55 protein-coding genes and 1 riboswitch (1 of these 56 running past the window's edge) are annotated in these 57,188 nt (G+C 57.4%); of the genes, 47 read left to right on the top strand and 8 right to left on the bottom strand.

Annotated features, from left to right (window positions below):
- Together ACFFK0_RS03175 and ACFFK0_RS03180 are read right to left on the bottom strand one after the other, a co-directional pair.
- Positions 1–199: hypothetical protein (locus ACFFK0_RS03175; RefSeq protein WP_377468437.1), on the bottom strand; the 199-nt coding region annotated here is incomplete at its 3' end.
- A 560-nt stretch (positions 200–759) separates the two neighbouring features.
- Positions 760–1,122 (bottom strand): phage holin family protein, encoded by a 363-nt coding sequence (locus tag ACFFK0_RS03180; RefSeq protein WP_377468438.1) that lies wholly within the window; start codon positions 1,120–1,122, stop codon positions 760–762.
- 151 nt (positions 1,123–1,273) lie between these two features.
- Between ACFFK0_RS03180 and ACFFK0_RS03185 the strand changes: the two genes are divergently transcribed.
- The 3 genes from ACFFK0_RS03185 to ACFFK0_RS03195 all read left to right on the top strand — a co-directional run bounded on the left by ACFFK0_RS03185 (position 1,274) and on the right by ACFFK0_RS03195 (position 5,247).
- Positions 1,274–3,646 (top strand): endonuclease MutS2, encoded by a 2,373-nt coding sequence (locus ACFFK0_RS03185; protein WP_377468439.1) that lies wholly within the window; start codon positions 1,274–1,276, stop codon positions 3,644–3,646.
- Positions 3,647–3,718: 72 nt separating this feature from the next.
- Positions 3,719–4,720, top strand: coding sequence for a DUF3231 family protein (locus tag ACFFK0_RS03190; protein WP_377468440.1), 1,002 nt, complete (start codon positions 3,719–3,721; stop codon positions 4,718–4,720).
- A gap of 14 nt (positions 4,721–4,734) precedes the next feature.
- Complete coding sequence (locus tag ACFFK0_RS03195) at positions 4,735–5,247, top strand: GNAT family N-acetyltransferase (protein WP_377468502.1); 513 nt, start codon at positions 4,735–4,737, stop codon at positions 5,245–5,247.
- Between the two features lie 25 nt (positions 5,248–5,272).
- Here ACFFK0_RS03195 and ACFFK0_RS03200 read toward each other — a convergent pair whose 3' ends face one another.
- Positions 5,273–6,175 (bottom strand): NAD-dependent epimerase/dehydratase family protein, encoded by a 903-nt coding sequence (locus ACFFK0_RS03200; protein ID WP_377468441.1) that lies wholly within the window; start codon positions 6,173–6,175, stop codon positions 5,273–5,275.
- A gap of 155 nt (positions 6,176–6,330) precedes the next feature.
- On the opposite strand from ACFFK0_RS03200, the gene ACFFK0_RS03205 reads away from it, so the two are divergent.
- The 7 genes from ACFFK0_RS03205 to ACFFK0_RS03235 all read left to right on the top strand — a co-directional run bounded on the left by ACFFK0_RS03205 (position 6,331) and on the right by ACFFK0_RS03235 (position 15,894).
- The gene (locus ACFFK0_RS03205; protein WP_377468442.1) at positions 6,331–7,008 is read left to right on the top strand and encodes a PspA/IM30 family protein; all 678 of its coding nucleotides are present in this window, start codon (positions 6,331–6,333) and stop codon (positions 7,006–7,008) included.
- Between the two features lie 91 nt (positions 7,009–7,099).
- On the top strand, positions 7,100–7,540 hold the full coding sequence (locus tag ACFFK0_RS03210) for a DUF350 domain-containing protein (RefSeq protein ID WP_377468443.1): 441 nt from the start codon (positions 7,100–7,102) through the stop codon (positions 7,538–7,540).
- A gap of 229 nt (positions 7,541–7,769) precedes the next feature.
- Complete coding sequence (locus ACFFK0_RS03215; protein ID WP_377468445.1) at positions 7,770–8,312, top strand: hypothetical protein; 543 nt, start codon at positions 7,770–7,772, stop codon at positions 8,310–8,312.
- Between the two features lie 247 nt (positions 8,313–8,559).
- Positions 8,560–9,879 (top strand): MFS transporter, encoded by a 1,320-nt coding sequence (locus ACFFK0_RS03220; protein WP_377468446.1) that lies wholly within the window; start codon positions 8,560–8,562, stop codon positions 9,877–9,879.
- Positions 9,880–9,957: 78 nt separating this feature from the next.
- Positions 9,958–10,890 (top strand): cysteine synthase A, encoded by a 933-nt coding sequence (gene cysK / locus ACFFK0_RS03225; protein WP_377468447.1) that lies wholly within the window; start codon positions 9,958–9,960, stop codon positions 10,888–10,890.
- A gap of 201 nt (positions 10,891–11,091) precedes the next feature.
- Positions 11,092–12,570, top strand: a complete 1,479-nt coding sequence (locus ACFFK0_RS03230) for an oligosaccharide flippase family protein (protein WP_377468448.1) — start codon at positions 11,092–11,094, stop codon at positions 12,568–12,570.
- A 99-nt stretch (positions 12,571–12,669) separates the two neighbouring features.
- Positions 12,670–15,894, top strand: a complete 3,225-nt coding sequence (locus tag ACFFK0_RS03235) for an OmpL47-type beta-barrel domain-containing protein (RefSeq protein WP_377468449.1) — start codon at positions 12,670–12,672, stop codon at positions 15,892–15,894.
- Between the two features lie 137 nt (positions 15,895–16,031).
- Here ACFFK0_RS03235 and ACFFK0_RS03240 read toward each other — a convergent pair whose 3' ends face one another.
- Positions 16,032–16,619 carry a biotin transporter BioY gene (locus ACFFK0_RS03240; protein ID WP_377468450.1) on the bottom strand — a complete coding sequence of 196 codons (588 nt, stop codon included), beginning with the start codon at positions 16,617–16,619 and terminating at the stop codon, positions 16,032–16,034.
- A 129-nt stretch (positions 16,620–16,748) separates the two neighbouring features.
- On the opposite strand from ACFFK0_RS03240, the gene ACFFK0_RS03245 reads away from it, so the two are divergent.
- From ACFFK0_RS03245 to ACFFK0_RS03260, 4 genes are all read left to right on the top strand, one after another.
- Complete coding sequence (locus tag ACFFK0_RS03245; RefSeq protein ID WP_377468451.1) at positions 16,749–17,579, top strand: ATP-binding cassette domain-containing protein; 831 nt, start codon at positions 16,749–16,751, stop codon at positions 17,577–17,579.
- Positions 17,570–19,747, top strand: coding sequence for an ATP-binding cassette domain-containing protein (locus tag ACFFK0_RS03250; RefSeq protein ID WP_377468452.1), 2,178 nt, complete (start codon positions 17,570–17,572; stop codon positions 19,745–19,747). Before ACFFK0_RS03245 ends, ACFFK0_RS03250 begins: the two co-directional genes overlap by 10 nt.
- Positions 19,748–19,762: 15 nt before the next feature.
- Positions 19,763–20,194, top strand: a complete 432-nt coding sequence (locus ACFFK0_RS03255; protein ID WP_377468453.1) for a DUF1284 domain-containing protein — start codon at positions 19,763–19,765, stop codon at positions 20,192–20,194.
- 91 nt (positions 20,195–20,285) lie between these two features.
- The gene (locus ACFFK0_RS03260) at positions 20,286–20,579 is read left to right on the top strand and encodes a hypothetical protein (RefSeq protein WP_377468454.1); all 294 of its coding nucleotides are present in this window, start codon (positions 20,286–20,288) and stop codon (positions 20,577–20,579) included.
- 1,063 nt (positions 20,580–21,642) lie between these two features.
- On the opposite strand, the gene ACFFK0_RS03265 is transcribed toward ACFFK0_RS03260, so the two are convergent.
- The gene (locus ACFFK0_RS03265; RefSeq protein WP_377468455.1) at positions 21,643–22,989 is read right to left on the bottom strand and encodes an MFS transporter; all 1,347 of its coding nucleotides are present in this window, start codon (positions 22,987–22,989) and stop codon (positions 21,643–21,645) included.
- Between the two features lie 130 nt (positions 22,990–23,119).
- Here ACFFK0_RS03265 and ACFFK0_RS03270 point away from each other — a divergent pair, with 130 nt between their 5' ends.
- The 27 genes from ACFFK0_RS03270 (at position 23,120) to ACFFK0_RS03400 (ending at position 46,108) form a co-directional block, all read left to right on the top strand.
- The gene (locus ACFFK0_RS03270) at positions 23,120–23,611 is read left to right on the top strand and encodes an Lrp/AsnC family transcriptional regulator (RefSeq protein ID WP_377468456.1); all 492 of its coding nucleotides are present in this window, start codon (positions 23,120–23,122) and stop codon (positions 23,609–23,611) included.
- Between the two features lie 13 nt (positions 23,612–23,624).
- Positions 23,625–24,818, top strand: coding sequence for an aminotransferase class I/II-fold pyridoxal phosphate-dependent enzyme (locus ACFFK0_RS03275; protein WP_377468457.1), 1,194 nt, complete (start codon positions 23,625–23,627; stop codon positions 24,816–24,818).
- A 91-nt stretch (positions 24,819–24,909) separates the two neighbouring features.
- On the top strand, positions 24,910–25,173 hold the full coding sequence (locus ACFFK0_RS03280; protein ID WP_377468458.1) for an aspartyl-phosphate phosphatase Spo0E family protein: 264 nt from the start codon (positions 24,910–24,912) through the stop codon (positions 25,171–25,173).
- Positions 25,174–25,225: 52 nt separating this feature from the next.
- The gene (locus tag ACFFK0_RS03285) at positions 25,226–25,762 is read left to right on the top strand and encodes a hypothetical protein (protein ID WP_377468459.1); all 537 of its coding nucleotides are present in this window, start codon (positions 25,226–25,228) and stop codon (positions 25,760–25,762) included.
- A 186-nt stretch (positions 25,763–25,948) separates the two neighbouring features.
- On the top strand, positions 25,949–26,344 hold the full coding sequence (locus ACFFK0_RS03290) for an ATP-binding protein (RefSeq protein WP_377468460.1): 396 nt from the start codon (positions 25,949–25,951) through the stop codon (positions 26,342–26,344).
- Positions 26,310–26,930 carry a histidine kinase dimerization/phospho-acceptor domain-containing protein gene (locus ACFFK0_RS03295; protein WP_377468461.1) on the top strand — a complete coding sequence of 207 codons (621 nt, stop codon included), beginning with the start codon at positions 26,310–26,312 and terminating at the stop codon, positions 26,928–26,930. The genes ACFFK0_RS03290 and ACFFK0_RS03295 overlap by 35 nt, the downstream gene beginning before the upstream one ends.
- Entirely contained in the window at positions 26,896–27,462 is a 567-nt protein-coding gene (locus ACFFK0_RS03300) for a hypothetical protein (RefSeq protein WP_377468462.1), read from the top strand. The genes ACFFK0_RS03295 and ACFFK0_RS03300 overlap by 35 nt, the downstream gene beginning before the upstream one ends.
- 33 nt (positions 27,463–27,495) lie before the next feature.
- The gene (locus tag ACFFK0_RS03305) at positions 27,496–27,861 is read left to right on the top strand and encodes an STAS domain-containing protein (RefSeq protein WP_377468463.1); all 366 of its coding nucleotides are present in this window, start codon (positions 27,496–27,498) and stop codon (positions 27,859–27,861) included.
- 244 nt (positions 27,862–28,105) lie between these two features.
- Positions 28,106–28,522, top strand: a complete 417-nt coding sequence (locus ACFFK0_RS03310) for a CBO0543 family protein (RefSeq protein WP_377468503.1) — start codon at positions 28,106–28,108, stop codon at positions 28,520–28,522.
- Positions 28,523–28,554: 32 nt separating this feature from the next.
- Positions 28,555–28,822, top strand: a riboswitch (cobalamin riboswitch).
- A gap of 197 nt (positions 28,823–29,019) precedes the next feature.
- On the top strand, positions 29,020–30,036 hold the full coding sequence (locus ACFFK0_RS03315) for an ABC transporter substrate-binding protein (RefSeq protein ID WP_377468464.1): 1,017 nt from the start codon (positions 29,020–29,022) through the stop codon (positions 30,034–30,036).
- Positions 30,036–31,073: a FecCD family ABC transporter permease gene (locus ACFFK0_RS03320; RefSeq protein ID WP_377468504.1), complete on the top strand. Its 1,038-nt coding sequence runs from the start codon at positions 30,036–30,038 to the stop codon at positions 31,071–31,073. Before ACFFK0_RS03315 ends, ACFFK0_RS03320 begins: the two co-directional genes overlap by 1 nt.
- A gap of 16 nt (positions 31,074–31,089) precedes the next feature.
- Positions 31,090–31,911: an ABC transporter ATP-binding protein gene (locus ACFFK0_RS03325; protein WP_377468465.1), complete on the top strand. Its 822-nt coding sequence runs from the start codon at positions 31,090–31,092 to the stop codon at positions 31,909–31,911.
- A gap of 29 nt (positions 31,912–31,940) precedes the next feature.
- On the top strand, positions 31,941–32,993 hold the full coding sequence (cobT, locus tag ACFFK0_RS03330) for a nicotinate-nucleotide--dimethylbenzimidazole phosphoribosyltransferase (protein WP_377468505.1): 1,053 nt from the start codon (positions 31,941–31,943) through the stop codon (positions 32,991–32,993).
- A 12-nt stretch (positions 32,994–33,005) separates the two neighbouring features.
- Entirely contained in the window at positions 33,006–33,584 is a 579-nt protein-coding gene (gene cobU, locus ACFFK0_RS03335) for a bifunctional adenosylcobinamide kinase/adenosylcobinamide-phosphate guanylyltransferase (RefSeq protein ID WP_377468466.1), read from the top strand.
- Position 33,585: 1 nt separating this feature from the next.
- A complete protein-coding gene (gene cbiB, locus ACFFK0_RS03340; protein WP_377468467.1) occupies positions 33,586–34,575 on the top strand; it encodes an adenosylcobinamide-phosphate synthase CbiB in 990 nt (329 codons plus the stop codon).
- Positions 34,554–35,390, top strand: coding sequence for an adenosylcobinamide-GDP ribazoletransferase (cobS, locus tag ACFFK0_RS03345; protein ID WP_377468468.1), 837 nt, complete (start codon positions 34,554–34,556; stop codon positions 35,388–35,390). Before cbiB ends, cobS begins: the two co-directional genes overlap by 22 nt.
- 28 nt (positions 35,391–35,418) lie before the next feature.
- Positions 35,419–36,537: a threonine-phosphate decarboxylase CobD gene (gene cobD / locus ACFFK0_RS03350; RefSeq protein WP_377468470.1), complete on the top strand. Its 1,119-nt coding sequence runs from the start codon at positions 35,419–35,421 to the stop codon at positions 36,535–36,537.
- Entirely contained in the window at positions 36,534–38,087 is a 1,554-nt protein-coding gene (locus ACFFK0_RS03355) for a cobyric acid synthase (RefSeq protein WP_377468471.1), read from the top strand. The genes cobD and ACFFK0_RS03355 overlap by 4 nt, the downstream gene beginning before the upstream one ends.
- Positions 38,088–38,103: 16 nt before the next feature.
- The gene (locus tag ACFFK0_RS03360) at positions 38,104–38,676 is read left to right on the top strand and encodes a cob(I)yrinic acid a,c-diamide adenosyltransferase (protein ID WP_377468472.1); all 573 of its coding nucleotides are present in this window, start codon (positions 38,104–38,106) and stop codon (positions 38,674–38,676) included.
- Positions 38,677–38,690: 14 nt separating this feature from the next.
- A complete protein-coding gene (locus ACFFK0_RS03365; protein WP_377468506.1) occupies positions 38,691–39,605 on the top strand; it encodes an RluA family pseudouridine synthase in 915 nt (304 codons plus the stop codon).
- Positions 39,606–39,791: 186 nt separating this feature from the next.
- Entirely contained in the window at positions 39,792–40,160 is a 369-nt protein-coding gene (locus tag ACFFK0_RS03370; RefSeq protein WP_377468473.1) for an arsenate reductase family protein, read from the top strand.
- Positions 40,157–41,353 carry an aminotransferase class I/II-fold pyridoxal phosphate-dependent enzyme gene (locus ACFFK0_RS03375; RefSeq protein WP_377468475.1) on the top strand — a complete coding sequence of 399 codons (1,197 nt, stop codon included), beginning with the start codon at positions 40,157–40,159 and terminating at the stop codon, positions 41,351–41,353. Before ACFFK0_RS03370 ends, ACFFK0_RS03375 begins: the two co-directional genes overlap by 4 nt.
- A gap of 65 nt (positions 41,354–41,418) precedes the next feature.
- On the top strand, positions 41,419–41,577 hold the full coding sequence (locus ACFFK0_RS03380) for a hypothetical protein (protein WP_377468477.1): 159 nt from the start codon (positions 41,419–41,421) through the stop codon (positions 41,575–41,577).
- A 214-nt stretch (positions 41,578–41,791) separates the two neighbouring features.
- Positions 41,792–42,973, top strand: coding sequence for a DNA sulfur modification protein DndB (locus ACFFK0_RS03385; protein ID WP_377468478.1), 1,182 nt, complete (start codon positions 41,792–41,794; stop codon positions 42,971–42,973).
- Position 42,974: 1 nt separating this feature from the next.
- A complete protein-coding gene (locus ACFFK0_RS03390; RefSeq protein WP_377468479.1) occupies positions 42,975–44,147 on the top strand; it encodes a DNA sulfur modification protein DndB in 1,173 nt (390 codons plus the stop codon).
- A 136-nt stretch (positions 44,148–44,283) separates the two neighbouring features.
- On the top strand, positions 44,284–45,555 hold the full coding sequence (locus ACFFK0_RS03395; RefSeq protein ID WP_377468481.1) for a methyl-accepting chemotaxis protein: 1,272 nt from the start codon (positions 44,284–44,286) through the stop codon (positions 45,553–45,555).
- Between the two features lie 70 nt (positions 45,556–45,625).
- Complete coding sequence (locus ACFFK0_RS03400) at positions 45,626–46,108, top strand: immunoglobulin-like domain-containing protein (RefSeq protein ID WP_377468482.1); 483 nt, start codon at positions 45,626–45,628, stop codon at positions 46,106–46,108.
- A 56-nt stretch (positions 46,109–46,164) separates the two neighbouring features.
- Here ACFFK0_RS03400 and ACFFK0_RS03405 read toward each other — a convergent pair whose 3' ends face one another.
- Together ACFFK0_RS03405 and ACFFK0_RS03410 are read right to left on the bottom strand one after the other, a co-directional pair.
- Positions 46,165–46,758 carry a PadR family transcriptional regulator gene (locus ACFFK0_RS03405; protein WP_377468484.1) on the bottom strand — a complete coding sequence of 198 codons (594 nt, stop codon included), beginning with the start codon at positions 46,756–46,758 and terminating at the stop codon, positions 46,165–46,167.
- A gap of 10 nt (positions 46,759–46,768) precedes the next feature.
- Entirely contained in the window at positions 46,769–48,298 is a 1,530-nt protein-coding gene (locus tag ACFFK0_RS03410; protein WP_377468485.1) for an MDR family MFS transporter, read from the bottom strand.
- A 170-nt stretch (positions 48,299–48,468) separates the two neighbouring features.
- On the opposite strand from ACFFK0_RS03410, the gene ACFFK0_RS03415 reads away from it, so the two are divergent.
- The 6 genes from ACFFK0_RS03415 to ACFFK0_RS03440 all read left to right on the top strand — a co-directional run bounded on the left by ACFFK0_RS03415 (position 48,469) and on the right by ACFFK0_RS03440 (position 56,344).
- A complete protein-coding gene (locus ACFFK0_RS03415) occupies positions 48,469–50,271 on the top strand; it encodes a sensor histidine kinase (RefSeq protein WP_377468487.1) in 1,803 nt (600 codons plus the stop codon).
- Between the two features lie 19 nt (positions 50,272–50,290).
- The gene (locus ACFFK0_RS03420; protein ID WP_377468489.1) at positions 50,291–51,883 is read left to right on the top strand and encodes a response regulator; all 1,593 of its coding nucleotides are present in this window, start codon (positions 50,291–50,293) and stop codon (positions 51,881–51,883) included.
- A gap of 178 nt (positions 51,884–52,061) precedes the next feature.
- A complete protein-coding gene (locus ACFFK0_RS03425; protein ID WP_377468490.1) occupies positions 52,062–53,405 on the top strand; it encodes an ABC transporter substrate-binding protein in 1,344 nt (447 codons plus the stop codon).
- Positions 53,406–53,522: 117 nt separating this feature from the next.
- On the top strand, positions 53,523–54,404 hold the full coding sequence (locus tag ACFFK0_RS03430) for a carbohydrate ABC transporter permease (RefSeq protein ID WP_377468491.1): 882 nt from the start codon (positions 53,523–53,525) through the stop codon (positions 54,402–54,404).
- Between the two features lie 18 nt (positions 54,405–54,422).
- Positions 54,423–55,265, top strand: a complete 843-nt coding sequence (locus tag ACFFK0_RS03435; RefSeq protein WP_377468507.1) for a carbohydrate ABC transporter permease — start codon at positions 54,423–54,425, stop codon at positions 55,263–55,265.
- A 191-nt stretch (positions 55,266–55,456) separates the two neighbouring features.
- Positions 55,457–56,344, top strand: a complete 888-nt coding sequence (locus ACFFK0_RS03440; protein WP_377468492.1) for a 5'-3' exonuclease — start codon at positions 55,457–55,459, stop codon at positions 56,342–56,344.
- 406 nt (positions 56,345–56,750) lie between these two features.
- Here the strand turns inward: ACFFK0_RS03440 and ACFFK0_RS03445 are convergent, their stop codons facing one another.
- A protein-coding gene (locus ACFFK0_RS03445; protein WP_377468493.1) for a sugar phosphate isomerase/epimerase family protein crosses the window boundary here: on the bottom strand, positions 56,751–57,188 show its 3' portion. 423 nt of this gene lie beyond the right edge of the window; 438 of the gene's 861 nt are visible here — the last part of the coding sequence; the start codon falls outside the window, past its right edge — the gene reads right to left on this strand; the stop codon is at positions 56,751–56,753.

Genomic DNA, 57,188 nt, shown 5'->3' on the forward strand with positions numbered 1-57,188 from the left:
CCAACAGCCCAAGACCGCCCAAGAAGGGCTGTCTTTCCGTCACCGAGGCGCCCCAACGACCCGAGACCGCCCAAGAAGGGCCGTCTTTCCGGCGCTGAAGCGCCCCAACAGCCGAAGACCGCCCAAGAAGGGCCGTCTTTTCGGCACCGAGGCGCCCCAACAGCCGAAGACCGCCCAAGAAGGGCCGTCTTTTCGGCACCGAGGCGCCCCAACAGCCCAAGACCGCCCAAGAAGGGCTGTCTTTCCGTCACCGAGGCGCCCCAACGACCGAAGACCGCCCAAGAAGGGCCGTCTTTCCGGCGCCGAAGCGCCCCAACAGCCCAAGACCGCCCAAGAAGGGCCGTCTTTCCGGCGCCGAAGTGCCACAACAGCCCAAGACCGCCCAAGAAGGGCCGTCTTTCCGGCACCGAGGCGCCCCAACGTCCGAAGACCGCCCAAGAAGGGCCGTCTTTTCGGCACCGAAGCGCCCCAACAGCCCAAGACCGCCCAAGAAGGGCTGTCTTTCCGGCACCGAGGCGCCCTAACGACCCAAGACCGCCCAAAAAGGGCCGTCTTTCCGGCGCTAAAGCGCCCCAACAGCCGAAGACCGCCCAAAAAGGGCCGTCTTTTCGGCACCGAGGCGCCCCAACAGCCCAAGAACGCTCAAGCATAGCAAGCCATTTGGCTGAGGAACTCCAAACAAAAAATCCATCGCCGGCGAACAGCCGACCATGGATTTTTCGTACTCGTCCGATTGAAGCCCCGTACCGCAAACCACAGCTACCTCGCACGCTCATCCCGACCGGATTCGAACGGAGTCGACACCGGGATGAACAGGTCGACAATCCCGATCACCAGCGCGGCAAGAATAGCACCGATAATGGTCGTCGACACTCCGCTGACGATGAACTGCGCCAGCCAAATGACCAGGGCGGATACGAGGAAGCCTACGATACCGCGGCCGAACGGAGTAATCCGTTTACCGAAGATCGCCTCGATAATCCAGGCGCCGACGGCGATCACAAGAGCCAAGAAGAACGCACTCCAAAATCCGCCGATTTGAAAAGCAGGAACGATCCAAGCAACAACCATCAATACCAAAGCCGATACAATAAACCTGACCAGATGTCCAAGAAAATGCATCGCGGTACCTCCCTTGTCGTGGTGTCGTTCTTTTGCGTTGCACACCATAGGATGCCCGGAAAAAATAATTGTACTCATCCTTGCATTCGCTTCCCTCCCGCAGCTTGGGGTATAATAAAAAAGATTGCAACAAGCAGGAGGCCCCGAAGCCATGAACATGAAGATACTCAAGACGCTTGAATACGAAAAGATCCTACATAGATTGCAAAATTACGCCGCGACTTCGCTCGGCAAAGAGCGGACGGAGCAGCTGCGTCCATCGGGCGATCTGGAGGAAGTGAAGCTTCGGCTCAAAGCGACCGACGAAGCGGCTAACGTAGACCGTCTAAAGGGCAATGCCCCGTTCGGCGGCATCCGCGATATCCGTCCGGCGCTTCATCGGGCTCGGGTCGGCGGCATGCTGAATGCAGCCGAGCTGCTCGACATCGCGACGACCTCCCACGGCTCCCGCCGGCTTAATAGGTTTCTTAAAGAAGTTAATGAGGAGTTTCCGATCCCGACGCTGCTGACCGTAGCCGAGCAGTTGAGCGAGCAGAAGCCGCTCGAAGACAAGATTAAGAGCTGCATCGACGATAACGCCGTCGTGGTCGACCAAGCTAGTCCCGATCTGGCCCGCATCCGAAGCGAGCTGCGCAGCGGCGAGGCGCAGGTCCGGAGCAAGCTGGAGCAAATGATCCGCAATCCGTCCATACAGAAGATGCTGCAGGACGTGCTCGTAACGATCCGCGGCGACCGCTTCGTTATCCCCGTCAAGGCGGAATACCGCTCGCATTTCGGTGGTCTCATTCATGACCAATCCGCTTCGGGAGCTACGCTCTTCATCGAGCCGGAATCGATCGTCAATTTGAACAATAGGCTCAAGGAGCTGCGGATGAAGGAAGAAGCGGAGATCGAGAAAATTCTCCGTCTTTTGTCTGCTGCCGTAGCCGAAGTCCATGAACAGCTGCTGACGGATACGGATTTGCTCGGGCTGCTCGATTTCCATTTTGCCAAGTCGGGTCTTGCCCGCGAGATGAAGGCGACGCTGCCGATGATGAATGACCGGGGCTTCCTCAAAATCAAGCGGGGCCGTCACCCGCTGCTGTCCGCCGAGAAAGTGGTTCCGCTCGACGTCGAGCTTGGCAATCAATATTCGACCATTATCGTCACGGGTCCGAATACGGGCGGTAAAACCGTCTCGCTCAAAACCGTCGGTCTGCTCAGCTTAATGGCCATGTCCGGCATGTTCGTGCCTGCCGAGGAGGGCTCTCAGCTGTGCGTGTTCGATGCAATCTACGCCGATATCGGCGATGAGCAAAGCATTGAGCAGAACCTGAGTACGTTCTCCTCCCATATGACGAATATTATTTCGATCCTTAAGGGGATGACGCCGAAAAGTCTTGTGCTGCTTGACGAGCTGGGCGCCGGGACCGATCCGGCCGAAGGCTCGGCGCTTGCGATCGCCATACTCGATTACATTCATCGCATGGGCTGCCGGATTATCGCGACGACGCATTATCCGGAGCTGAAGGCGTATGCATTCGAGAAGAAGGGCACGATCAACGCGTCAATGGAGTTCGATATCGCCACACTGAGCCCGACGTACCGTCTGCTCGTCGGCGTGCCGGGACGAAGCAACGCCTTCGCGATTGCCGAGCGGCTCGGCCTGATGCGGCCGATTATCGAGAGCGCCCGCGGTCATGTCGGCGAAGAGGATCAGCGCGTCGAATCGATGATCGCTACGCTGGAGGAGAACCGGCTTACGGCGGAGCAGGAACGGACGGAAGCGGAGCGCCTCCGCCGCGAGGTCGAGCAGCTTCGTACCCAGCTTCAAGCGGAGCGGAACGAGTTCAACGAGCAGCGCGACAAGCTGTTCGAGAAGGCCGAGCGCGACGCCAAGGAAGCGGTCGCCAAGGCGCGCCGCGAAGCGGAGGAAGTGATTGCGGAGCTGCGGCGGATGGCGCTCGAGGAGCGCGGCTCGTTCAAGGAGCATAAGCTGACCGAAGCGAAGCGCCGTCTCGAACAGGCCGAGCCGCAGCTGCGCAAGCGGAGCGGCGGCGGTCCCGTCGTCTCCAAGGAGAAGGCCGCCCAGCTGGAGAACGGCGACGAGGTGCGGGTGGTCCATTTGGGCCAAAAGGGGCACATTGTCGAGCTGGTCGGAGACGAAGAAGCGATCGTGCAGATGGGCATTATGAAGATGAAGGTGCGCCGCGATCAGCTGGAGAAGATCGGCGGTACGCAGAAGCCTGCCAAGCAGCCGCAGCGTACGGCAACGACCGTGAAGAGAACCCGGGACGACAATACGAGGATGGAGCTGGATATGCGGGGAATGAACCTCGAGGAGGCTCTTATTGAAGCGGACCGCTTCCTGGATGAGTCGTTCCTCGCGAATCTCGGCCAAGTGTATCTGATTCACGGCAAAGGCACCGGCATTCTGCGCAGCGGGATGCAGGATTATTTGCGGCGCCACAAGCATGTGAAATCGTACCGGTACGGCAATTACAACGAAGGCGGCAACGGGGTTACCGTTGTTGAGTTGAAATAAATCCCTCGGTTGGAACGGGGAGCGCGGCATACAATATAAGGGACAATGCTTGATCATCTGGAGGTCCTAAGTATGGATCGTCGAACCGCTCCCTGCACCGCACCCGAAACCGGTTATTTATGGCTAAATTATATGACGGACAGCATGACCGTCCAGCTATTGCGCCATATGCACGCTCATTGTCAGGATGCTGATATCCGCGACATTCAGCTGCAAGTTCGGCAATTGGCGGAGGAACGGCTAACCCGGACCGCCAAGCTGTTAGAAGACGAACAGGCAGCACTGCCGAACGGCTTTACGCAGCAGGATGTAAACGTAAACGCTCCCCGGTTGTTCTCGGACGACTTTACGCTGCTGCTGTTATATCACATGACCAACCGCAGCCTAGTCGTCTGCGCTAAAGCGCTGGCCATGGTGGTGCAGCCCGGGGTCCACGATTATTTTACGGCCTGCATGCGCGACACGGTGGAGATTGGCACCCGGACCAAAGCTCATCTGCTGAGCAAAGGGCTGCTTTCCGCTCCCCCGTTTCTTCATGCATCCGCCGGAGCTCGTCCGGAACAGCGGGAGTCGTTCCTGCAAGGCTATTTCGGCCGCGGCAGAACGATGAACGCGCTCGAAATCGCGAACGCGTTTCACAATATTCAAATGAATACGGTCGTACGGACGGTTATGCTCGGATATGCCCAAACGGCACAGCTGCCGGAAGTGCGCAAGCTTCTGGCCAAAGCCGTGCACAGGACGAAGGATGAGGCCGAAGCCTTCCGCAAAAAGCTCGAAGAGGAGCAATTATCCGTAACACCGCTGTCGGACAGCTTTGTGACCGATTCGAAAGAGCCTCCGTATACCGATAAGCTCATGATGTTCCATGCTTCGCTTGTTAACGGTTCAAGTATCGAGCAATACGGCTTCGGAATGGCTTCAAGTATTCGGAGCGATTTGGGGGCGGCGTACGAGAAGATGATGTCATCCATTCTTCACTTTGCCGACGATGGAGCGCGTCTGATGATCGATCGGCGCTGGCTGGAGATGATGCCGTCTGCGGCCGACCGGAGGGAACTACAGAAGGTTTAGGAGTGAACCCATTGCTGCTTCGTGCTGCCGAAGAGCAGGATTTGCCTGCTATTACTAACATTTATAACGATGCCATCGTCAATACGACGGCCGTCTATCATTACGAGCCGCAGACGCTGGACAACCGTCTGCAGTGGTTCCGGGAAAAGCGTATCGGCGGCTTTCCGCTGATCGTGCTGGAGCAGGAGGGCCATGTCGCCGGTTTTGCGACGTACGGCCCTTTTCGCGCTTGGCCGGCATACAAATATACGATCGAGCATTCGCTGTACGTGGATCGCCAATACCGGGGCCAAGGAGCGGGCCGGACACTGCTGCAGGAGCTGATCCGGCTTGCCGCTCGCGAAGGTTATGCGACGATGGTGGCGGGTATCGATGCCTCCAACGAAACGAGCATCGCTCTGCATAGGAAGCTGGGCTTCACTCACTCCGGAACGATCCGCCGCGCCGGCTTCAAGTTCGGCCGCTGGCTCGACCTGGCCTTCTATCAGCTGGACCTGGACGGTCCGGCCGAGCCGCGCGACGGATAGCCGCTTAAACGGCCGAGCCATTTCGCTACCGCGTCAAATAGTCGCGGATGCCGTCGGCGAACCGGATTTCGCTTACGTCATAGTCGCGGGTGAACCGGTTACCGTCGCGGCAAATATTTTCCTCAAGCAGCATGATCAATTGATCTCTCGTAATCGGGAAGCCAGGCATGCGATGCAGGGCGTTTACCAGCGGCTTGGTAACGAAGAGCGGCACATGCAGCAGATTTAACCGCTGCTTCCCGAGCGCACGGCCGATTTCCTTGAGCATGCCCGTAAACGGAATTTGCTCCGGCCCTCCCACCTCGTAAGCCTCGTTCAGCTTCTCCGTATGCAGAGCCTTCGCAAAAATATCCGCAACCGTGCGGATCGATACCGGCTGCATCCGGTACAGGCCGCTGCCGAAAACCGGTGTAACCGGCGCCTTGACGATGCCTTTGAGCATATTAACGAATTCGTCGCCGGGACCGAAAATAACGGACGGGCGAAAAATAACATGGGCAATTCCGCTTGCTCGGAGCCTTTGCTCGGCGTCCCATTTTGACCGGTGATAGCCGCTGACGGCGCCTTCCCGCGCACCGAGTGCGCTCATGTGGACGAAGCGCGGTACCCCGGCCTCCTTCGCCGCGTCGACGAGCCGTCCGGTTCCTTCGGCATGAATTCGCTGAAACGTAACGCCCCGGCCCGGCTTCTCGCGAATGATGCCGACGAGATGGATCACGGCATCGGCACCTCGAAGCGACTCGCTATAGCTTGACGGCTCGAGCAAATCTCCGTGGACTTCGACGATTTTCCCGGCAGCCTTCGGGTTAGCGCTTGTAAGCGCGGTTTTCCTACGGACAAGACAGCGTACCTCATGCCCTTCCTCCAACAGCTTCTTGAGTACGGCCGCCCCTACATAGCCGGTAGCGCCGGTCAGGAAAACGATCATAATGAGCCCTCCTCCCGAATATTTCCTAATTTCCACTATACCACCAAAAGCCTGCGTCATAAAAAAATGAAACTTGAGTCGATGCGAATGCGTATGTAGGAGTGTGACCACGCTTAGAACCTTTTACAGATAATCCACTCAGGAGGATGAATCACATGGGAATTTTTAAAAGATTGCGCGACCTTACGGCGGCTACGATTAACGATCTGCTCGACAAAGCGGAAGACCCGGTCAAGATGCTGAACCAGTTCCTGCGCGACATGGAAGAAGATATTGTTGAAGCGGAGTCGGCGGTAGCGAAGCAGATTGCCATCGAGAAGAAGTTCCAGCAGCAGTACCTGGAAGCCGAAGAGATGGTCCAGAAGCGCGAAGAACAAGCGCTCAAGGCGCTGGAGCAGGGCAACGAAGACCTTGCGCGGCGCGCGCTGCAGGATAAGAAGGAGCATCAAGCCCGTTACGACGAGCTGAAGCGTCAATACGACATCGCCAAGGCGAACGCCGACAAGCTTCGCGATCAGCTCGGCGAGATGAAAGACGAATTCACGAAGATGAAGAACAAGCGCGAGCTGCTCGTTGCCCGTGCGGAAGCGGCGAAAGCGCAGAAGCAAATCAACCAGGCGATTTCCGGCTTCGGTGTGGACAATGGAGCGAAAGGCTTCTCCCGTATGGAAGAGAAGGTGCTTCAGATGGAAGCCGAAGCGCAGGCAAGCGGCGAGCTCGTAAGCAAGAACCGGTCCCTCGACGACGAGCTGGAGAAGCTGAACAAGAACGACGGTGTCGACGATGAGCTGGCCGCTCTGCGGGCGAAGCTCGCCGAGAAGAAGCAGTCGTGATATAATCTATAGGTAAAGTAAGCCGAGAGACTGAAGCCCCCCTTCAGTCTCTTCCGTTGTGTACGTAACCGTTTTGCCGGTCGGTGGATAGATGCGGAAGGGGGAGACTGCGGTGCAGGACGAGGTGGAACGTTTGCTTAGCAATCCGTTTATCGGCACGCTTGCGTATTTTTCCGTGGCGGCGCTGGCTCTGGTCGTATTCATGGTAATCTTTGGCATGATCACCCGGTACAACGACTGGGAGGAGATCAAGAAGGGCAATGTGGCGGTAGCCATGTCGGCCGGCGGGAAAATATTCGGGATCTGCAATTTATTCCGGTTCGCGATTCTGAACAACGATACGATCTGGCATTCGCTCATATGGGCCGGCTACGGCTTCGGGCTGCTGCTCGTGTCGTACTATTTGTTCGAGCTGCTGACGCCTCTGTTCAAGGTGGATGCCGAGATTCAGAAGGATAACCGGGCGGTGGGGCTGCTGTCGATGATGATCTCGATTTCGATTTCCTATGTGATCGGAGCATGCGTAACATGAAATATTTATATACGACGCTGCTTGCGCTGTCGGCGGTATTTCTCGCCGTCGGCGTTTATTACTTTTTTACTTACTCGCAGTAAACAGGGGCGCGTGACGAACGAACGGCTGAGCCACGGCGCTCCGACCTTCTTCATTCGGGACAAGCTGAGCTTCTTGACCTTACAGGACGATGGCCACGATGCGGCAGCGAGATACAGATACATCATGCAGGAAAGGAACGATCACGTTGAGCGAACAGGATACGACGATTTGCCCATGGTGCCAGACCGAAATTACGTGGGATCCGGACCTCGGACCGGAGGAGATATGCCCGCACTGCTATAACGAGCTGAGCGGTTATCGCAGCATTCAGGTGAATTTGAAGCCGAGCAGTGCGCGCAGTGCGGAGCTGGAGCTTGATGAAGACGATGAGGACGACCTGCTGGACGAGGACGAATGGGATGGTCTGGACGTACCGGAGGCGGAGTGGCTGGATGGCGACGAGCTGGACAGCTACGGCGAAGCGGTGCAAGCCTGCATCGAACAGCAGGAGGAGGCGCCGGAATGTGTCGCCTGCCGCGAGCTGATGCTGCATGCCGGCGACCGGGAGATCGCCGCCGACGGCTATACGCCGGTTGTTCCGCTGCCGCTGGGCAAGCCGTTCCTGCAAGCGCCGTATAAGCTTCAAGTGTATGTATGTCCGTCCTGCTTTAAAGTGGAGACCCACCTCGGCGAAGCGGACCGGCTGCTGATGGTGGAGGCGCTGAAAGATGCCGCTTCGAAACGCTGACCTTTGGGTCGGCGTTTTTTATTCGGCGTTAGAAGCTTTGGCGGAGGAGCGGGGCCGGAAAAATGGGGCGGTTCGGATTAGCGGGACGAAAGTGCTTTGATGTTACGCATAAACGATTTAGCCTGCCAGCCGGGTATGGCCGCAGCCGGCTGCCAATATTGCCCATCGCCCGCATTCGCCTAATGTTTCCTTGCCGATTGGGGTAGTTTAACAAGTGCTATCTCTACAAGGAAGAGGATGAAGCCTTATGCAGCGCGACCAAGTGAAAACCAGGTTTTTTCCCGGGCTGCGCAAGCCCGAGTCCCATAGCCAAGTTACCCCGGGTGAAGAAGATGCCCTGCAGGCGATGCTGGAGGCCGAGCGGCGCGGCCGGTTTTCGGCGCAGCCGATTTTGCTTCTACTCTTAAACGGCCTGTTCGCCGCGGCCAACGCTCTGTCGGGAACATTCGTCGGGGTTTATTTGTGGAAGGTGAAAAGCGATTTTACGATGATCGGCATCTTTACGCTCTGTATCCATCTGACGATGGCGCTGACGTTCTGGCTCGCCGGCAAATGGGTGAAGGAAGCGAACAAGATGCATGCGCTCCGGCTCGGCGTTGCCGTATCGGCGGCGTTCTATTTGCTGGTGCTTGTTCTGGGTCCGAAGGCCGTGTCGTACATTTGGCTTCTGGGCGGGGCGCAAGGCCTCGCGTCGGGCTTCTTCTGGCTGAGCTTCAATGTCGTGTATTTCGAGGTGACGGGGCCAAAGACGCGCGACCGATTCAACGGCTGGGCCGGGCTGCTCGGTTCGACGGCAGGGATTATAGCGCCGTGGCTGTCGGGCTTTATTATCGTACACATGCCGGGGACGACGGGGTACCGGACAATATTTTCGGTGTCGCTCGGCATTTTCCTGATCGGCGTCATCGTCAGCTTCTTCCTGCGCAATCGGCAGGTACAGCGCAATTATGCGTGGAGCTATCCCGTAACGTGCTTGAAGCAGCCGGGAACGCCTTGGCGAAGAGTTACGGCAGCGCTCGTAGCCCAAGGGTTCAGGGAAGGCGTATTCGGCTTCGTGATCGGATTGCTTGTCTACATCTCTACGGCGGACGAAATGAAGCTGGGCAACTTTGCGCTGATTACATCGGCCGTATCCTTCGTCAGCTATTGGCTTGCCGGACGGCTGCTGAAGCCGAGCCTGCGCAAATGGGGGATGCTCGCGGGTGTGCTGGCGGTTACGCTTGTCGTCGCGCCGTTCTTCTGGCAAGTATCGTATGTGACGCTGATCATCTTCGGGATTGGGACCGCATTGTTCATGCCGCTGTTCACGATCCCGATGACGTCGTCCGTGTTCGATCTGATCGGCAGCGATGACGAAAGCGCGGAGCGCCGTGTCGAGCTGATCGTTATGCGCGAGCTGGCGCTGAACACAGGGCGGGTGCTCGGCACGCTGCTGTTCGTCGCGGTTACGTTCTGGACGAAGGCGCCGCTCTTCTTCACGACGCTGCTGTTCGTGATCGGCTGCTCGCCGCTCTTCAGCTGGTGGTACATGCGACACCAATTTGCCGGCACCGCGCGCGCCGCTTGACAATGGGAAGCAAGCCGCGGCAAGATAGAGTCACATGCGGGCTTGAGCGGGTCCCAAGGCATGCGGGGAGGAAGGAACATGACAGGCAAAGCGTCACGCAAAATGGTAAGCAGCATCACGGAGCTCATTGGCGATACGCCGGCTGTGCGGATCAACCGGCTCGTCGGCGAGGACGATGCGGAGCTGTATGTGAAGCTTGAATATTTCAATCCGAGCGGCAGCGTAAAGGACCGGGCGGCGTACAATTTGATCGCCGAGGCGGAGAAGGACGGCAGGCTGCGCCCGGGGGCGACGATCATCGAGCCGACGAGCGGCAACACAGGCATCGGTCTTGCCATGAACGCCGCCGCGAAAGGCTATAAGGCAATTCTCGTGATGCCGGACAATATGACGAAGGAACGGATCAATTTGCTCAAGGCGTACGGGGCGGAGGTAGTGCTGACCCCGGCTGCGGAGCGGATGCCCGGTGCGATCCGCAAAGCGCAGGAGCTGCACGGCCGCATCCCGGGCAGCTTCGTGCCGCAGCAGTTCGAGAATGCGGCGAACCCGGACATACACCGAAGGACGACGGCGCCGGAAATTCTCGAGCAGATGGAAGGGCGGCTCGACGCTTTCGTGGCGACGTCCGGAACGGGCGGCACCATTACCGGCACCGGTGAAGTGCTGCGCGAACGGCTGCCGGGCATTCGTATTTACGTCGTGGAACCGGCGGGCTCGCCGGTGCTGTCGGGCGGGGAGCCCGGCCCGCACAAGCTGGTCGGTACGAGTCCCGGCTTCGTCCCGAAGATTTTGAATACCGGCATTTACGATGAAATCGTACAGGTGCGGGATGAAGACGCGCTGGAGACGATGCGGCAGCTGGCCGCACGGGAAGGTATTCTTGTCGGACCGTCGGCGGGGGCGTCGGTATGGACCGGCGTGCAGGCAGCGCGCAAGCTGGGCAAGGGCAAACGGGTGCTGTGCATCGCTCCGGATACAGGGGAGCGCTATCTCAGCATGGGGTTATTTTGACGAATGGCCTGTCGACTCCGATAATCGGGGTGGGCGGGCTGTTTTTTTGGCTGAGGATGGGATTGTTCACGTGAACAATTGCATAGCGGCGCCATGCTTGGAAATGCTCCCGAATGCTCCCAAGATGGTTGCTGTTCATCCTAATCCGATCGTAGTACCATGAGGAGCATGATCAATCGGTCGGAAAGGTGAGAGCGGAACATGTTCAAACAGAGTCATGCGTTAAGTAAGAGTCAGCGGTTCTTGATACGCAGCGTGCTCATTATCGTCATCGGTCTCTTCATCAATCAATTGCTTCAAACGCTGGGCAGCATCGTGCTGGCGCGGGTGCTGGACGATCCGCAGCAGTTCGGCGAAGCGAACCTGCTGCTGCAAATTTTCGGCATGGTAGGGCTGTTTCTTAATGTAGGGTTCAACTCTGCACTAGTATATCAGTTCTCGACGGATGCGGAGCAGGCGCGACGGAACGATTTTCGCTATGCCTTGGTGGGAAGCGCTTTCTTCGGGGTTGTCGTCTCCTTGCTCGTAGCGGCGCTGTCGCCGCTGCTGGCCGGTGTGTACCATCTTCCTAACCTGCAGGGTGCGCTCGTCATCTGCTCGATCATGCTGATCTTCAATTCCGTGCTGAATATGGGCGTTTCCGCCTTTGCCGGCAACCGCGATTTCAGCAAGCAGGCGTTCTTCATGGTGCTGACGACAACGTTTTCCACGTTAGGGACGATTGTCGGCGTTGTGCTGCCGCTGAAGGAAGGCGATTTTCTGTGGGGCATTTCGTTCTGGATGGGCATCGGGGCTGCGATTACGGCCACTTTGGTCGGGCTGCAAGCGCAGAGAGTGCATAAGCCCGACTGGATCGGCCCGGTACCGCTGAAGGAGCTCCGCCGCATGATGGCGTACGGCGTGCCGATGTGGGCGGGAAATATCGCCAAGGCGTTCCAGCAGCCGTTCCTGGTGATGGTGATCGGTTCGGGCTCGGTCGCGGCGGTCGGTTATTTGGCGAACGGGCTCCGCATTACCGGCTTCATCGGTATTGTGACCTGGGCTTTTATGATCGTAACCTTCCCGTTCGTCGCCGAAAGCTCGCAGAACTGGGTGGAGAGCAAGCGCCGCGGCATGCTGTGCATCCGCTACAACAACTATATTTTGTATCCGCTGACGCTGCTCATCTGCCTGTTTCCGAACGAAATTAACGGGGCTTTGTTCGGCACGAGCTATTCGTCGCAAGAATCGGGCATCTACATTATTTTGCTGGCGCTTGGGGTGCTGTTCTCCTCGGTTGGGCGACTTGGCGGCAGCATCTTGGCCGGCATCGGACGGACGAAAGCGAACTTCTGGGTTATGATCGTCGCCGGCATCGGAGTGGTGGGCATCGTTCCGTTCATCGCAGCGGCGCACCCTGTGCTGTCGGTAAGCATTTACACTGGCGGCTGGGCGCTCTCGGCCCTGTGCACAATATGGTTTTTTCACTATGAGGGCTTCGTGCTGGATTGGCGCAAAGCGTACGGGGAGCCTCTCTTGCCGACGGCGGCGATGGGAGTCATGCTGGAGATCGGGCAGTGGACCGGAGCATGGTTCCCGTTGTTCATCGCGGTCGGCGTCGCTTTACTGGTGCTCGGCACGCTGTACCTCGAGCGGAAGGACGCGGCTTCAGGCGCCCGGATATCGGCGGTGAAGCCGTAGTCAAATTTTACAATATTCTATCATTTTCACTCTTGTTTTCGTGCTAGAATAGTAAGGATGCCATAACATCCTAAATTCTAGTAGTGATGGAGGAAGATGATGAAGAGAGTGAATCTATGGAAGTCGTCGTTCTTGAAGACGACGCTGGCGCTTGCCCTCGCGCTGCCTGTCTCGACGGCGGTCGTGAGCGGCTTGAGCCCGGCGCATGCCGAAGGCCCTGCCGATCCGGCACCGTTCATTAACGCGAGAGTCGTTAACGACAATGCCGGGAAAAAAGTATTGTTCGACAACACGCACGGCCAGACGGCCGGAGCGGCGGATTGGGTTATTGACGGAGCCTTCTCGGATTTCGGGAACGCCTTGGCCGATAACGGGTACTATGTGAAGGAGCTGCGCAAGGCGGCGCCTATAACGTTTGACGATTTAAAGGACTACAACGTCTTTGTCATCCCGGAAGCGAACATTCCTTACAAGCAGAGCGAGCAGGCCGCCATGAAGCAGTATGTGGAAAACGGCGGCAGTATTTTCTTCATCGGCGACCATTATAATGCGGACCGCAACAAGAACCGTTGGGACGCTTCGGAAGTGTTCAACGGCTACCGCCGGGGCGCCTGGACGGATCCTGCTAAGGGGATGAGCGACGAGGAGCGGAATTCGCCGGCGATGCAGGGCGTTACGAGCTCCGATTGGCTGTCGGAAAACTTCGGTGTGCGGTTCCGCTACAATGCGCTAGGCGACGTGATCGCTAACGATATTGTCGCACCGGAGCAGGCATTCGGCATTACGAACGGCGTGTCCACGGTCGCTATGCACGCGGGCTCGACGCTGGCGATTACGGATCCGGCGAAGGCGAAGGGCATCGTATATGTCCCGCAGACGAACGAAGCGTGGGGCAACGCCGTCGACCAAGGCGTATACAACGACGGCGGACGCGCGGAAGGCCCATACGTGGCTGTAGCGAAGACAGGGGCCGGCAAAGCTGCGTTCATCGGGGATTCTTCTCCGGTGGAGGACATCTCGCCCAAATATCTTCGTGAGGAAAATGGCGCTGCGAAGACGACCTACGACGGCTTCAAGGAAGAGGACGACGGCGCGCTGCTCGTGAACCTCGTCAACTGGCTGGCGAAATCCGAATCGTATACAAGCTTGTCGCAGGTGCCGAATTTGCAGCTGGATCAGCCGACGGCGCTGCTGCCGTTTGAGGCGCCTGCCGCCTCGACGGAGCCGGCGCCGGAGCCTTGGTCGACGCCTGCCGCCGGTTACAAGTGGTGGGATATGACCACGTTCAAGCCGGGCTCCTACGGCGGTCCGACGATTGAGGCCAATCCGAAATACAGCTTTGTGCATCAAGCGCAGCTGCCGAACGCCGAGCAGTTCCAAATTCGCGTGGTCGGCGAGAACCTGAAGGCGGGCGCTACGCTGACGGGCTTCCAGGTCGGCATTTACTTGACCGGCGGAACCCAAGTGGCGCAGGTGCAGAATGCCGACGGCACGTGGCCAAGCTCTTACGGCTACAGCACGGCGTTCAGCTTGACGGCGGACAGCAACGGACGCGCTACGAAAACGTTGACGATCCGCATAAAGCCTGGCACAAGCGGAGCGGCGAATTTGCGCATTCGGCAGGGCAGCACCAACTTAACGACGACTCCGGTGACGCTGGCCAATGTACCGGCTGAGCCGCTGCCGCCGGACGGTCCGGTCGAGCCGGCGCTCATTACGATCGCGGAAGCCCGTACCAAAGCGGAAAAAACGGCAGTTACGGTGGAAGGCGTCGTCACGACGGAGCCGGGTTCGTTCGGCGGGCAGGCCTTCTATCTCCAAGATTCTACTGCAGGCATTTATGTGTTCCAGAGCCAAACCGGGTTCCATCAAGGCGACAAAGTGAAAGTGACGGCTCCGCTTGCTCTATTCAATACGGAGCTGGAGCTGGCGAACCCGACGTCGATTAAGAAGACGGGGACGGCTCCGCTGCCGGCAGCAGCGCCGGTTGCAGCGGTGAATGACGCGAATCAAGGCCAGCTGGTGAAGCTCGAGAACGTCACAATTACAAATATTGTCACGGCTTCGCCGGCCGGTTCGTTCGAGTTCGACGCCGTATCGGGAGCGGTCAGCAACCACGTTCGGGTTGACGGACGCACGGGGCTTACGCTCAGCAATTTCCCTTACAAGGAAGGTCAGCAGGTGAGCATTACGGGTGTCAGCGCGATATTCCGCGGAGCTTATCAGCTGAAGCCGCGCGGGCTCGCGGATTTCGCTTTGTCCGATACGGCGGCGCCTGTGACGACGGCGCAGCTGTCGGCTGAGCCGAATGCGGCCGGCTGGCATCGGGAAGACGTTACGGTGACATTGACGGCAGCGGATGAAGGCGCCGGCGTTGCGGGGACGAAGGTACGTTTGAACGGCGGGGAATGGTCCGCCTATACCGCACCGGTGGCGGTGACCACCGAGGGTGTAACTACGGTGGAGTACTTCTCTACGGATGCTGCAGGCAATGCCGAGCAGGTGAAGTCGCTGCAGGTGAAGCTGGATAAGAGCTCGCCGGTATCCGCAGCCGCTGCGTCCCCGGCGCCGAATGCTAGCGGATGGGTGAACCAGGATGTAACGGTGACGGTCGCTTCGACGGATTCCGGTTCAGGTGTGGCAGAAGTGCAGGCTAAAGTGGATGACGGCGGTTGGACGGTATACGGCGCGCCGCTGGCAGTAACTGCCGAGGGTGAACATGAAGTTGAATATTTTGCTGTAGATGCTGCGGGCAATGCGGAGGCCGTTCAATTGCTGCGAGTACGCATCGACCGTACGGCTCCTACTGCCGTTCTGCTGCAGTCGGGCCAAGCGGTGCACGATGTCGTGTACTCCGATACGCTGCAATTTACGCTGACGGCGGAGGATGCGCTGTCCGGCGTTGCGGTTCGCAAGCTGACCGTGGACGGGGCCGAGGTGCAATCCGGTCAAACGCTTCCGGCTTCGCAGCTGGGAATGGGCGCCCATACAGTTGCTTATGTGGTTGAGGATGCGGCAGGCAACAAGACGGAGATGAGCTATTCCTTCGTTGTAAGTACAAGCTTTGCTGCCGTGAAGGCTGTGATTGCAGGGCTTGACGCCGATGGCCATTTCAAGAACAAGGGCGTGCGCAAATCGCTCGAGGCAAAGCTGGAGCAGGTAGAATCCAAGCTGCAGAAGAACGACCGAATTCAAGCTCTCAAGCATCTGGACAAGCTTGTCGAAGATATTGCGAAGGATGCGGACAAGGGCGATCTGACGCGGGATGCCGAAGCAGTTCTGCTGCAGCATCTGGCCGCTCTGCGCATGGATATCGGTAAATAATCGTTTAGCTTCCTTGAAGGCCTTCCTTTCGTTTGCCGTGCGGCGGGCGGTAAGGAAGGTCTTTTTCTTTGCATGCAAAACGCCCGCAAATCGGCAGCGGCATGGCTGCGAAGTGCGGGCATTAAGTTTGGGTACCGTTACAGTTCGGCCACCTGCGCCTGACTGCCGCCGGTCAGCCGCTCCGTCGAGTACACTTGCTTGATCGGAACGGCAATGAGAGCGGTAATGGCCGCTTTGACGGCATCAGGGATCAAGAACGGCAAGCAGCCCTGTACAAATGCCGCCGACATGGACATCTGCTTCACCTGGGCGTACCAAGGAACGCCTCCGGCATACACGAGCCAGGAGCCGAACAATTCCGCTGCCGCGAAGGTAAGCAAAAAAGCTTTCGTGCCGGCGCCCTGGGCTCGTCTCACCATCAAACCGATCAGCAGTGAGGCGAGGGGCCACGTCAAAATATAGCCTCCGGTTGCTCCGAGCAGCACCGATATTCCGCCGAAGCCGCCGATCATCGGCAGGCCGAGTGCGGTAAGCAGGACCACCAGGAAAATGCTCAAGAAGCCGTACAGCGGTCCGAGAAACACACCGGCCAGCATGACGACAAGCGTCTGCAGCGTAATCGGCACCGCTGAGCCGGTTACCTGCACCTTAATGAACGAAACCATCACCAGCAATGCCGCAAATAGAGAACTCATGACAAGACCGCGAATCGATAACTGTTTCATCGTTTTCCAATTCCTCTTTTCTTGGTATAATGGGTTCGACTTAATTGTTAACTTGATTTCTTGATTTGTGGTTGACAATACATTTGCGAGTATAGCATACAATTTGACTGGGTAAAAGAGGGGATTTTCATGAATGGCACGAGTGGACGGATGTTCCGGCTTCAAGGTGTGAATGTCGCTTTTCATACGCCGCAAGGGCTGCAGCATGTGCTGAAGGACATCAGCCTCGACATCGCAGCAGGGGAGTGGGTTGCGTTGGTCGGCCGCAACGGCAGCGGCAAGAGCACGCTGGCCAAAGTGCTGGCGGGCCGGCTCCCTCTCTCCTCCGGTGTGCTGGACATTTCGGCGGAAGTCCGGTCGCAGCTTGTGTTTCAAAATCCGGAGGCGCAGCTCGTCGGGGATACGATCGGTGAAGACATCGCGTTCGGGTTGGAAAATGCCGCCGTCGAACGCTCCTCCATGCCCGGGCGCATAGCCGAAGCGATGAAGCAGGCCGGGCTCCGGATGCCGCTCGATAGGCCGGTGAAGGAGCTGTCCGGCGGGCAGAAGCAGCTGCTCGCCGCCGCCGACTGCCTTGCGCTGCGGCCGAACGTATTGATCTGGGACGAGGCGACGTCGATGCTTGATCCGCACGGACGGCTCAGGCTCCTGCAGACGGCGCGGAAGCTGCATGCAGACGGTGTGACGATCATATGGGTGACGCAGCTGATGGAGGAGCTGGCGGCGGCACAGCGGGTCGTTGCCTTAGAGGATGGACGAATGGTCTACGAGGGAGACAATCGGAGGTTCTTCTACGATGCGCTCGGCGGGGATGGGGAAGCGCCTTGCGAACGGATCGGCTTCGCGGCGCCGTATGCCGTTCAGGTGGCGAGGCGGCTGCTCGCGTCCGGACACCGGCTGAGCGTCAAACCGATTGACGCTTCCGAGCTAAGCGGGGCGGTGACTGCGTTATGCCGATAATCGCTAAGGGATTGGAAGTTGTGTTGTCTGGAAAAACGGGGCCCCGCCCGCTCTTCAGGGACCTGTCGCTGACGCTCGAAGACAGACAAATTACGCTGCTTGTCGGAGTGACCGGATCGGGTAAATCGACACTGCTTGATGCGCTGTCCGGGCTGCGTCCGCTGGATAAAGGTACGGTGGAGATTGACGGGCTGCCGCTTTGGACTAAGGGGAAGCGCGTCAACCGGGACGCGAACCGAAAGCTGGGGGCGGTGTTTCAGCAGCCGGAGCAGGGGCTGTTCGCGCCTACCGTGCGCAAGGAGCTGCAATACACGCTGCGGCCCTTATCGCTCCCGAGTGACGCTGCCGAGCAGCGGATCGCCGAAGCGCTTCGCACGGTGGAGCTGCCGCCCGGCATTCTGGAGCGCTCTCCGTTCCTGCTCAGCACGGGACAGCAGCGGCGGGTCGTCCTGGCGTCCGCCGATGCTGCGAAGCCGTCCTGGCTGTTCCTGGACGAGCCGACGGCGGCGCTCGATCCGGCCGGCGCAGCGGCGGTGACGCGCTGGCTGACGAGGCTGCGCGCCGAAATCGGCTGCGGCATGGTCGTGGCTACGCACGATCTGGATACGTTCCTGCCGCTGGCCGACCGCGTGCTTGTGCTGGAGGGCGGCGCGCTTGCCGCCGACGCGTCACCGGCCGAGCTGGCTGCGCGGCCGGAGCTGCTGCTGCAGGCCGGCGTCGGGCTGCCGGCCTATATCGAGACCGCTGTGCTGCTGCGCCATGCGGGGATTGCCGCCGCCGCGACCCCGTCGGCGGCAGAGCTCGCCGAAGCGATTGGCTGCGCGATACAAAGCGCCAGCCGCTCGCCGGCTGCGGGCGCAGTTGCACTCCTTGATTCTGCCGCAGAGGGTCAAGCAGGCGCGGAAGCGCAGCCGCAAGGGATTGGGCAGGAGCGGATAGTCTGGCGCGAGGCGGCTCGAAATCGGGAAGCGGGGCGCGTTGCAGTGCGGGAGAAACGAGCGGAGTGCGATGTAGAGCTGAAGAGGGAAGCGGACGCTGTGCAGGCGGGGACAAAGCACGACGCGGAGCAGGCGAAGATAGAGCTCGATACAGCGCCAGCGGGGAAAAAGTACGATGCGGAGCAGGCGAGGACAGAGTACGATGCGGCGCAGGCGGGGACTGAGCTCGATGCAGCACAAGCGGGGACAGAGTACGATGCAGCGAAGGCGGGGACAGAGTACGATGCGGCGCAAGCGGGGACAGAGTACGATGCGGCGCATGTGGGGACTGAGCTCGATGCGGAGCAGGCGAGGACAGAGTACGATGCAGCGAAGACGGGGACAGAGTACGATGCGGCGCAGAAGCGGGTGTCGGAATGTGCTGCAGCGCTCGAACAGCCGGACATGGCAGGGCCGACTCTGGGGCGGCCGTTCTGGAAAGCGCCGCAAGACGCGTTGGAGCGGCTCGATCCGCGTGCGAAGTGGCTGTTCCTCGTACTGGTTACAAGCGGAATTATGCTGCAGCGGACGTGGGCGGGCTTGGCTTGGAGTGCTGCGGGAGCAATTGTACTCTCCCTCGCAGTACGGTTCCCGCTTCATCGCTATAGCAAGCTCTGGGCCGGCTATTTGCTCGTTACAGGCATTTCTATGGCGCTGGCCGGCGCGCAGTGGGGAGAACTGTTTCGGGGAGAGCCGGGGTGGTTCTCGTCGGAGCATGCGCTCGCGACGGCGTTGTCGGTTTTGCGTTTTCCGCCTGCGATCGTACTGGGGCTGCTGTTCGCGCGAACGACGAGTCCGATGCAGGTTAAGCGCGGGCTTGAGCAATCGCTCGGACGGATAGCTCCGCTGCGTGTTCCGGTAGAGCTGCTGACGTTTTGCACGGCCATGCTGTTTCGCTTCGTTCCGCTGCTCACCGGTCTATGGGAGCGCTTCTCCCGCATCGTCCGGATGCGCGGCAAATCGCGGGCGAAGCCCGGCTCCGTCGGCGTCCGGGACGTGCCTGCCGTCTTGACGCCGCTGCTCGTTACATCGTTTCAGCTCGCCGAGCAGCTGGCCGATGCCGTCGAGGCGCGCGGCTATGTGCTTGGCCAAACGAGGACCTCGAGCGTAAGGCTAAAGCTGAGCCCTGCCGATTGGTGGACGATGCTCATCGGTACGGGATTGCTGATCGGATTGATTTTGCTGGGATAGGGTGGGGGAAGCCGTATGGAAAGGACCGTTAAGCTGAGGGGACATCACTTGCTGTGCATGCTGGGCTATCGGGGGATGGGATATTCGCCCGCTTATGCGGAGAACATGTCGGCCGTACATGAGAGGCTGCGTGCAAAACCGGGGACGGAGATCGAGCTGGTTGCGGGGCCGGACGACCTGTGCGTCTGTTTTCCGGCGGACAAGCCGTACCATTGCGATGCCGATTCGGTTCATCGTAAGGACGCATTGGTGCTCGCGCACCTCGGCTTCAAGCTGGGCGAGACGATGCCGTGGGCGGAGGTGCTGCGCAGGGTGGCGGAGCGGGTCCGCCCGGAACATATTCCGCAGTGGTGTGCGACTTGTCCGTGGCTGTCCTACGGGGTATGCGAGGAAGGTGTGCGCATCGTGAAAGATGGAGGCGGGCTGCGGGAGCTGCCGGAAGCGTGATTTTACATAAAAGTAACATGGTTCGGGTTGAATAATTATGCAACTAGGTGTATATTTATAAGTGTAAATCCGACTTGGAAGGTGAAGCCCCGTGATTATCGCTTATGAATATAGTACGCCTACGAATGAACAAATGACACGGCTCGGCTGGCCGGCAGGCCATATCCAGCAAAGCATCTCCGACGTATCCGTAGTCGCATACGACGGCGAAGAGCCGGTCGGCTTCGGCTACGTAACGGCAACTGACGGTACCGGAGCAAGCAGCTGCTGTATACAAGTCCATCCGGACTACGCCGCGCGGCAGATCGACGCCAATATCCGCAAGCTGCTGCTCGTGCGCAGCATGAAAATGAAACAGCCTCAAGCCGTGTGCGAGGTAAGCTGATTCGGCGCGTGACGGGAAGACGGCTCATCGCTGCTGGAAAATAGCTCCGCGTTTCAAATGAAAAAGCTTCCAGTCCTATTGTGAAAGTGGGGGAATGGAAGCTTCTTTTACTGTATTGCGAAATGTTAAACCGCACTTTCCTGTGTACAATGAAAATAAAGTGCTGAGGAGAAACGCCGAAGTTTTTTATAGATTTTGCAATGGATATGGAAGTGAAAGGTTCATTGCGACCTGAAATCTTCATCGGAGTGGGAGCGGCCTGGTGCCATTACAAGCAACAGCGGCTTTGCGGCGGGGAAAAGAGAGGTCCGGCGAGGCGCTGTTCCTGAACCGGCGAAGCTATGGTCGGAGTTCAACTTGGTCAATGCCGGTAAATGTGTGTGTGCTTATACGTGCGAGTGCAAATGCTGGTTTGTGTTCGTAGCTTGGGGAGAGAGCCCGGCGTAGACCCTCCAAAGCGGACTCTCAGTCCGCTATTGTTGTAATCATGAGCCGTTTCAATGAAATAGCGGTACGGCAGGGCGTTAAATTTGGACAAATGCCGATTTTCAGCCTCTCTCACGCCGAGTTTGGCAAAATAGATCCCTGAAAATCCGCTATTCCTTATCAACGGCTCAAATCGGCGGAATTAACGACTTGTAAGTCCGTTGTCTGGAAGCCTACGTCTGACTATGGAGTCGGAAGGGCCATCGAATCATGCCTCACTCCGGTAAAGTTGTACTTTATTTTACTCATTTGAGTAAGTGAAGCGGCAGTTCATTTCGAAAAATGATCAGGGTCCGCTTCACGCAGCTCGTCTAATACCCGCCTCTACGGACGGCAGAACCGAAGGTTTAATGCCGCTTCGTCGTTCGGGTAATTGGCTTGTAGACGATCTTAACCGCACTACATCACGTATTACAATTCCGCAATAACCTCCGACCACACCTCCGATTAAGCCACCGCAGCGCACCACCGCATGACACCACCGCACGACACCACCTCATGACACCACCGCACGACACAACCGCACGACACAACCGCACGACACCACCGCACGACACCACCGCGCAGCACCACCGCACTAAACCGCCTGCCGCTCCTCCTCCGGATCCCGCACGGCCGTAACGAGCAGCACCGAGGCCAGCGCAACGAGGCTGCCGATCAGGCCATAGGTGAACAGACTGTGCATGCCGCTTAGCACCGTCTGCGCATCGTCCCCATGCTCGGAGACGAACATGCCCATCAGCGTCACGCCGACGGCGGTACCGATGTTGCGGGCGAACATTTGCATCGAGCTCGACAAGCCCTTCTGATCGGGAGCGACGAGCTGCTGCGCGCCGATCATACAGACGGTGAACAGCATACCGAAGGCAAGCCCCTGCACCGTCATGCCGGCGAAGGCGTACCAGAATCCGAGCGTCCCCTTCACGAACCAGAACCAAACTCCCGACACGACAAGCGTGGCGTTGCCGATCAGCAGGAGGGGGCGATACCCGTACTTCAAAATCCATTTGCCCGCCGGTACCGCCACCGCCATCCAGCCCGCCGACATGCCGAGCAGCGCGACCCCGCTAAGAAACAGCGAATACCCCGAATGCTGCAGGAACAGCGGCACGTACGTCGAAGCGCCGAACATCGCCGCGCACGACAGGAACGTGACGGTAATCATGCCGGCGACAGGCCGGTTGCGAAACAGCTGCAGCGGCACAATCGGCGACGCATGCTTGCGCTCGAACAAGAAAAACGCCGCAAGAAACAGCACCCCGCCCAAGCCGAGCAGCCAGCGCCCCGACTCCGAAACGGTAACCGCCAGCAGCATGGAGACGCCGAGGGCGAACAGCAGCGCACCGAACCAGTCCACCTTGGCCGGCTTCGGCTGGTACACTTCCTTGTAAGGCAGCAAAGTGAGGAGGCAAATCAAGCAAACCGGGACGTTGACGTAAAAAATCCAGCGCCAGCTCGTATACGTGACGAACAGCGAGCCGAGGAGCGGCGCGATAATCGCGGAAATGCCCCACATCGAGGTGAAGAACGCCTGGATGCGTCCCCTCTGCGCAACGGAAAACAAGTCGCCGGCGATGATCGCCGGGAATGGCATCATAAAGCCGGCGCCCGCGCCCTGAACGACCCGGTACAGCACGAGCTGCAGCATCGTGTTGGCCGTTCCGCATAGCAGCGAGCCGAGGAGGAAGATGACGATGCCCGCCCCGTACACCCGTTTGCGCCCGAACATGTCGGACAGCCTGCCTGCAATCGGCGATAGCACCGTCGAAGCGATCATATACGAGGCGAAGCTCCACGCATACAGCGACATGCCGCCGAGCTCGCGGGTAATGGTCGGCATCGTCGTATTGACGATGGTCGTATCCAAAGAAGCGGTAAGAATGGCGAGAATGATGCTGACCATAACCCAGATGCGGTGTTTCATGAAATCCTCCGTTGTCGTATAAGGTAGTTTTTCCTAATTATCTCCAAACTCGGCCTGCCCGTCAAAATTCATTGAACTGGGACACCCGTTAGGTGTAAACTGTTTTTATATTCTCAAGGAGGCCCAGAACATGACCGAATTTAAGCTGAAGATTCTCGAATTGCTCAAGGAGGATGCGCGTCGCTCCCCTGCTTTGATTGCGACCATGCTGGGCGCGGCGGAAGCCGAGGTGGCGGAGGCCATCAAAGAAATGGAAGCGGATCATACCATTGTCAAATACGCGACCGTGGTGAACTGGAGCAAGATCGAGGACGAGAAAGTCGATGCGCTGATCGAAGTGCAAATTACGCCGGAGCGCGGCCGCGGGTTCGAGGGCATCGCCGAGCGTATTTATTTATATCCGGAAGTGAAGTCGGTATATCTCATGTCCGGCGCGTATGATTTGGCGGTCGAGGTGGAAGGGCGCAACCTGAAGGAAGTCGCCGCCTTCGTCTCCAACAAGCTGTCGCCGATTGAAAGCGTACTGTCGACGAAGACTCATTTCATTTTGAAAAAATACAAACAGGACGGCATCATTTTCGAAGATCACGAGGACGATCACCGGATGCCGATTTCTCCGTGAAGGGTGAGCGAGCATGGGGCAAGAAGGAACAGATGTAAAATCGAAATCGATGAGCGATTACTTGGCTCCGCTGGTGCGGGACATTCAGCCGTCGGGTATCCGGAAGTTTTTTGACCTGGTCAGCGGATCGAAGGACATTATTTCGCTCGGCGTGGGCGAGCCGGACTTCTCCACGCCATGGCACGTGCGCGAAGCGGTCGTGTTATCGCTGGAGCGGGGCAAGACGAAATATACGCCGAACAGCGGAATTCCGGAACTACGGGAAGCGATCGCTGAATATCTATATACTAATTTCCATACACCATATGAACCGAAGGATGAAGTGCTCGTTACGGTAGGCGGCAGCGAGGCGATCGACCTTGCGCTGCGGGCGCTCATTACGCCGGGGGACGAAATTCTCATCCCTGAGCCGTGCTACATTTCATATTCCCCGATCGTTACGATCGGCGGCGGCAAGGCGGTCGGCATCGAAACGAGCGCGAAGCATAACTTCAAGCTGCAGGCGAGCGAGCTGGAAGCGGCAATTACGCCTCGTTCTAAGGTGCTCATTCTCTGCTATCCGAGCAACCCGACCGGCGGCATCATGACCCGCGAAGATTTGCTCCCGCTTGTAGAAGTGATCCAGAAGCACGATTTGCTCGTGATTTCGGATGAGATCTATGCAGAGCTGACCTACGGCACGAAGCATACGAGTATTGCCTCGCTGCCCGGCATGCGCGACCGCACCATTCTCGTCAGCGGCTTCTCGAAGGCATTCGCCATGACCGGCTGGCGGATGGGCTACGCTTGCGGACACCGTGAGATTATTTCGGCCATGCTGAAGATTCATCAGTATACGGTCATGTGCGCTCCGACGATGGGGCAGGTAGCGGCTTTGGAGGCTTTGCGCAACGGGATGGAGGAGAAGGACCGGATGGTCGAGTCCTACAACCAGCGGCGCCGGCTGGTCGTGAAGGGCTTCCGGGACATCGGGCTTGACTGCCACGAACCGGAGGGGGCGTTCTATGCGTTCCCGTCCATTCAGAAGACCGGGCTTACCTCGGATGAATTCGCCCAGCGGCTGCTCGTGGAAGCGAAGGTTGCGGCGGTGCCGGGACACGTGTTCGGACGCGGCGGCGAAGGCTTCCTGCGCTGCTCTTACGCATATTCGGTCAGTCAGCTGAACGAAGCGCTGGAGCGCATTTCCGGGTTCTTGTCCAAATTGTAAAAAAACGTGAAAAAAGTTATTTTCAATCTGAGCAAAAGCTGATATCTTATAAGTAGGATAGACGGCGTGTAACCGAGAAGGGGGTCAGGACATGGCATTTTTGGAATATCAGCTTACCAACTTTCAGCAGCGGCTGCTTGTGCACGAACCCTCTGATAATCGTCGGCTGTTTGCCCGGAAACGCAAGTCTAAGGCTCAGCTCGCTCTGGAAGAGGACATTCATTTGCTCCGCTGCAGGCTGGAACAGATGGTCGTCGATGGAAGCACGATGACCTCGGAAGCCGTCGTTGAAGTCAGCATGCTGCTCGATCGGAAGATTAACGAATATATGAACACAGGGAGGAAGAGCCGGTGAGTGCCGGCTTTTTCTCTGCCATAGAGACACATAGCAAGGGAGAGGACTTACGTTGAAGGCAAAATGGTCAGTCGTACTGACGGCGCTGCTGCTGGCGGTAAGCCTGCTGGCAGCCGGCTGCGGCAGCAAGCCGAAAGCGGATGTATCGATTTTCATGATGGGACCTAACGGGTTTCCGCAGGAAGCGGCGGACAAGCTGAAGAACGGGCTTACGGCCGCGGTCGGCGCTGCGCCGACGATTGCCATTCAAGCGGCGCCGATCTTTTCGCCGGAGCTGATGATCGTTCAGCTGGCTGCGGGCGAGCACGATATCATCGTCCTGCCGCATGAGCAGTTTACGAATCTGGCGAAGCAGGGCGGACTCGTTCCTTTGGAAGATCTGGTGAACCGGGACGACTACAAGGCCGGCATTGTGGAATCGGACGACAACGGCAAGAAGGAAACGCATTTGTACGGTATTCCGCTGGACGAGTCGAAATGGTTCAAGGATCAAGGGTATAAGGGGCAAGGCCTGACGGCGTTCATCCCAAGCAACACGAAGCATCTGGACAATGCGAAGAAGCTGATTGCCTTGATGGCGGCCAAGTAGGCCGTCTTTTTTTCTTTCTAAAAATAGTAACTTTTTGTGAACTAACGACAAATTTCGACAGACATCAAATTTTTATTAAGTTAGATTAAGGAAGGCTTGTCATTTCGTATTGACACCGGCTGAACTTTCTGTTTGCATCGAAGCTGACATTCAATTATCGAGATGTGAAGAATGGAGTCTACTGCGATGAATGGCTTGCTTGTACATATCGATAGTGAAGAAGACATTTTTCTTGCTATCAGCCGAACTCGTTATTTGGCAGGCGACATGTTTAGGAAGGAAGAATTGCAAGCCCTGTTTGTAACCGTCTTGGAGCTAACAAGGAACGCGCTCAAATACGCAGGAGGCAAAGCCATCTTTACATGCCAGCTCGTGGAGGGCGGCTTACGGCTGCAAGTTATCGATAAAGGGCCGGGTATCGCCAATCTGGATGAAATCTTTAGCGGCAATTATCGCTCCAAAACTGGGTTAGGTCTAGGGCTGCAAGGGGCGAGACGATTAATGGATGCATTTGAAATCGAGACTTCCGAGAAGGGGACAATCATTCGTGCAACAAAATGGACATCTCAGCGAAGAACCTAAGAAAAACGAGATCCATTTAAGCCAGCTGGCATCGGTCGGACAGGTGGCCGCAGGGATCGCACACGAAGTTCGAAACCCGCTAACGGCGGTTAAAGGGTTTCTTCAGCTCCTGAGGGAAAAGCATGATCAAAGGTATTTGGAAATTGCGCAGTCCGAGTTGGACAATGCATTGGGCACATTGGAGAATTTACTCCACGTGTCGAAGCCCGATTTAGAGAACGAGCCTAATCAATCGATTAACTTAGCCGCAGAGCTTGAAGGGGTGCTTCAGCTTTTTCAAGATCAGTTTTACCGGGTTAAGGTGGAGACGAAGTTCGAACAGACGCAAACTTGCGTTTACGGTAAGAAAAATCAATTGAAAAAGGCATTTTTTAATGTGTTGAAAAATGCCTTCGAAGCGATTCCGGATAAAGGCACCATCTTTGTTTACCATACTTCAGCCGACGATTATGTGAGTGTAGTCATCGAAGATACCGGCAGCGGAATACCGAAAGAAAAAAATCGTATTGCTGAGCACACCTTTCTTCTCTACCAAGCCGCAGGGAACAGGGATGGGGTTAACGCAGGTGTTCTCCGTCGTATATGATCATGGCGGACACATTAAGGTGGAAAGTGAAGAAGGTGTCGGGACCAAATTCACGATTACGATTCCGACTGATTCCGGTAAACAACGTTATGAGGTGAACAAATTGAATTTGACTATTAATGACGGTCAGCACATGCGTGAGTTTTTCGAGGCGAACAAGCAAAAATTCGAAGAACAGCTGCTCCAGGAAGCTGTGAATGTAAGGGACAAGGTTGAGGAGATACAAACGATCGGCAATATTAACCTGTTGAAAAATGCCCATAAACTGGTTCTATTTCTGATCGAGGGACGCAAGCATGAAATTATTACCTTTGCCAAAGAAGAGGGGGTCAGCTGGGCCAGACATTCTTTGACTTTGTCATTCAAGCTCGAATGGATGCATGCGATCCGGCGGGTTGTGTGGGACTTTCTGTACAATTTCGACCGGTTGAAGGAAGTCGAACCCGGTATTGAACATTTCTATACGCAGGAAAAACAAATCAACGAGCTTATCGATCAATTCTTGAATTATTTCTTCATAAGCTATTCCTAATATAAGGATGAGCTTATCAAATCCCATCGGGAAATGGTCGAGGATCTTTCGGTCCCGATTATCCCGTTATCCGAATCCATGTGCATTCTGCCGCTGATCGGCACGATCGATACATATCGGGCGAATACGATTGTGGACAAGGTGATCAATCAAATCGGGGTATCCCGCATTCAAAGATTAATTATCGATTTGTCCGGTGTTGCCTACATGGATACTGCGGTGATCAGCTACATCATGAAGGTCATTGATGGTGCTTCCATCATGGGTTGCCATGTGGTGATCACCGGGGTTCGGCCAGAAATCGTGAAGACGATGCTGAAGCTCGGCGTTTCCTTCGATCACAAAGCGGAAACGAAGGGGACCCTGCAGCAAGCCTTATTACAGTATCTGCACATGTAGATTGGACTACGGATTCGCGGGAACCTGCGGGCGGCACTTGGCCTGCGGATCGGGGATCTTCCACGAAGGCGGCCGAATAGGCCGTCTTTTTTTCGATTCGGGAGCTTTACTCACAGTTTCGTTCTTTGGCGATACCTCCAAGCAAGCGGGCGGTTTTGCGTCACAGACAATATGGGTAGAATAAACTTGTGGTAATAACACCCAAGTGCGTCGAGGGAAAACAATGAATGATCAACTGCATGATATGCAGCAAAAGGCTGCCCAATTTGAACTTGAAAGATGGATCGGCAGCGAAGTTTTTACGTGGCCGTGGTGGTTCTTGTTAGCTCTGTTTTTGATTCCATGGTTCGTTTTGTTTAAGTTGATTGACCGCAGTAGGGCATATTCGATTTGGTTCTTTGGACTTATAGTACTGATTATTACGTCCTTTACGGACGATCTAGGTGCAGAGATCGGAGCCTGGGTATATCCTGTTAAGTTAGTCCCCTACTCTTTGATCGGGTTTCCCTATGATTTTTCCATGGTCCCGGTTGCGCAGATGTTGATATTTCAATACTTCAGAACGTGGAAATCTTTCTCCGCTGGCTTATTATGTCAAGCGCTTGCAACCTCCTTCGAGCCTAAAATAACGCTTGTCTCATCCCCCCGGACTGTCCTATAATCGATGGAGAGTTATGGGTCTGGACCCACTGAAATACCTTACTGCCGATAGGTGCCTGCAAGCTCCGCTGTGCAGGTTAAAAGGGAAGCCGGTGCAAGTCCGGCACGGTCCCGCCACTGTTAACCGGGTAACGCCTCAACCGCCACTGTCTGCAAATCGACGGGAAGGCGAGGCGGCGTGCTTCGTCCGATCGATAACTTTCGCAGGCGTTGTTCATCATGCCGATGAGACGCTGCGCAGGCGTTTGCGATCGACCGCACACCCGCAAGTCAGGAAACCTGCCTATTCGGTTCGGCTAACGAAATCCTTCGAGGAGAGGATCGCGCTATTCGGAATGATGCAGGCAGTTGGAGCCGCCCTAACGGCTCATGCACACAGCACATGCTTTCCGTTTATCGTCCCCTCTGCCTTGCGGCGGAGGGGTTTTCGTATTGATGCCCGGGCCAGGTCGGAGGTAGGGAGGTTTCAGCATTCCGAATCAGAAAGAGGAGAGGAACATGAAACAGAAGACGGCATGGTTGAAGAAAGGTCTTATTTGGACGGCGGCGGGCGCGCTTGCGCTTGCACTCGCGGGCTGCGGCGCCAAGGACAATGGTTCGGGGAACGGGACGGCCGCGGCTCCCGGCGCAAGTAACGGACAAGCCGCTACGCCGGCGGCATCGTCGGCAAAGAAGACGCAGTATCCGCTGAAGGAGAAGGATGCGACCGGCAAGGAGTTCGTGTTTGAGAAGGCTCCGGCGAAGATCGCATCGGTATCCCCTGCGGAGACGGAAGCGCTGTACGCGCTCGGTCTGGGGGATAAGGTGGTCGGCGTTTCCGATTATGACGATTATCCGGCGGAAGTCAAGTCGAAGCCGAAGCTCGGCGGCGTCGTGAAGCCGAACACCGAGGCGGTCATCGCAACGGGTGCGGAGCTCGTCTTTGCCGGCGTGTCCCAGAGGAGGGACGTCGTTGAACAGATGCGCGGACTGAACATTAACGTGTTTCAGGTAGAGCCGAAGTCGCTGCAGGACGTGATGAACGACATTCTTCAATTCGGACGGATTATGGACACTCAGGAGGAAGCTGAGAAGGTCGTAGCCAAAATGAAGGCGGACATCCGGAAGGTGCAGGACGCGGTCAAAGGCGTGAAGCCGGAAGAGAAAAAGAAGGTGTACGTCGAGTTTTCGCCGGGCTGGACCGTTGGTAAGGGCGAGTTCATGGACGAGCTGATTACGCTGGCGGGCGGAGTGAACGTTGCGGCCGATACGCAGGGCTGGAACAAGATCAGTGAGGAGAAAATCATTCAGGCGAACCCGGATGTCATCGTATTCGCAGCGGGAATCACCGACGAGAAGACGAAGAAGTCGCTCGAGCAGGTCATTCGCGAGCGCAGCGGCTGGGATAAGATTAATGCGATTAAGAATAATCGGGTCGTAGGCCTGGAATCCGGACCGTTTAACCGCCCGGGCCCGCGGCTGACGGAAGGGCTGCTGGCGATGGCGAAGGCGGTCTATCCCGATCTGGTGAAATGATGAAAAGAAAGCTGTGGCTGTGGGGAGGAGGAGGGATCGTCCTCCTTCTTCTTTCTGTTCTGGTTAGTCTCGGTATCGGCGCCGTTTCCGTACCTGTGCCCCATATCGCCGGAATTGTCGTTTCGCACATTCCCGGGCTGGGCGAGCACATCGCGAAAACGTGGCCGGAGCAGTCGGAGCAAATTATTTGGAGGGTGCGTCTGCCGCGCGTCGTCCTCGGCATGCTGATCGGAGCGGCGTTATCGATGGCCGGAGCGGCGTTTCAGGGCATACTGCGCAACCCGCTGGCGGACCCGTATACGCTTGGCGTATCTTCAGGTGCGTCGGTAGGGGCGGCATTTTTAATCTATTTCGGTCTGCAGTTCAGCTTCTTCGGCGAATGGACGCTTCCGGTCGTCGCGTTCTTGACGGCGCTGGCGGCGCTCGCCGTCGTGCTGCGTATGGCGCAGGTCGACGGAAAGTGGCAGATGGAGACGCTGATTTTGTCCGGTACAGTGATGCAGGCTTTTCTCGGTGCGGTGGTGGCGTTTTTCATTGCCATGTCCAAAAATGTCATCAACGACATCGTCTATTGGCTAATGGGGTCGCTTGCGCTGCGCGGTTGGGCGTACCCCGGCCTGATCGCTCCTTATGTAGGTTTAGGCTTTATCGTATTATTGGCGAACGCGAAAGCGCTCAATTTGTTTGTGCTTGGGGAGCGGCAGGCAGCGCATCTCGGGGTGAACGTGGAGAGGACGAAGCTGGTCGTGCTCGTCACGGGGGCAATGCTGACGGGGGCTTCCGTGTCGGTGGCCGGGATCGTCGGGTTCGTCGGACTCATCGTGCCGCATCTCGTCCGGCTGCTGTCGGGGCCGGATTACCGGCTGCTGATCCCGTTGTCGGCTTTAGGAGGCGCCGTGTACGTATTGATCGCGGATACGATTGCCCGCACGCTGCTGAGTCCGACGGAAATTCCGATCGGCGTTGTCACGGCGTTCCTGGGCGCTCCGTTCTTTATGATGCTGCTGCGGAAGCACAAGCGGTCGTTGGGGCGATAAGAAACGGAGGAAGACGATGAAGCATAGCGGAGGGTATCGACCGGAAGAAGTCGTGATTCGCACGGAGCGGGTGTCGAAGTCGTTCGGCGGCGATGAAGCGCTGCACGACGTATCGTTCGAGGTGAGGCGTGGGGAATTCTACGGCATTCTCGGACCGAACGGAAGCGGGAAGTCGACGCTGCTGCGAATTGTTTCCGGGGTGGAAACTCCGGACACGGGCAAAGTGGAGGTGGAGGGCAGGGCCGTCGCGTCCTATAACCGGAGGGCGCTGGCGCAGCGGGTGGCGGTGCTGCAGCAGGACGCGCTGCCGCCGGTCGGCTTTACGGTGCGTGAAGTCGTCGAGATGGGGCGGTATCCGTTCCAAAGCTGGCTTGGCGACGATGAACCGGGGACGGATGCGCTGATCGGGAGCATTATGGGCAGGCTGGGGCTGACCGGCCTTGCCGACCGGCCGGTCGAGAGGCTGAGCGGCGGCGAGAGGCAGCGTGTCGCGCTGGCCAAGGTAATGGCGCAGCAGCCGAAGCTGCTGCTGCTCGATGAGCCGACCACGTTCCTGGATATCGGGTATCAGGTACAAATGATGGATTACATTCGCGCGTGGCAGAAGGAAGACGGGCTAACCGTGGCAGCCGTACTGCACGATTTGAATTTGGCTGCGCAGTATTGCTCCCGGCTGCTGCTCATCTCCCGGGGTCACGTCGTAGGCGAGGGCACTCCCGGGGAGATCGTTACGAGTCAGTTGATTGCGGATGTATACGGCACTGAACCGATCGTGCTGCCGCACCCGGACAACGGCGCACCGCAAATATTGCTGCGGGCGGGGCAGTCCGATAGTTAAGCACATAAAGGAGGTATTGAGGCGTGGGGATACCTAGATCGTTAATCACATTAATAGACCGGATCGGGGCGCCGGATGCGGAAGCTATGGCGGCTGCGGAACGGCGTTTGGATCAGCTGACGAAGCCGCCGGGCAGTCTGGGCAGGCTGGAGCGGCTTGCGGTGCAAATAGCGGGAATTACCGGCGAAGTCGCCCCCAGCTTGGACAATAAAGCGATCGTCGTTATGGCCGGCGATCACGGCGTCTGCGAAGAGGGGGTCAGCGCGTTTCCGGCGGCAGTAACGCCGCAGATGGTGCTGAACTTCCTTGCCGGCGGCGCGGCTGTCAATGTGATGGCGCGCCAAGCGGGGGCGGAAGTCGTCTGCGTCGATATCGGCGTCAATGCCGAGCTGGAGCATCCGCGGCTAGTGAGCCGGAAGGTGCGCCGCGGCACGGCGAATTTGGCGAAAGGCCCGGCGATGACACTGGAGGAAGCGGAGCAGGCGGTGCTCATAGGTGCCGAGCTGGCCGCGGAGCTGGCGGCGCGCGGAGTGCGGCTGATCGGCACGGGCGAGATGGGGATCGGCAATACGACGCCAAGTGCGGCGCTGCTCGCCGTACTCGGCGGCGTTTCGCCGGCTGAGGCGGTTGGGCGCGGCACCGGCGTCGACGATGCGGGTATGGCCCGCAAGGTGTCGGCCATCGGGCGCGGCATCGCCGTGAACGAGCCGGATCCGAACGATCCGTTCGGTACGCTGGCGAAGCTGGGCGGGCTGGAAATCGCCGGTCTCGTCGGAGTCATTCTCGGCGCGGCGGCGCAGCGCTGTCCCGTCGTCCTGGACGGCTTCATCTCGACGGCGGCGGCGCTCGTCGCCGTGAAGCTGGCGCCCGCTTGCAAGCCGTATTTGATCGCCTCGCATTTGTCCGAGGAACGCGGTCATGCGCGCCTGCTTCGGGAGCTGGGGCTGGAGCCGGCGCTGCAGCTGGGCATGAGGCTGGGAGAAGGGACGGGGGCGGCGCTGCTGTTCCCGATCATTGATGCATCGGGACGCGTCCTGCGCGAGATGGCAACGTTCGAAAGCGCGGGGGTTTCCCGTGAATAGGGAGGCAGGCCGATGCTGACACTCGTTACGGGCGGCGCGCGCAGCGGCAAGAGCGGCTTCGCGGAACGGCTCGTTATGCATGAACACAGGGAGGCTGTTTATATCGCGACGGGACAAGCTTACGACAGCGAAATGCAGGAGCGGATCGCGCTGCACCGGCAGGAGCGGGAGTCGTCCGGTTTCGCCTGGACGACAATCGAGGAGCCGCTCGAGCTTGGCGGACTGCTGCGCCGGGACATGTGGGAGGCAGCGTCAGCGGTGCTCGTCGATTGCTTGACGCTATGGCTGTCCAACCGGCTGCTGCGTGCCGAGCATGAAGCGGACATAGACGAGCTTCTGCAGAGGGAAATCTCCGAGCTGGTCGAGACGGCGGCCGCTTTTCCCGGACGGCTTACGCTGGTGACGAACGAGGTCGGCAGCGGGATCGTTCCCGAGTACAAGCTGGGCAGGCAGTACCGCGATTATGCGGGAAGGCTGAACCGGCTCATGGCGGAACGCGCGGAACGGGTATTTCTCGTTACGGCCGGCATTCCCGTCGAGCTGAAGTCCATGCAGTACCGGTTTCCGGATCGGAACGGGGGCCGGTTGTAGCATGTGGCTGTCGGGAGGCTTCTCTCTTACGGAAACGCTGGGCATGGCGCTGGCCGCCATTGTGATCGACTGGCTCGTCGGCGATCCGGCCCGGCTGCCTCACCCGGTCATCGTCATCGGCCGCTGGATCTCGATGGCGGAACGCCGGCTGCGGAAGGACGGCATGTCTGCGGCGGCGCTGCGTGCGAGCGGGATTGTAGTGCTGCTGAGCACGCTGCTGCTGGCGTGGGGGTCGACTCTGCTCATCGTTTCGGCTGCCAAACGGGTACATCCGTATCTCGGCTATGCTGCGGGAACATGGCTGATCAGCACGACGCTCGCCGTTAAAGGTCTGAAGGATGCGGCCATGCTCGTCTTCCGTCCGCTGGAGGCCGGCAATCTGGCCGATGCGCGCAAATATACCGGCTACATCGTCGGACGCAGCACCGACGAGCTGGATGAGGACGAGCTGACTCGCGCCGTCGTCGAGACGGTGTCGGAAAATATCGTGGACGCCTTCGTCTCTCCGCTGCTGTTTGCGCTGCTCGGCGGCGCTCCGCTCGCGATGCTGTACCGGGCTTCCAATACGCTGGATTCCATGGTAGGTTACAAGAACGACAAATACCGTTACTTCGGCTGGGCGTCGGCGCGCTGGGACGATGTGCTCAATTTCATTCCGGCCCGGCTTACAGGCGTTGTTATTGTGTTATATACGTTGCTAAACCCGGGGATGTCCGGCGTCCGTGCGGCCCGCTCGATCCGTTCGTTCGCCAGGCTTCATCCGAGCCCAAACAGCGGCATTCCGGAGTCGGCCGTCGCCGGGGCGCTGGGCATTGAGCTGGGGGGACGCAACGTCTATTTTGGGGTTGCGAGCGAGCGCGCCCGGCTGGGCTGGCCGCTGCGGCCGCGGTCTAGAGGGGATATCCGGGCTGCGGTTCGAATTTTGTACGGAGTCAGTTTCATTGTGGCAGGGGGCGTGGCGCTCGGACTATGTCTATGCTGGCTATATTGAAATCGTGGGTACAATCCGGCGCTGCCGCCGTCCAATTCCTAACGAGGTTTACGCTTCCGGTGAACGCTCCTTACGATGCTGTGTCGCTCGCCCGGAGTACGGTATGGTATCCGTTCGTCGGGCTCTTGATCGGTGCTGTACTCGCCGCTGCCGGAGCTATCGCCGGATGGCTGCTGCCTCCGCTGCCGGCAGCGGCCCTGGTGCTGGCCATATGGGTTGCCGTGACAGGCGGTCTGCACCTCGACGGGCTGATGGATACGGCGGACGGGCTGCTGAGCCACCGCGACCGCGAGCGGATGCTGGAGATCATGAAGGACAGCCGCGTCGGGGCGATGGGCGTCATCGCCGGCGGTCTGCAGCTGCTGATGAAGCTGTCGCTGCTCAGCGTATGGGCCGAGGCGGGGCGTGAATGCCCGTCCGTATGGCTGCTGCTGCCGGCTGCCGCGGTGCTGAGCCGCGCTTTTATGACCGCCGCGATCGCCGGCTGGCCGTACGCCCGCGCGGGAAGCGGCGGGCTCGGCGGTCTTTACCGCGGCGTCGGCCGCGTGCACGCGTGGATGGCGGCAGGAGGAGCGCTGGGGCTGACGCTGCTGCTCGGGCTGGCTTCATCCGGCTTAGCGGACTGGCCGAAGGCGGCGGTGTTCGCCGCGGCCGCCGGCGTGCTCGCTTATGCGGCAGGCTGCTTGCTGGCGCAGCGCATGAGCGGCAAGCTCGGCGGCTTGACCGGCGATACGTACGGGGCGCTTTGCGAGGTGCTGGAGACGCTGCTGCTGCTGGCTATGGCGGCTGGGGTGCATACTGGACTTTTACCTTGATGACTTATCGCTGAGAGAAGGAATATCGATGACATTGGAACGATACGGCCACGGCGGCGATTTGCGGACAGCTGCGGAAGCTTTCGGCGGAGAGCCGGGCCGTTTTCTCGATTACAGCTCCAACATGAATCCGTTCGGGCCGCCGCCGGTCGTAGGCAGCGTGCTTGGCGAGCGGTGGCGGGAGCTTGCCGCTTACCCGGATCCGGCTGTCCGCGAGCTGCGGGCGGCGCTCGCCGGACGCTATGACATATCGCCGGACAGCATTCTGGTCGGCAACGGCGCAGCGGAGCTGATCGATTTGCTTGTCCGGGTGCTCCGTCCGGAGACCGTCGCTCTGGCGCAGCCCGCCTTCGTCGAATATGAACAGGCGGTTCGCCACGCCGGAAGCCGGATCCACCCGATTCCGCTGCTCGCCGAGCAGGATTTCGTCCTGCAGCGGGAGCCGCTGGAGCCGGCGCTGCGGGCTTCCGGTCTGTTATTTCTCGGACAGCCGAACAACCCGACCGGGGCGCTCGTGCCGCAGCCGCTGCTCGAGCTGGCCTTGGAAGGAGGCAGGCCGCTTGCTCTTGACGAGGCGTTCCTCGATTTTGTGCCCGACGAACGGAACATAACGCTCATCCGTCGTGCCGCCAGTCAGCGCAATGTGTTTGTGATTCGTTCCATGACGAAGTTTTATGCGATTCCGGGCGTGCGCCTCGGGTTCATGGTTGCGCATCCAGATCATATCCGCATGCTGCAGGAGCGGCAGGTGCCGTGGAGCGTCAATGCGATGGCGCAATGGATCGGCTGCGCCGTATTGCAAGATGCGGAGTATGAGGAGCGGACCCGGCTCTGGCTGCAGGAAGAGCGCCCATGGCTGGCGGACGGCTTGCGGCGGCTCGGCTTGCATGTCGTGCCGGGGGCGGCCGCCAACTACTTGCTGTGCCGTCTGCCGGCCCAGCTGGCGGGGCGCGTAGACGAGCTGCAGAGGAGCATGGGCGGGCAAGGCATTCTCATCCGCAATGCGGCGACGTTCCGGGGGCTCGAGGCCGGCTGGCTGCGACTTGCCGTAAAGCTGCGCGCCGATAACGAGCGGCTGCTGCTTACGCTCGGAGCGGTGCTCGACGAGATGCGCGGACGCTTCGAGGGCGGGGGTGCCGAGCGATGAAGGCAAGAACGCTGATGATTCAAGGAACCTCCTCCGATGTCGGGAAGAGCATTCTGACGACGGCGCTGTGCCGCATTTTCAAGCAGGATGGGTATCGGGTACGGCCGTTCAAATCGCAAAACATGTCGCTCAACTCCTACGTGACGCCGGACGGCAAAGAAATCGGGCGCGCGCAAGGCGTGCAGGCGGATGCTTGCGGTACGGCGGCGACGACCGATATGAACCCGATACTCCTCAAGCCGAAGCAGGATATGGTGTCGCAAGTCGTTGTGCACGGCAGGCCGCTGGCCGATTACGATGCGAGGGCGTATCGGGAGCAGTATTTGCCGCAGGCGGAAACCATCGTCAAGGACGCGCTCGCGCGGCTGCGTGCCGAATGCGACATCGTCGTGCTGGAAGGGGCGGGCAGTCCCGCCGAGGTTAACCTGAAGGATCGCGATATCGTCAATATGCGTGCGGCGGCGTGGGCGGACGCGCCCGTGCTGCTGGCGGCCGACATCGACCGGGGCGGCGTGTTCGCTTCAATCGTCGGGACATTGGAGATTTTGACGCCGGAAGAAAGAGACCGCGTGAAAGGCTTTATCATTAATAAATTTCGCGGCGACGTATCGCTTCTGAAGCCGGGCCTGGATTGGCTCGAAGCGAAGACCGGCAAGCCGGTGCTGGGCGTCGTTCCGTATTTGCCGGAGCTGGGCATCGAAGACGAGGATTCCGCGTCATTGGATTCGAAGCGCACAATCAGCACCATCTCTTCACGAATGACGGAGAACGATCCGGACCGCGTACTGGATGTCGCCGTGATTCGTTTTCCGCGCATATCGAATTTCACGGACATTGACCCGCTGCTGCTGGAGCCCGACGTGCGCGTCCGGTATGTTTCGCATCCGTCGGAGTGGGGAGAGCCCGACGCCGTTATTTTACCGGGGAGCAAAAACACAATCGAGGATCTGTTCTTCATTCGCGAGCATCACTTAGAGCCGTTGATTATTCGCCACGTTAACGAGCGGCAGCGGCATATGATCGGCATCTGTGCCGGGTATCAAATGATGGGCCGGAGGCTGCTCGACCCGGAAGGCTGGGAGTCGGACAGAGGCATTGCGGAGCTGAACGGTCTCGGGCTGCTGCCGACGGAAACGCGGTTTACGGCGGACAAGCGGACGGTGCAGGTGCAAGGCACGGCCAAGCTGTTCGGGAGGGGGGCGGCCCTGCCGATCGAAGGCTATGAGATTCATATGGGCCGCACCGGGCTGACGGAGCCTGCACTGCAGCCGTTCGAAATCGCCGAAGCCGGAGCAGAGCCGCATCCCGACGGAGCCGTCGCAGGAGAAGGGACGGTATGGGGGACGTATGTGCACGGCATTCTTCACAACGACGAGCTCAGGCGTGAATGGCTCAACGAGCTGCGTGTCCGGAAAGGATATGCACCGCTGCCTGTGCAGCTGCGTTATCGGGAGCGCCGTGAACGGGCGTTCGACCGGCTCGCCGAGCATGTCCGCAACCATTTGGATATTGCGGCGATCTATGAGATGATGAGAATATCTGAACATTGAACGGAGGATGAATCGGATGAAAATTTATACCCGAACCGGCGATGCCGGTCAAACCGGCGTGATCGGAGGACGCGTCGACAAGGACGACGTCCGCGTCGAAGCCTACGGCACCGTCGATGAGCTGAACTGCTTCGTCGGACAGGCGATGGGCTTCATGCAGCAGAAGCAGGAGCGGTATGAAGATTTGCTGGCCGACTTGCTGCAAATTCAGCATGAGCTGTTTGACTGCGGCCATGATCTGGCGATCCTGAACAAAGAGGTGCGGGCTTACAAGGTGGAAGCCGGGCTTGTCGATCAGCTTGAAGCGTGGATCGATAAGTATGATGCCGAAACGCCGGACATTACTAGGTTTATTTTACCGGGGGGCAGTCTCGTTTCCTCGACGCTGCATGTGTGCCGGACCGTCTGCCGCCGGGCGGAGCGTCGGGTCGTTACGCTGGCCCGCACGCAAGACATTAACCCGGAGGTGCGCCGGTACTTGAACCGGTTGTCCGACCTGTTCTTTACGATTGCGAGAACCGCGAATTTCCGCGAAAATGTCGCCGACGTCGAGTACGCCCGCAGTGCCGAGGTGTTCCGCCGCAAGTGAGCACGGATAGCCGCATGTATTATAAGCCCATCATCTATATTGTGCCCCCAGAGGACGAGGGCATGCTGCTGAAGACGGTGCTGCACAACCGGCTCGGCATGTCGCGCAAGCTTCTGTCGCGTCTGAAGCTGACGGAGAAGGGCATAACGCTCAACGGAGAGCGCTGCTACACGACGGTTAAGGTGAAGGCCGGCGACCGGATCGAGGCGCGGATGGAGGAAGAGGAGTCCGAGGACATTTTGCCTCAGGATTTGCCGCTCAGCATTCTATATGAAGACGAGCAATTGTTAATCGTCAATAAGGAAGCGGGCATGATCGTGCATCCGACGCATGGCCATTATGTGGGTACGGTCGCGAACGCGGTCGTTCATTATTGGCGGGAGCGCGGGGAGACGTTCCGCTTCCGTCCGGTGCACCGGCTGGATCAGGAGACGTCGGGGGTACTGGCGATCGCGAAAAATCCGTATGCGCATCAGCAAATTTCCGAGCAAATGTCGGCGCACACCGTGACGAAGGAATACGCCGCCGTCGTTCACGGGGTCATCGCTGCGGACAGCGGCACACTGACCGGTCCGATCGACCGGGACCCGGAGCAGCCTCATGTCCGGATCGTCACGCCGGACGGCTACCCGGCCGTCACCCATTATGAGGTGATGGCGCGCTATCCCGCTCACACGCTCGTGAAGCTCCGTCTCGAGACCGGGCGCACGCATCAAATTCGGGTGCATATGAAGCATCTCGGCCATCCTCTCGTCGGCGACAAAATGTACGGCCTCCCGCCCGAAGAGTCGCCGCCGTTCCCCCGACAGGCGCTGCACGCCATGCGTCTCGGCTTCGATCACCCGCTGACCAAGCAGCGCCTTACCGTCGAAGCGCCCCTGCCTGCGGATTTGGAGGAGCTTCTGAAGCTTGTATCCGGCGGGGAGTAGTCGGAATTTGCGAATCAAGCTGCCAAGACATTCGTGGTACTTTCAAAGAGAGACTTTGCTTCATTCCAATGGAAGCTGCAAACTAAAGCCGGTCGGCCTCCACGGAGCCGACGCCCTCTATCGAGCACTCGCAGTCCTGACGTCACGACGGCCAGAGCACCATTTTCAAACAAGGGGACATCCGACATGAGCAAGCTTACCGTCTATGAATATAGCAAATGCGGCACCTGCCGAACCGCCGTCAAGTGGCTGAAAGCCGCCGGGCACGAAGTGGAGGCCATCCCGCTGTTTGAACAGCTTCCGACGCCCGAGCAGCTCAAAACATGGATTGCCCGCAGCGGCCTGGGCATCCGGAAATGGTTCAACACTTCAGGCGAAGTCTACAAGGAAATGGGACTGAAAGACGTGCTCCCGACGATGAGCGAAGAGGAAATGATTCGCTTGCTCGCTTCGAACGGCAGACTGATTAAACGTCCTGTCGTTACCGATGGCCATCACGTGACTGTCGGTTATAAAGAAGACCAATACACGGAAATATGGGGGGAACGTTCATGACGTTGCGTGCGGTGGCGTCCAAGCGGCTTGAGGGACTTAGCTCCGCTATATTTACAGAGGTTGCCTCCTGGAAGCGGGAGGCACAAGCGAGAGGCGTCGATGTAATCGACCTCGGTATCGGCAGTCCCGATCAGCCGCCTTCGGAGCGAGTCATGCAGACGCTGCAAAGAGCTGTGCTTAACCCGGTTAATTACGGTTATCCTACATCGGAAGGCAGTCCGGCGTTTCGTCAAGCGGTAGCCCGATGGTATGCGCACCGGTTCGGCGTCGATTTGGATCCCGAGGGGGAAGTGCTGGCCCTGATGGGCTCGCAGGACGGGCTTGCACATTTGGCGTTATCCATCACGGACCCTGGCGATATCGCACTCGTGCCGGATCCGGGATATCCGATCTACAGCGCCGCATTGACCTTGGCCGGAGTGGAGCCGTACATGCTGCCGCTTCGTGCGGAGAACCGGTACCTTCCATTATTGGAACAAATACCGGAAGAGGTCGCCCGGAAGGCGAAGTTCATTTTACTGAATTATCCGAGCAATCCGTTGTCGGCCGTGGCGGACCGGACATTCTTCGAGAGCTTATTGGCATTCGCCAAGCGTTATGAACTGGTTGTCGTACATGATCTCGCGTATTCGGAAATGGCATTCGACGGGTATAAGCCGATGAGCATTCTTGAAATTCCCGGCGCCAAGGATATTGCCGTCGAATTTCATTCCTTGTCAAAGAGCTTTAATATGGCTGGCTGCCGCATTGCGTTCCTCGTTGGGCGATCCGATGTGGTCAAGGCATTGAAAATTGTCAAATCCAATATCGATTATGGGGTTTTTCTCGCCGTTCAGAAAGCCGGTATCGCCGCATTGGAAGAAGATATGGAAACTGCGCATACTGTCGGACCTTTATATGAGCGGCGCCGAGATGCGCTTCTGTCGACACTTGAAGATTACGGTTGGAGCATTCAGAAGCCGAAGGCGACAATGTTCGTATGGGCGCCGATTCCGAAAGGATGGACAGCTCGACAAATTTCCCGGGAAATGACACTTCGTGCAGGTGTTGTCGTAATTCCGGGCGACGCATTCGGATCTGAGGGCGAAGGGTACGTCCGGATCGCACTCGTACAGGATGAAGAACGGCTGCGCGAAGCGGGCAGACGCATGGGAGAATTCCTGCGGATGAATCCGCATCCCGCCATGGAATAGACTGGGCGGATTCGCAGCATACTACGTCGGAAATCAACGATATTCGATGTGGAGGTGCAAGCGATATGAAACATATCTTGTCTAAGCAAGTCGCCGAGGAAGCGGGCATTACGGAGCCGCAAGCGGAGAAAGCTGTCGAAGCGATGGTAGGATACTTGAAGACTCGGATTCCAAAGGAAACGGCCGCAGAAATTCAAAATTTGTTTCTAGCAGATAACGAGTAAGGAACTCTTGACAGCGCAACATCTTTACGCCATCCTAGTATCATGGATGGCTTTTTAATTTACCATTACAGCATAGTACAGGGACACGACACGTTTCAAACGGCATTTATTTGTCTATAATAGCACGTAATGCGGTGGACCCGGAAAATGCTGGCAGCAACCGCTTTCGAAAACTGACTACCACCATTGCTTTAGTAGAGAAAGGAGCAAGCTCATGGATTCGATTTCTTCTTTGTCCGAGCTGCTGTCCGAGCAAAGACCTTCTTCCCTTGTGGAAATTCCAGGCGTGCTCGGCCAGACGTTCGGTCAGGCTACGCTGGCCACAACAATGCCGATGAGTAAGCTGTTCACGGTATTCGAGGTCGATCTCGAAGTACAGCGTGCTATTATCCCTCGCAACTTGTCCAAACTTATCGATTATATTAACTTGTACTTGGATAACCGGCAGGCGATTTATTTTCCGGGCATTATTTTCTCCGCTCGTGGCGCCGGTGTGTATGATGAACAATCCGGCACGTTCCGCCTGAAGCCGATCGAGAAGCTGTACGTTGTCGACGGCCAGCATCGGCTTGCCGCGTTCCAGCGCATCATGGAGACGCTGCAGAGCCAGATGGCCAGGGCGAAAGATCGTCGCGAGTACGACAAGATGGAAGAGATTTCGGAGAAGCTGAGCCGGTTGTACGCTTTCCCGATCTCGGTCATGATCTATCTGGACATCAATGCCCGTCAAGAGCGTCAATTGTTCTCCGATATCAACAAGCTGCCCCGCAAAATCGGCGGCAACCTGGCTGTGCTTCGCGACCAGCGCCGTTTCTATCATGTGATGGGTTCGAAGCTGGCGGAATCGCCGATTATGAGCCGGATACCGGTCGATATGTTCTCCGAACGCGGCAAAGCGCCGGACTGCTTGTTCACGTATCATCTGCTGATCGAAATTTTGGCGGCGCTGTTTGAGGGCCGATTGAAGAACGGTGCCCGCAACAACGGCTATCAGTTCGAAGAATCCGACTTGGCCGAGCATGTCGGCTTAGCCGAAATGTATATGTCCCGCCTGCTCGACCATTTGCCGGAGCCTGCGAAGGGCGAACTGTGCTGGTCGGAGAACGTGCAGATCGCACTGGCGCTGTTCTTCCACGGCGAAGCGGTGAAAACCGGGAAATTCAACAAATACGCACTGGATTATGCCATGAATATTCTTCCGCATATCCCGTGGAACGATATTTACCAGGGCGAGGAGAAGGACCGTCTGCCGCGCCGTTCCCGGATTATGAAAGCTTTCCAGTTTGTGAAACATTTCTACGACGAGAAGCATATGTTCCTGATCCGCGAGTCGGATAAAGTAAAGCGTCCCGACAATGATCAGTTCGAAGCGGACTTGAACGAGGAGGTAAGCTAGAATGGAAGGATTGCGTCTACGCATGGCCATTCACCCGTTCTGCGAAAAGTTCGGTCTCGCAACGATCGCACTGCGGGTGCAGGATCTGCTTAACTATACGGAAATCGACCCGATGGTTCAGCGTAAGCTGAGCACGATGCAGCGCCGCAAAATCGCCAATTACTTGCAAGAGCGCGAGCTCGATCAAGTGTTCTTCGGCCCGGTCACGCTCTCTCTGCGCGACGTCAGCTCGCTGGCCAAGAACGAATTGGGAGACTTGTACTTGCGCCATGGCTCCAAGCTCAGCATTTTGGACGGTCAGCACCGCATTCTGGCGCTCGGGTATGTGAATGAAAACATGCTGAAGGAAGTGCGCCGATACGAGCGGCAGGCGGCAACGCTGAAGCTGAAGCTGCGCAAGGAAGGCGACAAGCCGGAAATCCGCGATGAGCTGGAGCAGGCGGAAGGCACGCTGCGCCAGCTGGAAGCCCGCCGGCTGGATTTGATGGAAACGCAGCTAGCCGTTCAAATCTACATCGGTTTGAGCGAGGAAGAAGAGCAGCAGCTGTTCGGCGACATTAACTCCAAGGTGCAGCTCGTATCGAAGGAGCTCGGCCATTCGTTCGACTCCGTCGATCCGCTCAATCTGGTCATTCAGCAAGTCGTCGATTACAACGTACTGCTGAAGGGCGCCGGTGTCGAGCGCAGAAATACGTTAACGGCGTTTAATAAAAATTTCACCTGTCTGAGCTGGCTGTACTCGACGGCGGTGATGCTCTTCTCCGGAAGATTGCAATCCTCCTACGAGCTGCAGCGGAAAGTTCGCCAAGACCTGCCGACTTACGTGGAGATATTGCACCAATTCTTCAACACGCTGCTGCCGATGATGCCGGAACAGCCGGGCTTGCCTGCGTATTCGTCCTCCAGCCGCGTCATGCAGGAGAGCATTGCGCTGTACGCGAACCATTTCCTGTTCAAGGACGGCGAATACAACGAAGGCTGGACCGAATGCTTGCGTATTCTGGACGGCTTCGATTGGTCGCATGACAATGAGGAGCTTGTATACATTTTCGGCAGTCTGGATAACGGCAAGCTGAATCTCATTCACGAGAAATCGCTCCGTAAGCACGCCAAGCTCGTCCAGTTCTTTATGGAAGGAACGGATGCGGCGGAGGGCATGGCCCCTACGGCTTAATACGTTACAAAAAACCTTACTTCAACTGGCCTTTACGGCGGTGAAGTAAGGTTTTTTTGTATGTGTTCCATTCGGGAGGACTAACCGGCGAGGAGCTCGAACATAGTGCTGAATGATAACCTTTCAGGAGGTCTGCATGAACGCAAATCGTGAAATTATAAAGAAATTAATCGGTTATTTGTTTAAAAACTTTCTTCAGGGGGCCGTTATCGCCCTGGCGGCCGTATGCATTTCCCACTTCGCCGTAGGACAGCCTGTATTTTCCAAGCTCAACATAATTCTTGTATTGCTGGTCTCAGCGGGAACCGTCGTATCCGGATTTTTCAATTTTATGACATATGCGACGCCGTTCCGAGAAATTGAAATGTTTATCAGCCATATTGCCAAAGGCGATCTGTCCCAAGATTTGAACCTGAAGAAGCTCGGCCCTTTGAATCGTTTCGGTCCTTCGATGAACCAGATGCGACAATCGCTGCATGAGCTGGTCTCTACCGCAAAGGATACGACCGTTGAGGTCAATAGCTCCATTGCCGTCCTCACCGAACGTATGGAAAGCACGAGGGAAGATTATCAGCGAATTTTGGAGCATGTACACGCGCTGTCGACAGCATCCAAGTTTCAATCTCAAGCGGCGTTGGAAAGCGCAAAAGCGGTGGAGGAAGTTTCGAGCGGCGTCATTCACATTTCGGAGAAGACGACCGAAGTCGGCAGCTCCAGCGATCAGGCGGCCGGCGTTGCCGCATTGACCCGAGAAGACATCGCTAATATGAATCTCCAAATGACCCGCGTCCAGGAAGCATTCGGACAGCTGGCTCAGACGGTCGGCGGCTTTATTCGCATTAGCGAGCATATCAGCGGGGTCATTCAATCGATCTCCGATATTTCCAGGCAAACGAGCCTGCTCGCACTGAACGCCAGCATCGAGGCGGCTCGTGCCGGTGAGCATGGCCGCGGCTTTGCCGTTGTAGCAAGCGAGGTTCGCAAGCTCGCAGACTTGTCGAACGAATCCGCTCATGCCATTCAGGAACTGATCGGTAATATTCAAACGAATTCGCATCAAGCGATAGAAGCTATGGCCGCTTCCGAGCGTGAGGTCGATTCCGGCTTGAAGGTCGCCTACCGGACGGAGTCCTCCATGAGCGGGATCTTAACGACAGTAGAGAAGATACATAAGCAGATGCAGGACATTACCGATATTGCGGAGCAAATGGCTGCAGGCAGTGAACAGGTGGCGGCTGCGGTCGAAGAAATGGCGCAGTCGGCTTCCGGATCGAGCAGGCAGGTTCAGGAAGTGGTGCAGCTGACGGACCGGGTGCAGGTGTCGATGGATGAGATGGGGGCCACGACCGCCAAATTGCAGGACAAGGGAGATCGTCTGCAAGCGTTAATGAACCAATTTTATCTGTGAAAAGAAACTTTTCGCACAGCGCCTCCGTTTGATCTTGGGAATCAACCTTTTTTCATGTCGGAGGTGCGCGATGAAACGATTGCCGATGGTCATGACAACCGTAGCTGTTAGTTTGTTAATGGTGTTCATTGCAATTGCAGAGCGGAACGAGGGTATTCTTACTTTCAGACCGAAGGCCCCGAATGAAGCAAATCCCGTTTCGACGGAAGTGTCGAACCCGCTGGTCAAGGCGTCAATGTATACAACGGAGAGCAGCTATAAGGGAAATGCGAACGTAACGCTGGTCGTATATAACGAGGGGCCGGCCGATCTGATGTTCGGGGCGGATTATTCCTTTGAAAAGTTGACCGACGGGCAATGGGCGGCGTACCAACCGAATGGCGCCGTTGCATTTCCGGCTATCGGCTACACGATGTCGGCAGGAGGCCGCAAGAACATGGAAGTTCGTCTCCCCGGCTTGCCGCCGGGCCGCTACCGCTTCATCAAAGAAGTGAAGGGCGATGGTACGGATATCCGAATCGAGCTTCGCGCCGAATTTGACGTTGTCCGCTAAGAGAAAACCGCCGCAGCGAAGGGGAAGCAAGGCTTCCCTTTCCGCTGGCGGCGGCTTTATGTTTCATCCCAATCCTCATCAAGCTCTTCATCCAGGTCCCACGACTCGCTGAAGCTCCCGAGCCTGCCTTCCACGGCATCCTTATGCAGCCGCTTCAGCCACTTCACATCCGTGACGATATGCATGTAGGAGGCGGCCATCAAATGCAGCACCGACTTCGGCACTTCCCCGACATGAGCGTGATACGCACCGCGCATGAGTTCGGCTTTGGCCTTGGCCTGCTCCAGCTTCTCCGCAATCAGTCCGGCCAGCTTCGCCTGGTCGCCGAGATAGGCGAACGGCAGCGCCGTAAACAGCGGATGCTCGATGACCTTCTGCGCTTTGAATTGCTCCAGCAGCAGCTCCTGAAACAAGTCGCGGCCCGGCGGCATGATCCGGTACACCGTACGGTCCGGCCGGCTCGCCTCCCGCACCACCCGGGCCACATCGATGCAGTCATCCTTGCGGAGCTGATCCACGGCATAGTATAACGAACCCTCTTGAAACTTGATAAATTTATGGAAGTTCCGTTCCTTTACCAGCTGAATCATTTCGTACGGGTGCATATCCCGTTCCATGAGCAGGCCGAGAATCAGAAGCTTCAAAGACATCGCCGTTCACCTACTCGATCTGAAAGGCCGGGCGTTCGTTTTTCGCTTCTTGGCCTTGTCCCTGCTGGGGGACCTGCAAACGAGCCTTCCCCATCCAGATAGCGGTCAGCAGCGCCAATACCGGCAGCACGGTTCCCCATTGGAAAATAAACGTGATCGAATCGCCCAAGGAGGCAAGCAATTGCTTCAGCACCGGTGCGGGAATTTGCGCCTGCACCTCCGGCTGCAGCAATCCGCGTCCGTCGCCGATCCGATCGGCGAATTCGGCCGGAATGGAATCATGCAGCCGGGTCGTCTGGAGAACGCCGAATACGGTGACGCCGAGCGCGGAGCCGATCGTCCGGAAGAATACGATAAGCGATGTGACGGCGCCCTTGTATTGCGGCTGAACGTCATGGAGCGCCGACATGTTCAGTACCGGGAACGAGACGCCCATACCGAGACCAAGCACGACCATGTACACGGTAATCAGCCAGGACGGCGTATCGGCGTTCATGGAGCCGAGCAGAGCGGTGCCGGCCAGAAGAACCAAGCCTGATGTCAGCATGATGGTACGGAAATTGAACTTCGTGACGAAACGGCCGCCCACGATGGAGCTGGCGACAACCCCCAGCATCATCGGCGTCATAATGCCGCCGGCCGCACTTGCTGAGCCGCTCTTCACGCCTTGGATGAACAGCGGAATGTAGGAGGCGCCGGCAATCATCACCGCTCCGTACAAGAACGCGATGATTTGACTCGTTGTGAACAGCTTGATGCGGAACAGGTCGAGCTTCACGATCGGATCGGCCGCAAGCTTCGCTTCGACAACCAGAAACAGCGCAAGCAGAACGGCAAAGCCGACGAACATCGAGATGATTTGCCAGGAGCCCCACGCAAAGTCTTTGCCGCCAAGCTCCAGAGCGAACATCAGCAGCAGGATCGAGGCGGTGAGCAAAGCGGCGCCGGCATAATCGACCTTCTGCTTACGGTGCTGCTTCGATTCATGATAGAACATGAACAGCAGAATCGTCGCGATGACGCCGATCGGAAGATTGATCAGGAAGATCCACGTCCAGTCGACATAATCGGTAAAATAGCCCCCGAGACTCGGGCCGAATACGGAGGATAAGCCGAATACGGCGCCGAACAGGCCGTTCATCTTGCCCCGCTGCTCCGGCGGGAAAATATCGAAAATAATCGTAAAGGCGATCGGCATCAGAGCGCCTCCGCCAATACCCTGCACGGCCCGGTATATGATGAGCTGCGTCATATCCGTTGCAGTGGCGCACAGCGCGGAGCCGATCATGAACAGCACGAGACCGAGCGCGAAAAATAGCTTGCGGCCGAACATATCGGACAGCTTGCCGAATATCGGCGTAGCTACGACCGAAGCGATCATGTAGGCGGAGAACACCCATACGAAGTATTCGAAGCCCCCCAGCTCCTTCACGATGGTCGGCATCGCCGTCGAGACGATCGTCTGGTCCAGCGCAGCCATAAAGATGCCTAGCAGCAGGGCAACGACGGTCAGCTTTGAGTTGGATTTATTGGTATCCAAGCTATAACTTCCTTTCTCTATTCAAATTTGAATAACATAAAACCCATTATACTCAAATTTGAGTAGGGGGCAACATAAGATTGTGTAAAGCTAAACCAGTCGTCGACAACGGCATGTTGTGATAAAATGTCGATATTTCCTTTGCAATGCGAAAGTGAGGGTTCAGCGCCTTGAAACTGTGGGGTCCGCCGCGTCATTGGTTCCGAAATCAATTGATTCGCAGCAAAATTTTCCTCGTATACATCCCTTTGCTTATGGTGCCACTATTCGTGCTCGGATATGTAGCGGTTACGATTTCGACGAAAGCGATCGTGAGCAAGACGATTGACAACGTTTCCGATAATGCGAACCTGATCTTGACACGAATGGACGGCATGTTCACGAATGCGGAAAGCTGCGCCAATATGCTGACGCTGAACATTAACCGGCTGCTCGTCCGCAGCGAGCTGCCGGATGGCCGCAAGCTCAGCGAGCTCCAGCTCTACAACGAGCTGAGCAATCAGCTGCGGTTCGCCCAGCTCGTCTTCCCCGATGTGGAATCGGCGGTGTTCGTCGATTCGCAGCAACGCGTATACGTGTCGGAGCTGGCGCTTGAGCGAAGGGCGGAGCTGGCTGCAGGGAGCGAGCTGCTGCGCACGATCGAGCTGTCGAACGGGAGCAACGTGTGGTTTCCGATGCAGCGCCGCGATTTCTTTGTGAAGAATGAAGCGGAGCCGGTCCTATCTCTTGGCAAGAAAATTATCAATATCGACACCGGACAGCAGCTGGGACTGCTCGTGCTGAACATTCGGGAGCGCGATATTTCGAACGTATACCGGCAAGTCGATTCGCTTTCCGGAAGCTATTTTGTCACCGATGCGGAAGGGCTGGTCATTTCGTCCCAAATGCCGGAGGAACGTCTCCTCCCGGTGGACTCGAAGCTGCGCGGTACGATTTTGGCGGAAGCGCCGGTCAGCCGGGTGGAACGTCTGCAAGGCACGGACATGCTGATCGTTTCCTCGAAATACGAGCGCTTCGATTGGCATCTTGTGACAAGAATTCCGATGAAACAATTGACCGCGGACAACGGCAAAATCATTCAGTCGATCGTCTGGATCGGACTCGCCGTTCTCCTGATCGCTCTGCTGTCCGCGCGTATCCTCGCGCAGGTCATCGTGCGTCCGCTGATGAAGCTGGCTAAAGCGATGCGGGGCTTCACCGGCGGGAGCCTGGAGGTGGAGATCGAGGTCGATTCGTCCGATGAGATCGGCCACTTGGCAGCCGGCTTCAATACGATGCTGCGGCGGATGCGCGAGCTGCTCGCACAGATCCGCGCCGAGCAGCGGAAGAAGAGGGAGATTGAGCTGGCGCTGATCCAGTCGCAGATTAAGCCGCATTTTTTGTACAATACGCTCGATGTCATCTATACGCTGTCGGAGATGGGAAGATCCCGCGATGTGCAGAAGACGACGAAGGCGCTCGCCGACTTTTACAGGGTGGTGTTGAGCGGCGGGCGGGAAGAAATTACCGTCGAGGATGAGATTCGCAATGTGAAGGACTACCTTGCGATACAGCGAATCCGTTACTTTGACGTCTTCGATTACGAGATCGAAGTCCATTCGGATGTGCTGAAGAAACGCATCCCGAAGCTGACTGTGCAGCCGCTGGTGGAGAATGCGATTTACCATGGGCTGAAGGAGAAGGGCAGCTTCGGTACATTGTCGATTCGCGGGTGGATGGAAGGAGCCCATGCCGTTCTGCAAGTGAGCGATGACGGCGTTGGCATGACGGCGGAACAGGCGGCCAGGCTGCTTCAGCCGCCTGGCGGCGATACTGCGGAAGGCGATGGAGGCGATGTTCCCGGCAAGGGCTCATCGTTTGGCCTGCGCAGCGTCGACGCCAGACTGAGGTTGTCCTACGGGGAGGAGTACGGATTGTCCGTCGAAAGCTCCCCCGGCGCAGGAACGATCGTATCGATGAAGCTACCGAACTGAATGGAGGCGGAGAAAGCACATGATCAAAATCATGGTAGTCGACGATGAAGCGATCTTCCGCGAGTATCTGAAATCGACGATAGATTGGGCATCGTACGGCTTTACGATTGTTTGCGAGGCGCGTAACGGACTGGAAGCGCTGGAGCAGGCGGAGCTGCATGTACCGGACATCGCGCTGATTGATATTAATATGCCTTACATGGACGGCTTGGAGCTCGCCGGGAAGCTCAAGGAAAAAGATCGGGACATGGGCATCGTGCTCATTACCGGCCACAGCGAATTCGAATATGCGCGCAAAGCGGTCCGAATCGGCGTCGACGATTATATTACAAAGCCGTTTGCGAAGGAAGAGCTGATCCTGACGCTGCTCAAGCTGCAGGAGCATATTTTGCAGGCCCAGGGTGCCCGTTCGACGGTAAAGACTCAGCAGGAGCTGTTCAAGGAGCAGCTGCTCGTAAGGCTTTTATCCAGCGAATACGGTGCTAGGGTGGAGCCGACCCGGGAGCAGCTGGCATACGCCGGGATGCAGCCGTATTCAGGCCGGTTCAAGACGGCGGTCATCGAGATCGACAATATGGACCAGAGATGGGACGAGGTCGGCGAGCGGCATTTATGGAGGTTTGCGGTATCAAACGTGCTTGGGGATATCGTCGAATCGCCGGGTAATCATTGGACGGTGCTCGGGCCGGAAGGACGGATTGTGTCCGTCGTCGAATTCGCCGATACGTCCAGCGAGCGCGAGTTCGACCTTGCGGCTTACGATAAGCTGTGCGTGATGGTCAAAAAATATTTGAAGTTTACGATTACGGTCGGCATCGGCGCCACACATACAGGCTACGCGGGCATCCAGATGTCGTATAAGGAAGCGCTGCTGGCGCTTCAGAACAAATTCGTGCTGGGCGGCGACCGGATGCTGGAATACGAGAAGCACCGCGAGGCCGGCTCGAACATCGGCTTCTACCCGACCGAAATCCAAGAGGCGCTGCTGCTCGGTCTTCGTTCTCACGACGAAGCGAAGGTGCAGAACGGGCTGGAGCAGGTGGCGCGTTACATTCGCGAGCAGCGGCTCAGCTTGGACTACGCATATGTCATCTATATGGGTTTGATTTCGTTATGCTTGTCCTATGTAACCGAGGCCGGCCATCATATTGGGGATGTGTTCGGCGAAGGCTTCGCACCGTATAACGAAATTCGCAAGCAGGAGACGCTCGACGACGCGTACCGGTGGGTGAACGAGCTGTACGCCAAGACGGTGAAAGCGACGTCCTCCGGCCGGATGACGCGGGCCCGGCAAATTGCCGATGCCGCCAAGAGCTACATTGAGACCAGCTTCGGCAATCCGGAGCTGGGCGTAGAGTCGGTCGCGCAGCACCTGTACATTAATTCCAGCTACCTGCGTTCCGTGTTCAAGAAGGAAGCGGGTACGACCGTTGGCGATTATATTGTCGGCGTCCGGCTGCAGAAAGCGAAGGAGCTCATCCGTACCGGACAGATCAAGCTTGCGGACATCGCGGAGATGGTCGGCTACAACGATCCGGGCTATTTCAGCAAGAGCTTCAAGAAGCATTTCGGCATGACGCCGAGCGAATATGAGCATACGATGCGAAAATAAACGCTAGTGAGCATACTGCACCCGGCATGCCCGCCATCCGAAAATTCGACTTCGTTCGATACCCGCGAATAATGCCATTTACCATCGGTTTTTACCTATTCACTATACAGCCTTCCTCGGTATACTGGGAACAGTTCAGAAAGTCCAGAGACAGATACCACGAGGAGGGTTATTTTACATGAAACGTAATTTGCTCAAAGGCTTCACGGCAGCTGTGTCCGTTGTAACGGCGGTTGCTCTTGCGGGCTGCGGCGCCGCAAGCAATACGACCACAGGCTCGACGCCGGCTCCTGCTGCGGGCACGGATACGAAAGCTGCGGACGCCGGCAAGCCGGTCAAGCTGAAAATTTACGCGCAATACGCCGATGCCGATACGAAGGGGCCCTACGACTATGCCGTAGCCGAGCTGAAGAAAGAAATGCCGAACGTAGAGCTGGAGCTCGACGTGCAGTCGCAGGACGACGGCCAGAAGCTGAAGACATACGCAGCGACAGGCAATCTCCCGGATATCTTCGGCGTAGCGCTCGACCAGATCGAGGCGTTTAAGAAGTCGGGCAATATTTTGCAGTTGGATGATTATGTGGCCAAATCGGGCTTCAAGGATAAAATGCAGCCGAGTGCGATGAACACGCTGACCGCTCCGGACGGCCACATCTACTCGTTCCCGTATGCGGGCAACGAAATGGTGCTGCTGTTCTATAACAAAGAACTGTTCAAGCAAGCGGGCGTAGACGTGCCGCAAACGTACGACCAGCTGCTGGCAGCCGTCAAGACGTTCAACGCCAAGAACATTACGCCGATGGCGTTGTTCGCCAAAGAGAAGTGGCCTTGCGTTGCGCTTTATGACATTCTGGCCACTCGTCTTGAGCCGGCAGGTATTACGAAGCTCGACAAGCTGGAGGCGAAGGCTTCCGACGAGCCGTACAAGAAGGCGGCCGAGCGGCTGAGCGAGCTGGTGAAGGCGGGGCTGCTCCAGAAGGGCGCAACGAACACGAACTACGACCAAGCGGCAGCGCTGTTCCATGAAGGCAAAGCGGCGATGTTCGTAAACGGCCAGTGGGAGATCGAAGCGGCTACCAAGGCGCTCGGCGACAAAGTCGGCTACATGTACTACCCGGCTGACAGCGCAGCGACGATCGACAAGACCAAGTATGCGTTCTCCGGCGGCGGCGGCCCTGGCGGCTATGCGGTCAACCCGAAATCCAAGAACAAGGATTTGGCGGTGAAGGTAGCCGAGTTCATCTCCTTGAAATATGCGGAGTACAAGTATACGCAGAAGGGCTCGCCAATTGTCTCGACGAAGGTGACGAAGCCGATCGAGAAGCAGTTCGATCCGCTGATGCAACAGCTCGCTAACGATATTCCGAAGATCACTTCGATGACGTCGTTCGCTTGGGGTCTTGGCAATGCGAAGGTGAAGGCCGCCCTGGAAGACGCAACGCAGAACCTGATGACGTCGGGTTACACGCCGGAGCAATTCGTCAAGGATGTTGACGCAGCGATTGCGAATGCCAAGAAATAACGGCCGGAAACGAGAAAACCACCGTTCCTTCCCATGACTAAGCGGTCTCACATCGGTTCGTCCGATGTGAGACTTGTCTTGTCGGGCAATTTATCGGACTGAGAAGGGGTGACCCGAGTGAAGAAATATTTGGGCAATAAGCTCGCCATCATACTGTTTACCTTACCGACCTTAATTTTGTTCAGCGTGATCGTCGCCTACCCGATCGCCCAAACGTTCTACCGGAGTATGTTCGAATGGGACGGCTTGTCGGAGGGCACGTTCATTTTCCTCGACAACTATACGAGACTGCTCCAGGACCGGGTATTTTGGCTGTCGGTCAAGAACGGCTTGATTTTTGCGGCGATTCTCGTCGTGTTCCAGATCGGGATGGGGACGGTGCTGGCCTTGCTCATCTCCGACGCCGCCATCAAGGGACGGAAGTTTCTGCGCATCTCGTTCTTTATCCCTGTCGTTCTGTCCGTAACGGTCGTATGCCAGCTGTGGCTGTCGATTTATAACGGTCAATACGGCCTTCTGAACAAGCTGTTTGAAATCACCGGCCTCTCTTATCGTCAAGACTGGCTGAGCAGCGAGAAGTCGGCGATCTTCGCCGTTGCGTTCGTTAACGCCTGGCAGTTCATGGGCTATCACTTCGCCTTGCTGCTCGCCGGCGTGAAGTCGATTCCGGAGCAGTATATGGAAGCGGCTCGAATCGACGGCGCCTCCAAGGCACGCGCGCATTGGGCGATTACGGTGCCGCTGCTGGGAGAGACGTATAAATTTTGCCTTGTTTTCGCGATTACCGGGGGTCTCAACGCATTCGCCCAAATGATGATCATGACAGGCGGCGGACCGGGTACGGCGACGTATACGCTTACGTACTTGATGTACCGCTCGGCGTTTCGCGTCGGCGAGTTCGGCTACGGTACGGCGGCGGCGGCGATGCTCGTCATTGAATGCTTGCTGGTGACGATCGTCATTAACCGCTTCGTCGCCCGCGAGAAAATTACTTATTGACAGGAGGCGATGACCGTGATGAGTCGCAAGACCTTGGACAACAAACCGAACGTTTGGCTGCGCGGATTTCTTTGGGTGTACGCCTTCTTGTCGCTGTACCCGCTGTTCTGGATGCTGTCCTATTCGCTCAAAAATAACAACGAAATTTTCGTGACCAATACGTTCGGTCTCCCGATGAACTTCAGGATCGAGAACTATGTAACGGCATGGTCGAAATTTAATGTGCCGCAATATTTTGGAAACTCGCTGCTGATCTCGATTGCGACTGTGGCCGGCACGATCGTGCTGTCGGTCATGTTCTCCTATGCGATCGCCCGGATGCAGTGGCGTTTGCGCGATACCGCCCGCATCTACTTGACCATAGGCATGTTCATTCCGATTCAGGTCATTATGATTCCGCTCGCCGTACTCGTACGCGATCTGCATCTTGCGAATACGTATTTTGCTCTGATCGTGCCTTATATTGCCTTCAACCTTTCGTTCTCGACGATGGTGTTCTACGGCTTTCTGCGGACGATTCCGATCGAGCTCGAGGAATCGGCTTGCATCGACGGGGCGAGCGTGTACCGTACGTTCTTCAGTATTATGCTGCCGATCATACAGCCGGCTATGGCGACGATGGTCATCTTCGTCTTCCTCAGCGCGTGGAACGAGTTCCCGATGGCGCTCATTCTCATCTCGGAGGAATCGCTCAAGACGCTGCCGCTCGGATTGCTGTTCTTCCAAGGGGAGTTTACGACGGACTGGGGCGCAATGGGCGCGGCGATGGTCATTGCGTCACTGCCGACGGTGCTGGTCTACGTCTTGTTCAGCGAACAAGTGGAGCGAGCGTTAACGGTAGGCTCGGCGGTAAAGAGCTGACAGTCTGTGGTGATTGAACATAGCTTCGCTGCCCGCGTTCCTTCCGGAGCGCCCGCGGCGAGGCTTTTTGTTTTATGGGCTTCAGCGGCGGGAATTGATGGAATTGCGGGGTTTGGCCGGATCTGCGGCAGGAAAATCCGTATTCGGCGTGTAATAGTAACTGTAGTTTATTTATGGGGAGATTATTCGCGATGACGGATCGAATATTGATTGTGGACGGGATGGCGCTGCTGTTCCGCGGATATTTTGCTTCCGCTTACGGCGGATATATTCGCCGCACGAGCGACGGGACGCCGACGAATGCGGTTTACGGCTTTACCCGGTACTTGCTCGATGCGATACGCCGGTTCAAGCCTAGCCATGTCGTGTGCTGCTGGGATACGTCCGGGAAAACGTTCCGCTCCGACCGCTACGAAGCTTACAAGGGCAACCGTCCGGAGGCGCCGGACGACCTGATCCCGCAATTCGGGCTGGTGCGGAACGTGACGGACGGCCTGGGCATCCCGAACATCGAGCTGCGCGGCTATGAGGCCGATGACTGTATCGGAACGCTGGCGAAGCGCTTCGCCGCGGAAGACAAACATGTGTTCGTCGTCAGCGGCGACGGCGATCTGCTGCAGCTTGTAGCAGACCGGATTCACGTCGTGCTGATGAAGAAAGGATTTTCCCAGTACGCGGTGTACGATCCTGCTGCGCTGCTGGAAGAACGCCAGCTTCGTCCGGAGCAAATCATCGATCTGAAGGGGCTCACCGGCGATACGTCGGATAACTATCCGGGCGTGAAGGGAATCGGGGAGAAGACCGCCGTCAAGCTGCTGCAGGAGCACGGCTCTATCGACGGTATCTTAAGCAATTTGGAGTTGCTGACGGCGTCGGTGCGGAAGAAGATTGAGCAGGATCTCGATATGCTGCATCTATGCCGCGATTTGGCGACGATCCGCTGCGACGTGCCGATCGAATGCGATGTGGAGGCCTGCCGCTGGCGGCCGGATGAGGAGCTGGTGCGCAGCAAGTTTATGGAGCTGGAATTCGAGAGCTTGATGAAGGAAGCGAACAGCTTGCTGGCCAAGATCGGGTAGAAGAAAGGAAGGCGTTCCGGTGAAGTCCGGAGCGCCTTTTTTTGGTGGTTGGGGAATTATGCGAGTCACATTTCAGCGGATTAGTTGTGAAATATCGTACTCGCTTCGGTGAGGTAGCGGTTCCGAACGATCTCTTGGACTTATGTATACAGTACCGTTCGTCTGGCGTCATGTGAGACGCTCCGCACTGCTCTGTTCAGAGCAGTACAGGAATCTGTGCGGTTTAAGCCCTTGTCGGGCTGTTGCACTATTTTGCACAACCAGATTAACGCCGTAAATATACTCGTCCAAGGACGCTGCAAGCCGTTTTCTTGCTACATCAGCGAGTATAAAACTTCGTTTTATGCTCCAGCTGAATCCGACACGGTAAACGCACCGTCATTGAGGACGGCGCATTTATCCTTGGCTATTCCAGTCCTGCCGCTTGGAAGACACGGTGGAACGCCTGCTTCGAACGGGCTGCCAGCTCCTCCGGCGTTCCGGCGGGCGGCGTCTGCGTCAAAATCTCCTGGGCGACAACGCCTTCATAGCCGATCTGGTTCAGTCCCCGCAGGAAGCCGGCCAAATCGATGACGCCATCTCCCGGATACAGCCGTCCGTTGTCAAGCGCTTCGGCGACCGGAACGTCCGGTGCGTCGTTGATATGGACATGAACGATTTGGTCGGAGCGCAGCCGAACGATGTCTTGGACGCCGAGCTCGTTCGTGTACCAATGATACGCATCGAACAGCAAGCCGACATTCGGCTCGCCGATCGCGTCGATCCAGTCCAGCGTTTCCTGCAGCGTCCTAAGGAACGGATTTGCCCATTTCGTCCGCAGGTGATGCGGGCCGACGAACTCGAG

Origin of the sequence: Paenibacillus chartarius (assembly GCF_042432825.1) — a bacterium.
Classification (GTDB): domain Bacteria; phylum Bacillota; class Bacilli; order Paenibacillales; family NBRC-103111; genus Gordoniibacillus; species Gordoniibacillus chartarius.

Excerpts from the sequence above, each read along its gene's own strand:
- ACFFK0_RS03265 (WP_377468455.1), bottom strand. The coding sequence starts at position 22,989 with ATGAAACACCGCATCTGGGTTATGGTCAGCATCATTCTCGCCATTCTT.
- ACFFK0_RS03385 (WP_377468478.1), top strand. The coding sequence starts at position 41,792 with ATGGATTCGATTTCTTCTTTGTCCGAGCTGCTGTCCGAGCAAAGACCT.
- ACFFK0_RS03190 (WP_377468440.1), top strand. The coding sequence starts at position 3,719 with ATGGATCGTCGAACCGCTCCCTGCACCGCACCCGAAACCGGTTATTTA.
- ACFFK0_RS03375 (WP_377468475.1), top strand. The coding sequence starts at position 40,157 with ATGACGTTGCGTGCGGTGGCGTCCAAGCGGCTTGAGGGACTTAGCTCC.
- ACFFK0_RS03400 (WP_377468482.1), top strand. The coding sequence starts at position 45,626 with ATGAAACGATTGCCGATGGTCATGACAACCGTAGCTGTTAGTTTGTTA.
- ACFFK0_RS03395 (WP_377468481.1), top strand. The coding sequence starts at position 44,284 with ATGAACGCAAATCGTGAAATTATAAAGAAATTAATCGGTTATTTGTTT.
- ACFFK0_RS03360 (WP_377468472.1), top strand. The coding sequence starts at position 38,104 with ATGAAAATTTATACCCGAACCGGCGATGCCGGTCAAACCGGCGTGATC.
- ACFFK0_RS03245 (WP_377468451.1), top strand. The coding sequence starts at position 16,749 with ATGAATGGCACGAGTGGACGGATGTTCCGGCTTCAAGGTGTGAATGTC.
- ACFFK0_RS03420 (WP_377468489.1), top strand. The coding sequence starts at position 50,291 with ATGATCAAAATCATGGTAGTCGACGATGAAGCGATCTTCCGCGAGTAT.
- ACFFK0_RS03230 (WP_377468448.1), top strand. The coding sequence starts at position 11,092 with ATGTTCAAACAGAGTCATGCGTTAAGTAAGAGTCAGCGGTTCTTGATA.
- ACFFK0_RS03325 (WP_377468465.1), top strand. The coding sequence starts at position 31,090 with ATGAAGCATAGCGGAGGGTATCGACCGGAAGAAGTCGTGATTCGCACG.
- ACFFK0_RS03305 (WP_377468463.1), top strand. The coding sequence starts at position 27,496 with ATGGTCGAGGATCTTTCGGTCCCGATTATCCCGTTATCCGAATCCATG.
- ACFFK0_RS03280 (WP_377468458.1), top strand. The coding sequence starts at position 24,910 with ATGGCATTTTTGGAATATCAGCTTACCAACTTTCAGCAGCGGCTGCTT.
- cobU (WP_377468466.1), top strand. The coding sequence starts at position 33,006 with ATGCTGACACTCGTTACGGGCGGCGCGCGCAGCGGCAAGAGCGGCTTC.
- ACFFK0_RS03320 (WP_377468504.1), top strand. The coding sequence starts at position 30,036 with ATGAAAAGAAAGCTGTGGCTGTGGGGAGGAGGAGGGATCGTCCTCCTT.
- ACFFK0_RS03220 (WP_377468446.1), top strand. The coding sequence starts at position 8,560 with ATGCAGCGCGACCAAGTGAAAACCAGGTTTTTTCCCGGGCTGCGCAAG.
- ACFFK0_RS03180 (WP_377468438.1), bottom strand. The coding sequence starts at position 1,122 with ATGCATTTTCTTGGACATCTGGTCAGGTTTATTGTATCGGCTTTGGTA.
- ACFFK0_RS03365 (WP_377468506.1), top strand. The coding sequence starts at position 38,691 with ATGTATTATAAGCCCATCATCTATATTGTGCCCCCAGAGGACGAGGGC.
- ACFFK0_RS03355 (WP_377468471.1), top strand. The coding sequence starts at position 36,534 with ATGAAGGCAAGAACGCTGATGATTCAAGGAACCTCCTCCGATGTCGGG.
- ACFFK0_RS03240 (WP_377468450.1), bottom strand. The coding sequence starts at position 16,619 with ATGAAACAGTTATCGATTCGCGGTCTTGTCATGAGTTCTCTATTTGCG.
- cobD (WP_377468470.1), top strand. The coding sequence starts at position 35,419 with ATGACATTGGAACGATACGGCCACGGCGGCGATTTGCGGACAGCTGCG.
- ACFFK0_RS03185 (WP_377468439.1), top strand. The coding sequence starts at position 1,274 with ATGAACATGAAGATACTCAAGACGCTTGAATACGAAAAGATCCTACAT.
- ACFFK0_RS03235 (WP_377468449.1), top strand. The coding sequence starts at position 12,670 with ATGAAGAGAGTGAATCTATGGAAGTCGTCGTTCTTGAAGACGACGCTG.
- ACFFK0_RS03250 (WP_377468452.1), top strand. The coding sequence starts at position 17,570 with ATGCCGATAATCGCTAAGGGATTGGAAGTTGTGTTGTCTGGAAAAACG.
- ACFFK0_RS03275 (WP_377468457.1), top strand. The coding sequence starts at position 23,625 with ATGGGGCAAGAAGGAACAGATGTAAAATCGAAATCGATGAGCGATTAC.
- ACFFK0_RS03310 (WP_377468503.1), top strand. The coding sequence starts at position 28,106 with ATGCAGCAAAAGGCTGCCCAATTTGAACTTGAAAGATGGATCGGCAGC.
- cbiB (WP_377468467.1), top strand. The coding sequence starts at position 33,586 with ATGTGGCTGTCGGGAGGCTTCTCTCTTACGGAAACGCTGGGCATGGCG.
- ACFFK0_RS03300 (WP_377468462.1), top strand. The coding sequence starts at position 26,896 with ATGGGGTTAACGCAGGTGTTCTCCGTCGTATATGATCATGGCGGACAC.
- ACFFK0_RS03380 (WP_377468477.1), top strand. The coding sequence starts at position 41,419 with ATGAAACATATCTTGTCTAAGCAAGTCGCCGAGGAAGCGGGCATTACG.
- ACFFK0_RS03315 (WP_377468464.1), top strand. The coding sequence starts at position 29,020 with ATGAAACAGAAGACGGCATGGTTGAAGAAAGGTCTTATTTGGACGGCG.
- ACFFK0_RS03435 (WP_377468507.1), top strand. The coding sequence starts at position 54,423 with ATGAGTCGCAAGACCTTGGACAACAAACCGAACGTTTGGCTGCGCGGA.
- ACFFK0_RS03290 (WP_377468460.1), top strand. The coding sequence starts at position 25,949 with ATGAATGGCTTGCTTGTACATATCGATAGTGAAGAAGACATTTTTCTT.
- ACFFK0_RS03270 (WP_377468456.1), top strand. The coding sequence starts at position 23,120 with ATGACCGAATTTAAGCTGAAGATTCTCGAATTGCTCAAGGAGGATGCG.
- ACFFK0_RS03405 (WP_377468484.1), bottom strand. The coding sequence starts at position 46,758 with ATGTCTTTGAAGCTTCTGATTCTCGGCCTGCTCATGGAACGGGATATG.
- ACFFK0_RS03390 (WP_377468479.1), top strand. The coding sequence starts at position 42,975 with ATGGAAGGATTGCGTCTACGCATGGCCATTCACCCGTTCTGCGAAAAG.
- ACFFK0_RS03200 (WP_377468441.1), bottom strand. The coding sequence starts at position 6,175 with ATGATCGTTTTCCTGACCGGCGCTACCGGCTATGTAGGGGCGGCCGTA.
- ACFFK0_RS03440 (WP_377468492.1), top strand. The coding sequence starts at position 55,457 with ATGACGGATCGAATATTGATTGTGGACGGGATGGCGCTGCTGTTCCGC.
- ACFFK0_RS03425 (WP_377468490.1), top strand. The coding sequence starts at position 52,062 with ATGAAACGTAATTTGCTCAAAGGCTTCACGGCAGCTGTGTCCGTTGTA.
- cobS (WP_377468468.1), top strand. The coding sequence starts at position 34,554 with ATGTCTATGCTGGCTATATTGAAATCGTGGGTACAATCCGGCGCTGCC.
- ACFFK0_RS03210 (WP_377468443.1), top strand. The coding sequence starts at position 7,100 with ATGCGGAAGGGGGAGACTGCGGTGCAGGACGAGGTGGAACGTTTGCTT.
- cysK (WP_377468447.1), top strand. The coding sequence starts at position 9,958 with ATGACAGGCAAAGCGTCACGCAAAATGGTAAGCAGCATCACGGAGCTC.
- ACFFK0_RS03370 (WP_377468473.1), top strand. The coding sequence starts at position 39,792 with ATGAGCAAGCTTACCGTCTATGAATATAGCAAATGCGGCACCTGCCGA.
- ACFFK0_RS03255 (WP_377468453.1), top strand. The coding sequence starts at position 19,763 with ATGGAAAGGACCGTTAAGCTGAGGGGACATCACTTGCTGTGCATGCTG.
- ACFFK0_RS03205 (WP_377468442.1), top strand. The coding sequence starts at position 6,331 with ATGGGAATTTTTAAAAGATTGCGCGACCTTACGGCGGCTACGATTAAC.